Origin of the sequence: Prochlorococcus marinus str. MIT 9313, assembly GCF_000011485.1 — a bacterium.
GTDB classification, from domain to species: domain Bacteria; phylum Cyanobacteriota; class Cyanobacteriia; order PCC-6307; family Cyanobiaceae; genus Prochlorococcus; species Prochlorococcus marinus_D.
This window is the reverse complement of sequence record NC_005071.1, coordinates 1-56,985: the sequence shown is the minus strand read 5'-3', so window position 1 is coordinate 56,985 and position 56,985 is coordinate 1. Positions and strand designations below refer to the sequence as shown.

At 50.9% G+C, this 56,985-nt stretch carries 59 protein-coding genes and 1 tRNA gene (1 of these 60 only partly in view); 27 read left to right on the top strand and 33 right to left on the bottom strand.

Going from position 1 to position 56,985, the window contains the following annotated elements:
* On the bottom strand, positions 1–879 hold the 5' portion of the coding sequence (locus tag AKG35_RS00305; RefSeq protein ID WP_011129436.1) for a SpoIID/LytB domain-containing protein. The gene continues 732 nt to the left of window position 1, outside the view; only the first 879 of its 1,611 coding nucleotides appear in the window; the start codon lies at positions 877–879; its stop codon lies off the left edge, out of view.
* A 63-nt stretch (positions 880–942) separates the two neighbouring features.
* Here AKG35_RS00305 and rpmI point away from each other — a divergent pair, with 63 nt between their 5' ends.
* The 3 genes from rpmI (at position 943) to AKG35_RS00285 (ending at position 3,139) form a co-directional block, all read left to right on the top strand.
* Positions 943–1,140 carry a 50S ribosomal protein L35 gene (gene rpmI / locus AKG35_RS00300; protein ID WP_011129435.1) on the top strand — a complete coding sequence of 66 codons (198 nt, stop codon included), beginning with the start codon at positions 943–945 and terminating at the stop codon, positions 1,138–1,140.
* Between the two features lie 71 nt (positions 1,141–1,211).
* Positions 1,212–1,559 carry a 50S ribosomal protein L20 gene (gene rplT, locus AKG35_RS00295; protein ID WP_011129434.1) on the top strand — a complete coding sequence of 116 codons (348 nt, stop codon included), beginning with the start codon at positions 1,212–1,214 and terminating at the stop codon, positions 1,557–1,559.
* Positions 1,560–2,575: 1,016 nt separating this feature from the next.
* Positions 2,576–3,139, top strand: coding sequence for a tetratricopeptide repeat protein (locus AKG35_RS00285; protein WP_011129433.1), 564 nt, complete (start codon positions 2,576–2,578; stop codon positions 3,137–3,139).
* On the opposite strand, the gene AKG35_RS00280 is transcribed toward AKG35_RS00285, so the two are convergent.
* Positions 3,107–3,646, bottom strand: coding sequence for a hypothetical protein (locus AKG35_RS00280; protein WP_041384229.1), 540 nt, complete (start codon positions 3,644–3,646; stop codon positions 3,107–3,109). The two genes, AKG35_RS00285 and AKG35_RS00280, sit on opposite strands and share 33 nt — an antisense overlap.
* An 88-nt stretch (positions 3,647–3,734) precedes the next feature.
* Here AKG35_RS00280 and AKG35_RS00275 point away from each other — a divergent pair, with 88 nt between their 5' ends.
* The 4 genes from AKG35_RS00275 to AKG35_RS00260 all read left to right on the top strand — a co-directional run bounded on the left by AKG35_RS00275 (position 3,735) and on the right by AKG35_RS00260 (position 7,231).
* Positions 3,735–4,559, top strand: a complete 825-nt coding sequence (locus AKG35_RS00275) for a thiazole synthase (RefSeq protein ID WP_041384830.1) — start codon at positions 3,735–3,737, stop codon at positions 4,557–4,559.
* 73 nt (positions 4,560–4,632) lie between these two features.
* Positions 4,633–4,800: a photosystem II assembly protein Psb34 gene (gene psb34, locus AKG35_RS00270; protein WP_011129430.1), complete on the top strand. Its 168-nt coding sequence runs from the start codon at positions 4,633–4,635 to the stop codon at positions 4,798–4,800.
* 59 nt (positions 4,801–4,859) lie between these two features.
* Positions 4,860–6,056, top strand: a complete 1,197-nt coding sequence (locus tag AKG35_RS00265) for an NAD-dependent epimerase/dehydratase family protein (RefSeq protein WP_011129429.1) — start codon at positions 4,860–4,862, stop codon at positions 6,054–6,056.
* Between the two features lie 29 nt (positions 6,057–6,085).
* Complete coding sequence (locus tag AKG35_RS00260; protein ID WP_041384827.1) at positions 6,086–7,231, top strand: glycosyltransferase family 4 protein; 1,146 nt, start codon at positions 6,086–6,088, stop codon at positions 7,229–7,231.
* Between the two features lie 35 nt (positions 7,232–7,266).
* Here the strand turns inward: AKG35_RS00260 and mrdA are convergent, their stop codons facing one another.
* From mrdA to cbiD, 5 genes are all read right to left on the bottom strand, one after another.
* Positions 7,267–9,069: a penicillin-binding protein 2 gene (gene mrdA / locus AKG35_RS00255; RefSeq protein ID WP_011129427.1), complete on the bottom strand. Its 1,803-nt coding sequence runs from the start codon at positions 9,067–9,069 to the stop codon at positions 7,267–7,269.
* A gap of 5 nt (positions 9,070–9,074) precedes the next feature.
* Positions 9,075–9,476 (bottom strand): hypothetical protein, encoded by a 402-nt coding sequence (locus tag AKG35_RS00250; RefSeq protein ID WP_011129426.1) that lies wholly within the window; start codon positions 9,474–9,476, stop codon positions 9,075–9,077.
* 15 nt (positions 9,477–9,491) lie between these two features.
* Positions 9,492–10,103, bottom strand: coding sequence for a hypothetical protein (locus AKG35_RS00245; protein WP_011129425.1), 612 nt, complete (start codon positions 10,101–10,103; stop codon positions 9,492–9,494).
* Between the two features lie 469 nt (positions 10,104–10,572).
* Positions 10,573–12,159 carry a glutamine-hydrolyzing GMP synthase gene (guaA, locus tag AKG35_RS00240; protein WP_011129424.1) on the bottom strand — a complete coding sequence of 529 codons (1,587 nt, stop codon included), beginning with the start codon at positions 12,157–12,159 and terminating at the stop codon, positions 10,573–10,575.
* Positions 12,160–12,199: 40 nt separating this feature from the next.
* On the bottom strand, positions 12,200–13,351 hold the full coding sequence (cbiD, locus tag AKG35_RS00235; RefSeq protein ID WP_011129423.1) for a cobalt-precorrin-5B (C(1))-methyltransferase CbiD: 1,152 nt from the start codon (positions 13,349–13,351) through the stop codon (positions 12,200–12,202).
* 84 nt (positions 13,352–13,435) lie between these two features.
* Here cbiD and AKG35_RS00230 point away from each other — a divergent pair, with 84 nt between their 5' ends.
* Positions 13,436–14,584: a pyridoxal-phosphate-dependent aminotransferase family protein gene (locus AKG35_RS00230; RefSeq protein ID WP_011129422.1), complete on the top strand. Its 1,149-nt coding sequence runs from the start codon at positions 13,436–13,438 to the stop codon at positions 14,582–14,584.
* Positions 14,585–14,632: 48 nt separating this feature from the next.
* Positions 14,633–14,704: transfer RNA gene (locus tag AKG35_RS00225), tRNA-Gly, on the top strand.
* A 103-nt stretch (positions 14,705–14,807) separates the two neighbouring features.
* Here AKG35_RS00225 and AKG35_RS00220 read toward each other — a convergent pair.
* The 3 genes from AKG35_RS00220 to AKG35_RS00210 all read right to left on the bottom strand — a co-directional run bounded on the left by AKG35_RS00220 (position 14,808) and on the right by AKG35_RS00210 (position 15,731).
* A complete protein-coding gene (locus AKG35_RS00220) occupies positions 14,808–15,032 on the bottom strand; it encodes a hypothetical protein (RefSeq protein WP_011129421.1) in 225 nt (74 codons plus the stop codon).
* Positions 15,033–15,166: 134 nt separating this feature from the next.
* A complete protein-coding gene (locus tag AKG35_RS00215; RefSeq protein WP_011129420.1) occupies positions 15,167–15,397 on the bottom strand; it encodes a hypothetical protein in 231 nt (76 codons plus the stop codon).
* A gap of 37 nt (positions 15,398–15,434) precedes the next feature.
* On the bottom strand, positions 15,435–15,731 hold the full coding sequence (locus tag AKG35_RS00210) for a chemotaxis protein (RefSeq protein WP_041384228.1): 297 nt from the start codon (positions 15,729–15,731) through the stop codon (positions 15,435–15,437).
* Between the two features lie 121 nt (positions 15,732–15,852).
* On the opposite strand from AKG35_RS00210, the gene AKG35_RS00205 reads away from it, so the two are divergent.
* From AKG35_RS00205 to AKG35_RS00195, 3 genes are all read left to right on the top strand, one after another.
* A complete protein-coding gene (locus AKG35_RS00205) occupies positions 15,853–16,368 on the top strand; it encodes an AbrB family transcriptional regulator (RefSeq protein WP_011129418.1) in 516 nt (171 codons plus the stop codon).
* A gap of 62 nt (positions 16,369–16,430) precedes the next feature.
* Positions 16,431–16,877: a DUF6554 family protein gene (locus AKG35_RS00200; protein WP_011129417.1), complete on the top strand. Its 447-nt coding sequence runs from the start codon at positions 16,431–16,433 to the stop codon at positions 16,875–16,877.
* Positions 16,855–17,268: a hypothetical protein gene (locus AKG35_RS00195; protein ID WP_071818062.1), complete on the top strand. Its 414-nt coding sequence runs from the start codon at positions 16,855–16,857 to the stop codon at positions 17,266–17,268. Before AKG35_RS00200 ends, AKG35_RS00195 begins: the two co-directional genes overlap by 23 nt.
* Here AKG35_RS00195 and AKG35_RS00190 read toward each other — a convergent pair.
* Positions 17,205–18,833: a DEAD/DEAH box helicase gene (locus AKG35_RS00190; RefSeq protein ID WP_011129416.1), complete on the bottom strand. Its 1,629-nt coding sequence runs from the start codon at positions 18,831–18,833 to the stop codon at positions 17,205–17,207. The genes AKG35_RS00195 and AKG35_RS00190 overlap by 64 nt on opposite strands.
* 155 nt (positions 18,834–18,988) lie before the next feature.
* Between AKG35_RS00190 and AKG35_RS00185 the strand changes: the two genes are divergently transcribed.
* Positions 18,989–19,390 (top strand): HNH endonuclease, encoded by a 402-nt coding sequence (locus AKG35_RS00185; RefSeq protein WP_011129415.1) that lies wholly within the window; start codon positions 18,989–18,991, stop codon positions 19,388–19,390.
* 7 nt (positions 19,391–19,397) lie between these two features.
* Here AKG35_RS00185 and AKG35_RS00180 read toward each other — a convergent pair whose 3' ends face one another.
* The gene (locus AKG35_RS00180) at positions 19,398–19,619 is read right to left on the bottom strand and encodes a hypothetical protein (RefSeq protein ID WP_063416241.1); all 222 of its coding nucleotides are present in this window, start codon (positions 19,617–19,619) and stop codon (positions 19,398–19,400) included.
* Positions 19,620–19,651: 32 nt separating this feature from the next.
* On the opposite strand from AKG35_RS00180, the gene AKG35_RS00175 reads away from it, so the two are divergent.
* Positions 19,652–20,572, top strand: a complete 921-nt coding sequence (locus AKG35_RS00175) for an SDR family oxidoreductase (protein WP_011129413.1) — start codon at positions 19,652–19,654, stop codon at positions 20,570–20,572.
* Here AKG35_RS00175 and AKG35_RS00170 read toward each other — a convergent pair.
* Complete coding sequence (locus AKG35_RS00170) at positions 20,544–20,756, bottom strand: hypothetical protein (protein WP_041384227.1); 213 nt, start codon at positions 20,754–20,756, stop codon at positions 20,544–20,546. The genes AKG35_RS00175 and AKG35_RS00170 overlap by 29 nt on opposite strands.
* Here AKG35_RS00170 and pdxA point away from each other — a divergent pair.
* Positions 20,755–21,786, top strand: coding sequence for a 4-hydroxythreonine-4-phosphate dehydrogenase PdxA (gene pdxA / locus AKG35_RS00165; RefSeq protein ID WP_011129412.1), 1,032 nt, complete (start codon positions 20,755–20,757; stop codon positions 21,784–21,786). The two genes, AKG35_RS00170 and pdxA, sit on opposite strands and share 2 nt — an antisense overlap.
* On the opposite strand, the gene accB is transcribed toward pdxA, so the two are convergent.
* Both accB and efp read right to left on the bottom strand, forming a co-directional pair.
* Positions 21,787–22,281 carry an acetyl-CoA carboxylase biotin carboxyl carrier protein gene (gene accB / locus AKG35_RS00160; RefSeq protein ID WP_011129411.1) on the bottom strand — a complete coding sequence of 165 codons (495 nt, stop codon included), beginning with the start codon at positions 22,279–22,281 and terminating at the stop codon, positions 21,787–21,789.
* Positions 22,281–22,841 (bottom strand): elongation factor P, encoded by a 561-nt coding sequence (gene efp, locus AKG35_RS00155; RefSeq protein WP_011129410.1) that lies wholly within the window; start codon positions 22,839–22,841, stop codon positions 22,281–22,283. The genes accB and efp overlap by 1 nt, the downstream gene beginning before the upstream one ends.
* A gap of 65 nt (positions 22,842–22,906) precedes the next feature.
* Between efp and AKG35_RS00150 the strand changes: the two genes are divergently transcribed.
* Together AKG35_RS00150 and thiL are read left to right on the top strand one after the other, a co-directional pair.
* Complete coding sequence (locus AKG35_RS00150) at positions 22,907–23,989, top strand: peptidylprolyl isomerase (protein WP_011129409.1); 1,083 nt, start codon at positions 22,907–22,909, stop codon at positions 23,987–23,989.
* A 10-nt stretch (positions 23,990–23,999) separates the two neighbouring features.
* A complete protein-coding gene (gene thiL / locus AKG35_RS00145) occupies positions 24,000–24,983 on the top strand; it encodes a thiamine-phosphate kinase (protein ID WP_011129408.1) in 984 nt (327 codons plus the stop codon).
* A gap of 87 nt (positions 24,984–25,070) precedes the next feature.
* Here the strand turns inward: thiL and gap are convergent, their stop codons facing one another.
* Positions 25,071–26,093 carry a type I glyceraldehyde-3-phosphate dehydrogenase gene (gene gap, locus AKG35_RS00140; protein WP_041384819.1) on the bottom strand — a complete coding sequence of 341 codons (1,023 nt, stop codon included), beginning with the start codon at positions 26,091–26,093 and terminating at the stop codon, positions 25,071–25,073.
* A 171-nt stretch (positions 26,094–26,264) separates the two neighbouring features.
* Here gap and murC point away from each other — a divergent pair, with 171 nt between their 5' ends.
* The 3 genes from murC to AKG35_RS00125 are packed head-to-tail and all read left to right on the top strand — an operon-like array spanning position 26,265 to position 28,996.
* A complete protein-coding gene (gene murC, locus AKG35_RS00135; protein WP_011129406.1) occupies positions 26,265–27,731 on the top strand; it encodes a UDP-N-acetylmuramate--L-alanine ligase in 1,467 nt (488 codons plus the stop codon).
* Entirely contained in the window at positions 27,707–28,630 is a 924-nt protein-coding gene (gene murB / locus AKG35_RS00130) for a UDP-N-acetylmuramate dehydrogenase (RefSeq protein WP_011129405.1), read from the top strand. The genes murC and murB overlap by 25 nt, the downstream gene beginning before the upstream one ends.
* A 24-nt stretch (positions 28,631–28,654) precedes the next feature.
* Entirely contained in the window at positions 28,655–28,996 is a 342-nt protein-coding gene (locus tag AKG35_RS00125) for a YbaB/EbfC family nucleoid-associated protein (protein ID WP_011129404.1), read from the top strand.
* On the opposite strand, the gene rsgA is transcribed toward AKG35_RS00125, so the two are convergent.
* The 4 genes from rsgA to grpE are packed head-to-tail and all read right to left on the bottom strand — an operon-like array spanning position 28,953 to position 32,041.
* On the bottom strand, positions 28,953–29,918 hold the full coding sequence (gene rsgA, locus AKG35_RS00120) for a ribosome small subunit-dependent GTPase A (RefSeq protein ID WP_011129403.1): 966 nt from the start codon (positions 29,916–29,918) through the stop codon (positions 28,953–28,955). The two genes, AKG35_RS00125 and rsgA, sit on opposite strands and share 44 nt — an antisense overlap.
* Entirely contained in the window at positions 29,905–30,150 is a 246-nt protein-coding gene (locus tag AKG35_RS00115; RefSeq protein ID WP_011129402.1) for a sulfurtransferase TusA family protein, read from the bottom strand. Before AKG35_RS00115 ends, rsgA begins: the two co-directional genes overlap by 14 nt.
* Positions 30,147–31,283, bottom strand: a complete 1,137-nt coding sequence (gene dnaJ / locus AKG35_RS00110) for a molecular chaperone DnaJ (RefSeq protein WP_011129401.1) — start codon at positions 31,281–31,283, stop codon at positions 30,147–30,149. The genes AKG35_RS00115 and dnaJ overlap by 4 nt, the downstream gene beginning before the upstream one ends.
* A 44-nt stretch (positions 31,284–31,327) precedes the next feature.
* Positions 31,328–32,041, bottom strand: a complete 714-nt coding sequence (grpE, locus tag AKG35_RS00105) for a nucleotide exchange factor GrpE (protein WP_011129400.1) — start codon at positions 32,039–32,041, stop codon at positions 31,328–31,330.
* Between grpE and AKG35_RS00100 the strand changes: the two genes are divergently transcribed.
* From AKG35_RS00100 to AKG35_RS00090, 3 genes are read left to right on the top strand one after another with little or no spacing between them, the layout of a single operon-like run.
* Complete coding sequence (locus AKG35_RS00100; RefSeq protein ID WP_011129399.1) at positions 32,040–33,956, top strand: GspE/PulE family protein; 1,917 nt, start codon at positions 32,040–32,042, stop codon at positions 33,954–33,956. The two genes, grpE and AKG35_RS00100, sit on opposite strands and share 2 nt — an antisense overlap.
* A 10-nt stretch (positions 33,957–33,966) precedes the next feature.
* The gene (locus AKG35_RS00095) at positions 33,967–35,043 is read left to right on the top strand and encodes a type IV pilus twitching motility protein PilT (RefSeq protein WP_011129398.1); all 1,077 of its coding nucleotides are present in this window, start codon (positions 33,967–33,969) and stop codon (positions 35,041–35,043) included.
* Between the two features lie 16 nt (positions 35,044–35,059).
* Positions 35,060–36,340 (top strand): type II secretion system F family protein, encoded by a 1,281-nt coding sequence (locus AKG35_RS00090; RefSeq protein ID WP_011129397.1) that lies wholly within the window; start codon positions 35,060–35,062, stop codon positions 36,338–36,340.
* Here AKG35_RS00090 and AKG35_RS00085 read toward each other — a convergent pair.
* Complete coding sequence (locus AKG35_RS00085) at positions 36,315–37,637, bottom strand: NAD(P)/FAD-dependent oxidoreductase (protein WP_011129396.1); 1,323 nt, start codon at positions 37,635–37,637, stop codon at positions 36,315–36,317. The two genes, AKG35_RS00090 and AKG35_RS00085, sit on opposite strands and share 26 nt — an antisense overlap.
* Entirely contained in the window at positions 37,564–38,070 is a 507-nt protein-coding gene (gene msrB, locus AKG35_RS00080; RefSeq protein ID WP_011129395.1) for a peptide-methionine (R)-S-oxide reductase MsrB, read from the bottom strand. Before msrB ends, AKG35_RS00085 begins: the two co-directional genes overlap by 74 nt.
* Before the next feature lie 69 nt (positions 38,071–38,139).
* Here msrB and dusA point away from each other — a divergent pair, with 69 nt between their 5' ends.
* Entirely contained in the window at positions 38,140–39,144 is a 1,005-nt protein-coding gene (dusA, locus tag AKG35_RS00075; protein ID WP_041384817.1) for a tRNA dihydrouridine(20/20a) synthase DusA, read from the top strand.
* Between the two features lie 9 nt (positions 39,145–39,153).
* Here the strand turns inward: dusA and AKG35_RS00070 are convergent, their stop codons facing one another.
* The 7 genes from AKG35_RS00070 to AKG35_RS00040 all read right to left on the bottom strand — a co-directional run bounded on the left by AKG35_RS00070 (position 39,154) and on the right by AKG35_RS00040 (position 46,340).
* On the bottom strand, positions 39,154–39,753 hold the full coding sequence (locus tag AKG35_RS00070; RefSeq protein WP_011129393.1) for an RNA recognition motif domain-containing protein: 600 nt from the start codon (positions 39,751–39,753) through the stop codon (positions 39,154–39,156).
* A gap of 123 nt (positions 39,754–39,876) precedes the next feature.
* On the bottom strand, positions 39,877–41,289 hold the full coding sequence (argH, locus tag AKG35_RS00065; RefSeq protein WP_011129392.1) for an argininosuccinate lyase: 1,413 nt from the start codon (positions 41,287–41,289) through the stop codon (positions 39,877–39,879).
* A gap of 29 nt (positions 41,290–41,318) precedes the next feature.
* Positions 41,319–42,722 carry a PP2C family protein-serine/threonine phosphatase gene (locus tag AKG35_RS00060; protein ID WP_011129391.1) on the bottom strand — a complete coding sequence of 468 codons (1,404 nt, stop codon included), beginning with the start codon at positions 42,720–42,722 and terminating at the stop codon, positions 41,319–41,321.
* Between the two features lie 62 nt (positions 42,723–42,784).
* On the bottom strand, positions 42,785–44,239 hold the full coding sequence (gene ftsY, locus AKG35_RS00055; RefSeq protein ID WP_011129390.1) for a signal recognition particle-docking protein FtsY: 1,455 nt from the start codon (positions 44,237–44,239) through the stop codon (positions 42,785–42,787).
* Positions 44,239–44,874 carry a transcription antitermination factor NusB gene (nusB, locus tag AKG35_RS00050; protein ID WP_041384226.1) on the bottom strand — a complete coding sequence of 212 codons (636 nt, stop codon included), beginning with the start codon at positions 44,872–44,874 and terminating at the stop codon, positions 44,239–44,241. Before nusB ends, ftsY begins: the two co-directional genes overlap by 1 nt.
* A 29-nt stretch (positions 44,875–44,903) precedes the next feature.
* Positions 44,904–45,656: a DUF502 domain-containing protein gene (locus AKG35_RS00045; RefSeq protein WP_041384225.1), complete on the bottom strand. Its 753-nt coding sequence runs from the start codon at positions 45,654–45,656 to the stop codon at positions 44,904–44,906.
* A 69-nt stretch (positions 45,657–45,725) separates the two neighbouring features.
* On the bottom strand, positions 45,726–46,340 hold the full coding sequence (locus AKG35_RS00040; protein WP_011129387.1) for an HpsJ family protein: 615 nt from the start codon (positions 46,338–46,340) through the stop codon (positions 45,726–45,728).
* Positions 46,341–46,426: 86 nt separating this feature from the next.
* On the opposite strand from AKG35_RS00040, the gene queG reads away from it, so the two are divergent.
* The 3 genes from queG (at position 46,427) to AKG35_RS00025 (ending at position 50,871) form a co-directional block, all read left to right on the top strand.
* Complete coding sequence (gene queG, locus AKG35_RS00035) at positions 46,427–47,401, top strand: tRNA epoxyqueuosine(34) reductase QueG (protein WP_011129386.1); 975 nt, start codon at positions 46,427–46,429, stop codon at positions 47,399–47,401.
* 9 nt (positions 47,402–47,410) lie between these two features.
* A complete protein-coding gene (locus tag AKG35_RS00030; protein WP_011129385.1) occupies positions 47,411–48,304 on the top strand; it encodes a tetratricopeptide repeat protein in 894 nt (297 codons plus the stop codon).
* 77 nt (positions 48,305–48,381) lie between these two features.
* Complete coding sequence (locus AKG35_RS00025; protein WP_011129384.1) at positions 48,382–50,871, top strand: DNA gyrase/topoisomerase IV subunit A; 2,490 nt, start codon at positions 48,382–48,384, stop codon at positions 50,869–50,871.
* A 35-nt stretch (positions 50,872–50,906) separates the two neighbouring features.
* On the opposite strand, the gene purF is transcribed toward AKG35_RS00025, so the two are convergent.
* The 4 genes from purF to dnaN are packed head-to-tail and all read right to left on the bottom strand — an operon-like array spanning position 50,907 to position 56,812.
* Positions 50,907–52,364: an amidophosphoribosyltransferase gene (gene purF / locus AKG35_RS00020; RefSeq protein WP_011129383.1), complete on the bottom strand. Its 1,458-nt coding sequence runs from the start codon at positions 52,362–52,364 to the stop codon at positions 50,907–50,909.
* Positions 52,365–52,423: 59 nt separating this feature from the next.
* Positions 52,424–54,808, bottom strand: a complete 2,385-nt coding sequence (gene purL / locus AKG35_RS00015; protein ID WP_011129382.1) for a phosphoribosylformylglycinamidine synthase subunit PurL — start codon at positions 54,806–54,808, stop codon at positions 52,424–52,426.
* 57 nt (positions 54,809–54,865) lie between these two features.
* Entirely contained in the window at positions 54,866–55,642 is a 777-nt protein-coding gene (locus AKG35_RS00010; RefSeq protein WP_041384224.1) for a hypothetical protein, read from the bottom strand.
* 3 nt (positions 55,643–55,645) lie between these two features.
* Positions 55,646–56,812, bottom strand: coding sequence for a DNA polymerase III subunit beta (gene dnaN / locus AKG35_RS00005; protein WP_011129380.1), 1,167 nt, complete (start codon positions 56,810–56,812; stop codon positions 55,646–55,648).
* Positions 56,813–56,985 lie beyond the last annotated feature (173 nt).

Genomic DNA, 56,985 nt, shown 5'->3' with positions numbered 1-56,985 from the left:
TCCATCAAGGGCAAACCGATGGCTATTGGCAAGCGCCCAGGTCCTAGCCAACACCGTCTGAGCAGCTAATGCTGCTGATGGAGCGCCCGCTCCAATCTCATGGGGCACCACTCCTTCCAGATACCTCTCCAGGGGGACATGTTCCACCAAAGTCCAGCTTCCGTAGGCATCAACCTGCAGTTGAAACGGCCCCAAATACACCCCACCCTTCCAACTGAGGCCATCCGGAGCATCAATCTGAATCGGACCCACCAAGCTGCGATCACCACTGTCCCCCTGAATCACAGGCTGCACAGCTGTAGAGACGATGCCCTGCCAAAGACGAATGTCCACTCCTGGGAGAGGTTGTACCCCTTGCGGCGCCCACACTTCCCATTCGCTTGGATGAGCCACCACTGCCGCAACGCCCAGCTCTCGCCACTGCGATGCAACCTGCTCCGCCGACTCGAAACTGGCGAATGGACCAGCCACCTGACGTGACAACTGGAGGGGCTCCTCGAGAGCTACCAACCGCCAGGTGATTGTGATAACTGGAGCCCGCTGCACATCACCGCGCGCATCTTTGAGCAATAAGGGCTGATGCCCAGCACTGATCAAACGTAATGATGGAGCTGAGCGACTCGACGTCGTGCCCTGTCCCAAATAAGGCTGCAAAGCCACCCACAACAAAGACCTACCTGACATAGGAACCGGCGGAGCTTGTACGGCCTGATGAGTAGGCATACCAACAGAACCAACTGGTGGAATCACCTCTTGGGCGTCACAGCCCACCGTGCACACACCAAGCAAGACCAGGGCGCCACTTATGACTTGCTTTGAGCGAATCAGCGAACGATGAAAAGTCTTGGCCAATGCTTCCCCTCGGCAAACACCCATCATGCGAAATTTGGCTTCTGGCAGGTCTTGATCGTATGGTTGTCGTTTGTGCGCAGACCGTCAGAGATGCCTAAGCTCAAGACCCGCAAAGCTGCTGCCAAGCGGTTCAAGGCAACTGTCACTGGCAAATTCATGCGCCGTCGTGCATTTCGCAATCACCTACTGGACCACAAAAGCCCGAAATTAAAGCGCCATCTCGCCACCAAAGCCGTTGTAGATGAACGTGATGCGGAGAATGTGCGTCTGATGCTCCCTTACGCCTAAACACCAAGCTCAACTAACAGGTCTTATACAAGCTCTGATCTGATTTCATTCCCTTCTTGATTTCTTAAACCATGGCCCGCGTCAAAAGAGGCAACGTTGCCCGCAAACGCCGCAACAAAATTCTTCGACTAGCCCGCGGCTTTCAAGGCAGCAATGGAAGCCTCTTCCGCACAGCCAATCAGCGGGTCATGAAGGCTCTTTGCAATGCCTATCGCGATCGGCGGCGGCGCAAACGTGATTTTCGTCGTCTCTGGATTGCTCGCATTAATGCAGCCGCTCGGATCAATGGAGTCAGCTACAGCCGCCTAATTGGTGGTCTTAAAAAAGCCGACGTACGCATCAATCGGAAAATGTTGGCCCAACTGGCAGTCATGGATCCAAAAAGTTTCACGAGCGTGGTTACCTCCGCCAAGAGCTGATTCACTGTTTGGCTTATCAATACACATAGTCAACAGAAACTCCAATCTGAAGATCTTTCTGGATGCCTAGCCAAAAAACTTTCATCTCTGTTTAATGACCAGAGCATCTTGAACTCTTGATAGGGCTTGTTTTTCTCTACCGTCTATTGCTTTTGAGGATCATCCAATCCATCAAAGCTAAAAAATCATCAAGACATCAAAATCAGTTCTGGCTCGATAGCTGAGCAAGCCTTAAACCTGACTCCAAGGCTTGCCGTTGCGCTGACGGCTCCAAGCCAATGTGGGCAATACTCCTGTATGTAAGAGCGCGCGGTCTTCGCTGATCGGCTTGCTCCGGCTTTGCCTTCGCAGCCGATGAACCGAAAAATTGACTGATTTCAACCACTGAGGCCTGCAACCCACAAGCTCAGGCAAAATCTCAATGGCCTACCCACACTTCAGACATGCAGCCACAAAGACTGTGATCAATTGCTGCTGAACTGAGCAAGCCCGTTCAGCAGCAATTGATCTCAAAAAAGCAGAGAACAACCATGAATGTGCCGATCAGAGGAGGTCCTGCAATAGGAGCTAGAAGTCGGCTGATGTTCTGAAGCCAAGGGATTTGCAGCGATGGGTCCAAAACACACAAGCAAGACTAAGACCCTCCGCTACGTCTCTCTCATGCTCGAGAGCAATGAATCTGACGTGCTGATGTGTGCAAAACGTCCTATACCTAATCTGCTAGTCCAGCAAAGACTCGTTCTCGTCTGAGAAGATATCAAACCATCAAATGGTGGAAGCTACTTTGAAAAGATGGTTGGAAGCCTCTAAACCCTCAGTGCTGATCTCTAACCAAGCGCAAATTTCCCGCAAGTGCCTGAACTCAATATCGATGAACCTGCAGAGCAAACTCTTTGAGCCATTGGGACAATGGTTTTTCAACCAGAAAAGCAGATGTTAAAAGTTCAAAGTCAATTCGACTACTTCCTCGATTTGACTGCAAATGCCAACTCATCACTAAGAACTGCCCCTAAACCATGAGCGCCTTCCTGCCAGAAACGCAAACCTACCTAATTGGCCTAATCGGTTTGCTCGCAATCGTGGCTGTCATCGTGGGCAGTCAAGTTTTCAAGACTCAACGCGACGAACGGGCACTGATCCGACTTGAAAAAAGTGGAGCGGGCTCTTCCAAAGAGGCATCCAAACTCTATGAACTGGCATCTGTACAGCTGCGTAAAAGGCTCTATCCCCAGGCCATAGCATCCCTTCGCAAAGCCTTGAAGCAACTGACTGGTGAACCAGATGAAGCCAAAGCTCTGATCGAAAATGCCCTTGGGTTTGCACTCGCGGCTCAAACAGATTATTCATCTGCAGTTAGTCACTACCAGTCAGCCCTAAAAGCCAAGGCTGACTACCCCGTAGCACTCAACAACCTTGCCTTTGCTAAAGAGCGCCTTGAGCAAGATGCTGAGGCCTACGAGCTGTATCAAAAGGTTCTCAGACTTGATCCCAAGAACAAGACAGCGCGCAAAAACCTCAAGCGATTGGCAAAAACACAACCAACAAACTCACCAGAGCCCGCGGATGGGCAAGGGTTCTGATAAGGGTTCTGATGCCTGTACTGAACAGGAGCTGTTTAAGTCAAGCATGCCTCCCGTATTGGTAAGACGAGGTGCCTGCCAACCCACCATTGTTAACTCCTGAAGGCCGATAAAAAAACCACCTGGCTCCACTCCAGGAATCAACTGATCTGAAAGGGGTAGCAACTCCAGCTGATCTGACTTGGCATTCAAGTTTCCCTGCACAGGAGTTGTAACGCTGCCAAGACGCATCTCTCCACGCAGATCAATGATCTGACCAATCGGTGTGAGCTTGGACAGATCCAAGTTCACATCAACATTGGAGCCATCTCCAAAAGACCTGTAAGTGCCACACCACTGGCGAGGCATTGTCTCAGCTAGATCAACGGCGCGCGCTACCGGATCAAATCTCTGAACAGAACCCTCCACGACCAGCGGCACAGCCAATTGGGAGGAATCCAAGGGCATAGTGAGCTCGAAGGGAACCTGACTGTCAATCGAGAGATCCATGGCGAGCAGGATGGGCATGGAAAAACATGATGATGGGCACAAGCTAAGGCCAATCGGCTCAACCGGGACACTCCGCGATGACGTTCCAACAACCTCAACAGCGCCAATGGTTCTGACGCACTCCTCACCTGACCTACTCACAATCGGCAAACGCAACTTCCACAGCCGACTTTTTGCAGGCACAGGGAAGTACCCAAGCCTAAAAGTGATGCAAGAGAGTCTGCGCTCTTCAGGATGCGAAATGGTGACTGTTGCAGTCCGCCGTGTACAGACAATGGCATCAGGCCACGCCGGCCTGATAGAAGCCATCGACTGGTCAAAAATATGGATGCTGCCCAACACCGCTGGCTGTGCAACTGCAGAGGAAGCCATTCGTGTAGCCCGACTCGGCCGCGAACTCGCCAAACTGGCAGGCCAGGAGGACAACAAGTTCGTCAAGCTCGAAGTCATCCCCGACAGCCGCTACCTCCTACCTGACCCTTTCGGCACCCTTGAGGCCGCTGAACAATTGGTAAAAGAAGGCTTCGAGGTCTTGCCATACATCAATGCCGATCCCCTCTTGGCTAAGCGCCTTGAAGAGGTGGGCTGTGCAACGGTCATGCCACTGGGCTCACCGATTGGATCAGGTCAAGGTCTGAGGAATGCCGCCAACATCTCCCTAATCATTGAAAACGCCCGAGTGCCAGTCGTTGTGGATGCTGGCATCGGTGTCCCTAGTGAAGCTGCACAGGCCTTGGAAATGGGTGCCGACGCAGTGCTGGTTAACAGCGCAATTGCCTTAGCCGGAGATCCAATCACCATGGCCGAAGCAATGCGCTGGGCAATTCAGGCCGGTAGGCAGGCTTACAGATCAGGTCGCCTACCCGAACGCGCCGCAGCCTCGCCAAGCTCACCGACAACAGGGATTATTGCGGAAGCAAAGACTAAATAATTATGAAGGAACGTAACGGAAAAGTTCCTGCAAGCAATCCTGTCCATAGGGTCCGCCGAGTTGTAAGTGTTACATGCAAGTCACCGAGGAAGAGGGTGGTCGACTCAACGCCTTTGCAAGAGAACCCCGTATGGAAGTGATAGCTGAAAAAGGCAGCAGCAACGCCAACACTCGCCTGCTCCTCATCGGTGGAGCCCTGCTTGTGACATCCCTAATCATCGTCAGGATCGCCATCAGCTGAAAAACCTTGTAGTAGCTTGCCCTGACTGAGCGAATTGCTCGTTCCTGCAGGAGTTTGAGTTGAAAGTTTTCGTTCTCGGCGGCGACGGCTTCTGCGGATGGCCTTGTTCAGTGAACCTTGCTGATAGGGGTCACGACGTATTGATCGTCGACAATCTCAGCCGCCGCAAGATCGATATCGATCTTGAAGTCGAGTCACTGACACCAATCACCAGCATTGGCGACCGCCTTAAAGCCTGGCGAGAAATCGGAGGCAAGCCAATTCGTTTTGAGCACCTAGACATCGCCCATCAGTACGACCGATTGGTGACAATGCTCAAAACTGAACGACCCGATGCGGTGGTTCACTTTGCCGAGCAGCGTGCAGCGCCCTACTCGATGAAGAGCAGCTCCACCAAGCGCTATACCGTCGATAACAACGTCAACGGCACTCACAATCTGCTCGCCGCCATCGTTGAAAGCGGCCTAGACATCCACATCGTGCACCTGGGAACGATGGGGGTGTACGGCTACGGCTCGCACCGCGGAGCCACCATTCCTGAGGGATACCTCAAAGTGGAAGTGCCCCAGCCTGATGGCAGCCGTTTCGAGGAAGAAATTCTTCACCCAGCCAGCCCTGGAAGCGTCTATCACATGACCAAGACGCTCGATCAACTGCTTTTCCTCTACTACAACAAGAATGACCAAATCAGGATCACCGACCTTCACCAAGGCATCGTCTGGGGTACCAACACTGAAGCAACCGCTAGGGATCCACGACTAACCAACCGCTTTGATTACGACGGTGACTACGGCACAGTTCTCAACCGCTTCCTGATGCAGGCAGCAATCGGTTATCCGCTCACTGTCCATGGAACAGGAGGTCAAACCCGTGCCTTCATCCACATCTGCGATTCTGTGAAGTGCGTACAACTGGCTCTTGAAAACCCACCGGCTAAAGGCGAACGAGTCAAGATTTTCAACCAAATGACCGAGAGCCACCAAGTAGGTGAACTTGCCAAGAAGGTAGCTGCCCTAACCGGCGCCGAACTAAACCATCTTCCAAACCCACGCAACGAAGCAGTGGAGAATGATCTGATTGTGGATAACCGCTGCTTCATCGAACTTGGACTCAAACCAACCACCCTCGACGATGGCCTACTTGCTGAAGTAGTCGATGTGGCAAAACGCTGGGCAGACCGCTGCGACCGCAGTCGTATCCCATGTGTATCGGCCTGGACTTCGACCCAAGCGGAGGCCATCAAGAACCCCTCCTAAACAGCCTGCCCACACCACCCGCTGAACCAGTGAAGATCGCCTTTTTCACAGAGACCTTCCTCCCAAAAGTGGATGGAATCGTGACAAGACTCACCAAAACGGTGCAGCACCTGGTTGAAGCCGGTGATGAAGTGATGGTGTTCTGCCCGGAAGGCTGTCCTAGCGAATACATGGGAGCCGAATTGATAGGAGTGCCAGCCATGCCACTGCCGCTCTATCCGGAACTGAAGCTTGCCCTGCCCAGACCAGCCGTTGCCGAAGCCCTAGAAACCTTCGAACCCGATCTCGTACACGTTGTCAATCCAGCTGTACTAGGCCTTGGGGGAATTTGGCTCGCCAAAACCAACGGAATCCCTCTAATCGCTAGCTACCACACCCACCTCCCGAAATACCTAGAGCATTACGGCATGGGCATGCTGGAACCCTTGCTCTGGGAACTTCTCAAGGCAGCCCACAATCAAGCAATACTCAATCTCTGCACCTCAACAGCAATGGTGGCTGAATTGAGCGAGAAAGGGATCCAAAACACCGCCCTGTGGCAACGCGGCGTGGATACCGAACTCTTTCGACCGGAACTGCGCAACGAAACCATGCGCTTACGCCTTTTGAACACAAACGACGATCAAGGTGCCCTGCTTCTCTACGTAGGGCGGCTCTCCGCCGAAAAGCAAATCGAACGCATCAAACCTGTTCTCGATCGCATACCCGAGGCACGATTGGCCCTAGTAGGCGATGGACCTCACCGCCAGCAACTGGAAAAAGCATTTGAAGGCACTGCTACAACATTTGTGGGCTATCTCGAAGGGGAAGAACTAGCCAGTGCATATGCAAGCGGGGATGCCTTTCTATTCCCCTCAAGCACCGAAACCCTTGGGCTCGTTTTACTGGAAGCAATGGCAGCAGGTTGTCCTGTAGTAGGAGCCAATCGTGGCGGAATCCCAGACATCATTACCGACGGAGTCAACGGCTGTCTCTACGAGCCGGATGGAGTGGATGGAGGGTCCACCAGCCTGATCAATGCAACCCGACGACTGCTCGGCAACGATCTCGAGCGTCAAGGTCTGCGCAAAGCAGCCCGTCAAGAAGCCGAACGCTGGGGATGGGCCAGTGCCACGCAACAACTGCGGAGCTACTACAGAACAATCCTCGGCCAACCCCTCAACCTGGCCGCCTGAGACCAAACATCAGTGTGTTCTGAGAGTCAGTGCGTTCAACTAGAGCGTGTGCGATTCCAAGCCTGAAGCACCTGCCGTGCCATAGGCAACGCATGGACCGAACCGCCACCAGGAGTGTTCTGGGCAAAAGCAACAACGACGATTTCTGCTGACTGATATGGCGCAAAACATGCAAACCATGCGTGATCAGAGCCACCGGTACTGTCCTCAGCAGTGCCCGTCTTGCCAGCCACTTGCGGAAAGTTCGGCAAATTGAGACCTGAACCAGTCCCATCCTGCACAACCTTTCGCAAACCACGCCGAATCGTCGCCAATGTGGATGGCTTGATATCGACCTTGATGCGTCGCAGTGATGAAGTCCAGTCGATCGCACCATCTGCCAGATGAGGAGTGACCAAAAACCCCCCATTGGCAAATACTGCATAAGCGCGAGCAAGTTGCAAAGGAGTGATCTGAACCACAGATTGACCAATCGAGGCGCTGGCCATGTCCTCGGGAATCCAAGGAGTCGTTCCAGCTTCAGCCCAACCCCGACCTTTAGCCGCCCAGGCCTGATGGCCCACCAAGCCCTTACTCTCCTCATAGCCAATCTCAATCCCAGTGCGGGCATCGAAACCAAGCTTGATGGCGGCTTCATAAAGCGCCTTAGAACCCACACCCACACCCACCTGATAAAAGAAGGTATTGCTGGAAAAGCGCAGCGCATCCTCATAACCGATCGTGCCAAATCCGACACCGTTGTGGTCAGGGAAACAATGCCCCCCATAAGTGATGCATGCCGCCGTCTTTAAACGCACATCAGGCAGAAACTTGCCACTCTCCATACCCGCCATACTTGTCACAGGTTTCCAAGTACTCCCAGGGTCATAGGCATTCATGGCCCGACTGAGCAATGGCTTGCTCGACGAAGCAAAAAGCTTGTCGTACTCCTTCTGCGTGGTGACCAGTTTTGAGAAAAAATTGGGATCAAAGGCAGGGCGACTAGCCATGGCGCGAATAGCACCGTTACGAGGGTCGAGTGCTACAACTGCACCGCCAGGCTTATCTTCAAGAGCCTTTTCAGCAGCCAACTGCAAATCAAGGTCCAGTGTGAGGAGGAGGTCTTTACCCGCCTGTGAAGGCTTGTCACCAAGACTGCGCTGCACCTCTCCCATAGCGTTGACTTCAAGCATCTGACCACCCCACTTCCCTCGTAAATGAGGTTCATAGGCTGCCTCTACTCCAATTCGGCCAATGCGATCTCTAATCTCATAACCCTGATCAGCGAGAGTTTTAAACTCCTTTTCAGTAATTGGCTGGGTATAACCCAAAACATGAGCGGCCAAAGTGCCGTGCGGGTAGTGACGGAGTACATCCACATCGACCTGGGCCGCTTCAAAACTGCGAGCCTGCTCTCGAAAACGCAGCACCTGCTCAGGTTTCAAATCAGTTGCCAAAGTGATGCGATAGCCATCCATGCCAACCCCCTGTCGCCTGCGCTGATCTAAATCCTGCTTAGGAAGATTGAGCAACTGAGAAAGACTGTCACGAAGCCCAGGCCAATTAACATCACTCACCAATCGAGGCTGCAAATAAAGGTTGTAGCTGAGCTTGCTTGAGGCAAGTACACGGCCTTGACGATCGAGCAGCCGACCACGAATCGGTGAGCGGGGTACCAAGCGAATCCGATTTTCATCTGCCAACTCTCGGTATCGGGCCCCTTCCAACAGCTGTAACCAGGTCAACCGCGCCACCATGGCACCACTAAACAAAAGCACCAGCGCAAACAAGACCTTGGGCTGCTGGCCTAAACCACTGTGCCGCTGATTGGCACGTCCCAAAGGCCGCGATCCGCTCATCAACGTCAGCTTTGTTCCACGCCTGATGTTGGCGATTTTTCACCAACATCTTTCTGCAGGTGAAGCTGAAGAGCATCAAGCCGTCCCTCAATCCTGGCCAGCACCTCCAGCAAAATCTGCTGATCCTGAGGGTCTGGGGAATTCACAACGACATCATCAACGGCCACATTCACTGCCATCACAGGATTCCCCAGCCCTGGGCTGACCTGATCTAATCGATCACGTACTGATCGAGCAGCAGCTTCTCCTTCAACACGGAGCTCCTGGAGGGGATCACTTGAGCCCGTAAAAGCTTCCACCATTTTTCTCGCTCCACCACGACGAACCCGATCAACCATCGCCAAGCCAACAGGAAGAGCATCCTGCATCAGGGAAAGGCGAAGGCTGTCGAACGAATCGTCGGCCATGCAAGCCTCAAAGGTCTACCTAACAACAGTTTGCTCGGAAGGGATCAAAAGTGTTGGGCAAGACGTTTGAGACATTCCCATCGACCAGCCCCCAAAACCTGCCAAAACCAATAACGCCACCATTGGTCCCACAGCATGATGCGTTGTCTCCAAGCTGAACCATTCCCTCCAAGACCGCAAAAAACGCTCACGAGCAAAGCGCTTGCGCTCACGAGACTCTTGTTTGAAACGCCTGCGAAACGACTTCTCGACCCAGCGCTCAAAAGACTGCTTCTTGGTGACCGCCATCTTGCGCTCGACCTCAAGCAACTGGCCAGCTGTAAGTTCAGGGTGAAAAGTGCCGATCAGCTCCAAACTTTTAAGGAACATCTCAACAGCAGCATCCTTGATATCCCTTTGGCTCTCATCCAACAGGGCCCAATCAAGCTCAGGGTAAAAGCGACCACGATTGAGGCTGATCTGGTCTTCACCCAACTGACCGGGCTCCCTTAACCAACGATCGGTGTTGCTGTCAAACCTTCGCCAGTACAGGAAAGGGTTGATATAAACGGTCTTACCCGCAAACTGAATGCTGTCCTGTTGCAAACGGCGATCTAGCTGTATGTCTTGCTGGTGGGCGACGGTCAAAAGTCTCTAGGCCAGTGGCCCAGGTTATCGAGTCATTCTGAGCTTCACCAGTCCCTGATCACCTCAACAGAGTCGACTTTCACTTCAAGGGTGCGAATCAACAAGATTGAGTGATGCAGAGCATTCTCGAAGATGACTTGAGCTCATGCAGCCGAGTTAGAGCAGAGAGGGTTGGCGAACAAGATTCGACGCTAGAAAGATCATCTAATGTTTGTCACCATCAACACATCGGCAATGATTGCCAAATAAGCGAAAGTCAAAGTTGATCATTAGCAGCATGAAACAAACTGATTCAAACAACAATTGACAAGAAAAGTGCAAGCTTATCAAAGGCCAAGATAAATAACATTCTCAATCCAACTAAAATCGTAGAGTTCTTAAAACTGATACCAGAATGTGCAACTCTGCATCACCTCCAATAAAACGTGAAGCCGCAATTTAGGGTGAAGAGAAAAATTTAATACTTAAACTATTCCCACTCAATCGTTCCAGGAGGCTTACTGGTAATGTCAAGCACAACCCTGTTTACACCTCTCACTTCATTGACAATTCGATTGGAGATACGCTCCAAAAGTTCATGAGGTAAACGCGACCAATCCGCTGTCATGCCGTCCTCACTGGAGACACATCGCAGCACAATCGGCCAGGCATAGGTGCGTTTATCCCCCATTACCCCGACAGAGCGAACCGGTAGTAATACGGCAAAAGCCTGCCAAATCTCGTGATATAAACCCGCCTCACGGATTTCCTCTCGCACGATTAAGTCAGCATCGCGTAAGCAATTGAGCTTTTCATCGTTAACTTCATCAAGGATACGAATCGCCAGACCTGGCCCAGGAAAAGGATGGCGGCGGACAATCTCCTCAGGCAGCCCCAAAGCACGGCCTACCTTACGCACTTCATCCTTAAACAATCGCCTAAGTGGCTCCACCAATTTGAACTGCAAATCTTTGGGAAGACCGCCCACATTGTGGTGGCTCTTGATCTTCACGGCCACCCGCTCTCCGGTTTTCGGGTCGATGTTGGTACCAGAACTCTCGATCACATCCGGATAAAGAGTGCCCTGCGCAAGATAATCAAAGGGACCGAGACGATTGCTTTCCTCCTCAAACACCCTGATAAATTCCGTGCCGATGATCTTGCGCTTTTCCTCAGGATCAATAATCCCCTTGAGCTTAGAAATAAAGCGTTGACGAGCATTAATGTATTCAACATTGATATGGAACTTTTGATCAAAGAAATCCATCAAGAATTCAGGCTCACCTTTACGCATAAAACCCTGATCAATAAACATGCACGTGAGCTGATCTCCAATGGCCTTTTTTAATAGAAAAGCCAAGGTTGAGGAATCAACTCCTCCAGACAAAGCAAGCAAGACCCTTTTCTGACCCACCTGAGCCTGCACCTGAGCAATCGCTTCTTCAATAAATGCAGTGGTCGTCCAATTCGGCTCACAACCACAAATGTGGTAAACGAAGTTTCGAATCAGAGCAATTCCATGGCTTGAGTGCACCACCTCAGGGTGAAACTGAACGCCATAAAACTGACGATTGTGATCAGCAACCGCCGCATCAGGAGTATTGGCTGTGTGAGCAAGCCGCACAAACCCCTCAGGCAAATCCCTCACCACATCACCATGGCTCATCCACATCGTGGAGCCACTTTCAACATTGGTGAGAAGGTCCCTAGGGTCCTCGACCTGCAAGGGAGCCTTACCGTATTCAGCCTTGCCAATAGCAGCCTCCACCCGACCACCCAGCTGCTGCACCATTAACTGCATGCCGTAACAGACACCAAGCACAGGAATACCCAAATCCCAAATGTTCGGATCACAAAGCGGCGCTCTCTCGGCATACACAGAGCTAGGTCCGCCACTCAAAATGATGCCCTTCGGGGCAAGCTGGCGAAGCTCATCCGCTGAGGTGCAATAGCTCATTACCAATGAGTAGACCTCTGTTTCTCGCACCCGACGGGCAATCAGCTCTGAATACTGAGAGCCAAAATCGAGAATGACGATTGCCGGCTGGCGCTTACCTTCAGACTGGGAATTGGACATATCAGCGAAAAAGCTCCTCTGGAGTCAACCAACAGAACGTTCAGGGTAGAGAAAGGCTTATCGGTGAATCCTCAGGGGTCACTCCCAAGACAGCCAACTGTTGAGACCCTTGGGGACCAGCCCAGCGCAACCGTCGCTGACGATCGAAAAGAGCTGCCCCAATAGCTATCGACCATGAGCCATAACGGGCAAGGTAGGCAGCACTGCGATGCTCCACTGTTACCGCCAGCCGATACCAAAGCTTGCGTACCAGCTCTGGGTCTTGAGCTTCCAGCATCTTCAATGCTGCCTCCATGGAATCAGCCTGGCCAAGTTGCCGGATCAGATCCAACGGCAATCCTTCTCGCACAGCCATGGCCGCAAGCACCTCCAAACGACCATCTGCCAGATGGTGATGAGTATGAAAAATCCCCCCTGCCAACTTCACCAACTTGCCGTGATACCCCAACAACAACAATTGCTCCACCCCAGCCTCTGCCGCGGCCACGATGACAGGCCCCAACCAATTGCCAATCTTGAGGAGCGGCTGGGCAGCCAACCCCAACTGTCGAGCTAGATCAAGACCATTCTCACCAATCACCAAAGTCATTGCTCCACAAAAATCTGAAGCGGCACTTTGCCGACGTAGTTGCTCAATGGTCTGCTGCAACTGATCAGGAGAGGCGCTGACCTGCACATCCGCCTGGGTACCAATCAAGGCCAAGCCATCCACAACCCCAAAAGCTGCATTACTGGTACGTGCTGCCAAATCTCTACCCCTAGGCAACACAACTTCCAACTGCAACCCTCGACCCGAAGGCACCAGGGGGTACAAATTACGACTCAAAAGCTCGCGTGCAAATCGAGACACACACGCCTCTCCACCGGACCCCAGCGTGCCAACACCCTTGCCTGCCAAGAGATTCAGCCAGGCTTCTGAATGAACATTCAACTCATCATCAACCAACTCCTGCCACTGAACACACACCCAAATCTCCAAACCTCTTGTGAGATCCAGACCTGAACCTGGATCGCAATGGCTGATTGCCAAAGCCTGTTCACCTCCAGCCAAAACCGCTGCCGAGGTGACTGAAACAGCCAAAGGTTCGTCGCGATCAGGCAATTCAAGCAACTGAGAAGCACTGAAAGGCCTGCCAAGCAAAGCTTCAGTAGCAGCTCGGGCCGCAGCCGCGACCCAAACCGGGAGCGTCAACCCCCTTGAATCAGCATCGGCGTGATCGATAAAAAACCCTTGCTTAGGTATTTTTGAGGATGGTTCATTACTAAGCCTTAGGCCGTGCAGGACAAACTCACCCTGATGATCCCGGGTCCTACACCGGTTCCCGAAACAGTACTCAAAGCCATGGGTCGCCACCCCATCGGCCATCGCAGTGGAGAGTTTCAAGCCGTCGTTAGACATACCACCGAGCAGCTGCGCTGGCTGCATCAGACCAAAGCAGATGTTCTAGTTATCACTGGAAGCGGTACCGCTGCGATGGAAGCAGGAATCATCAATACCCTCAGCTACGGCGACAAGGTCCTCTGCGGCGACAACGGCAAGTTTGGACAGCGCTGGGTAAAGCTGGCTAAGGCTTACGGCCTGGACGTACAAGTGATAAAAGCAGACTGGGGACAACCGTTAGACCCAGAAGCCTTCAAAAAAGCACTGGAAGCAGATAATGGCAAAACAATAAAAGCCGTAATTCTCACCCACTCGGAAACCTCAACCGGGGTCATTAACGACCTTGAAACCATCAGCAAATATGTCCGCACTCATGGCAAAGCACTAGCCATCGCTGATTGCGTTACAAGCCTTGGGGCCTGCAATGTCCCCATGGATTCTTGGGGTCTAGATGTGGTTGCCTCCGGTTCCCAAAAGGGATACATGATGCCTCCAGGTCTCAGCTTCGTGGCCATGAGTGAACGAGCCTGGCAAGCGCATCAACAATCGGATCTACCGAAGTTTTATCTCGATCTGGGGCCATACCGAAAAACTGCCGCTCAAGACAGCAATCCATTCACCCCTGCTGTGAATCTCTACTTCGCACTGGAATCTGCGCTGGGAATGATGCAGTCAGAAGGACTGGAAGCCATCTTTGAACGTCATGCTCGCCATCGCGCAGCCGCTCAGGCCGGCATGAAGGCCATCTGCCTGCCACTGTATGCAGCTGAAGGACACGGCAGCCCAGCGATCACCGCAGTCGCACCTGAGGGAATTGATGCAGAGCAACTGCGCAAAACTGTCAAAGAGAAATTCGACATCCTGCTAGCAGGTGGACAGGATCATCTAAAAGGGAAGGTCTTCCGTATCGGCCATCTTGGATTCGTATGTGATAGAGATATCCTCACTGCCATAGCTGCCATCGAATCCACCTTGCAATCTCTTGGCTTGCATAAAGGCAACATGGGAGATGGCCTGGCAGCAGCAGCAGCAATTCTGAGATAACAGTGCTCGCCAACAAAACGAACTAAAGCTGATCTAAACTGATCAAATGCGGGTGTAATTCAGTGGTAGAATGTCAGCTTCCCAAGCTGAACGTCGCCGGTTCGAATCCGGTCACCCGCTTATCAAAGGATTAATCAAGGTTCATAGAATACTCATTCATATTTAACAAACCAAAAAGCCTGCCTAATTGAGAATAGGCTTCAAAGCATTATTCAATGCAAATTCAGGATCTGGGCTTGATTAATTGAAGAACTTGTGGGCCAACCACTCCTGCACGACGCTCCTGATCTAATGCCTTAAGAATCAAACTGCCAGCAGCCTGAAAATCTCCCGCTTCAGCCTGTGCAGAAGCTCGGTCAAAAAAACCACTCGCGGCCTTCAAGTAAACCTCGCGTTGAATAGAAGCGGAATTCGTGCCCGCTGTTGTTCTCAAAAAAGTAGACGTCAAGACTGCTGAGCTGAACCCCTTGATTGAAAGTTTAACGCGAATTGTCTAGTACAAGCAATATCGAGCATCAAAACAGCAAATGTTGTTGCCCAAATCAGCCAATTGATATGTATAAAAAATATAAGGGGGCTAAATCAGGTTCCTGGCTCCTCAATGTTGCCTCCCATAGTTTCGATCTGAGCTCTTAAGACTGACGCACGAGTCTGGTCACCACGAGTTGCGGCAACAGCCAATGCAAATTCAAGCTTCTCGAGCTGATGCCCCCCCTCATGGAAGGCCTGAAGTCTGATAGAAGATCTCACTAACGGTGAAAATACTGAGCTGGTAACCCCAGCTTTGCCAGAGGCAGAAATGGTTAAAGCCATGGATGCCTTTCTTTTTATTGTGCACCCGATGCCACCCTCATGCCGCAAGAGTGTCTGGTTCCCCTGACCAAGACTGAGGTTCTTCTCGGGCTTGATCCTCAGCTTGATCAGAACTATCAAGAAGTTCCTGGCACTCTTTTAAAAGCTGCTCAACCCCATCGAGCATCTCCATTTCCTCTGCGGGAATCCTCTGAGGTTCGCTCTGCTGTCTCAACTGAAACTCCAAAGCCTCCTGACGCTGCTCCAATTTAACGAGCCTCTGCGATAAAGCAGTGATCGTCTGAACCAGGTCTTCTGCAGTACGAGTAATTCGAAAAGAAACTGACGAGGACATAGCCACAAACAAATACTTTGTCCCGATGACAACACATGAGGAATAAAGGCTCAAGTCATTAGGCAGATGGTGAGGAGAATCATTTGCGCTCAAAGTATCTGTACTGTTTCAAATCGATCCCATGCCTTCTCTGGCAACGTTACTGATTTATCTCATGGCAGGAACAGCATTGGGTCTGCTGACATTGCGCACTGGCATTCCAGCAGCACCCCTTGCAGGTGCTCTTTTAGGTGCAGGGCTCGTGAGCATGACCGGTCGCCTTGATGTTGCTGAATGGCCCTCAGGAACACGCACCGCAATTGAAATCGCCATCGGCACGGTGATCGGTACCGGCCTGACCAAAAGCTCCCTAGGGGAGCTGCAAAACCTCTGGAAACCAGCCCTACTGATCACTCTGACCCTTGTACTTACTGGGATAGTGATCGGTCTTTGGAGCAGTCGATTACTAGGTATTGACCCTGTGGTTTCTCTCCTCGGCGCTGCCCCAGGAGGCATCAGTGGCATGAGTCTGGTAGGTGCGGAATTCGGCGTCGGTGCTGCAGTCGCCACCCTGCATGCTGTGAGATTAATCACCGTACTTTTGGTACTACCGCTTCTGGTGAAGCTATTGGCCCCATTAGGACTCATTGATTCCTGATTAAACCTGGACAGGACAGTTTCAATCGATAAGTTGATCAATACTGTGTTGACTTGCAAGCGATGAATCGAAATCGAAATCGAGTTGCCCTTTCACTCACACTGCTAGGCCTTGTGGGAATCAGTCTTTCTGCCACAGCTGCCCAGTCAGCAACAACTGATGCCGCAAGCAAAGGAGCCCAGATCTACTGCTTCATGCGTAGTAATGGCAATAACCATGAGGTGAGCTGGACTGCCTCTTATGCCCTAATCAAACGCCAGGGAAATAGCCTTTTCAAGACCTCACCAAAGCATGCTGCCGTATTAATTACTGAAGCAGTGGTCAATGAACCCAGCAATTATCCAAACTGCGGTCAATACCTTGGTGATCTCTACGGAGGTAACAAAGGCTCTTCATCTGGAGCTGATCAAGTAAGTGGTGATGAGACTGTCATCGACTCCTATAGCTCTGGTAATACCAACACCACCACTCCTTCAAGTACAGATCATGAGCAGCACTACAGCTATTAAATTCCCTCGCTTCCTTGCCAAACTATGTCTGAGCGGATTGCTGCTTTCCGGTCTTAGCTGCAACAGTCGCTCAGCACCAACCAATCCATCTGCTGAATCGAATATCTCGTCCCAAGCTTGCTTGGAAAATCTTGACCTCAAAGGACTCGACCAAGCCCTACTGCGCTGCAATAGCGTAGTGAACCAACATCAAAACGACCCTGAACCACTCAACGACCGGTCACTGATCTACACCCTGCTTGGCCAAACCAATTTGGCTTGTCAAGATGTCTCCAAAGGCCTAAAGCTTCTGAATCAACAAGGCACGTCAGCTGATCCGATGGTGCGTCACGAACTAACCGTGCGTAAAGACTCCTGCATGCAACATCTCAACATGACTGGCAAAGGCTGACGCTTGAGTCCAACACGACGAGAACCAAGCAATACCTCAATCCGCTCGGCCTTACTTGCTATCAGAGAATCCACCAGCTGATCTGCAAAACCCAGTTGGAACCAGTGACTCGTGAGTCCACCATCCATCCCCAATCGATGGCAACGATCCTCAGCCTGATCCACATCACCAGGTGTCCAGTGACGTTCAAGCAAAACCACATGCCTAGCGCGATGCAAGGTGTAACCAAGCCCGCCTACTGCATAGGTTGCCAACAAAAGGGAACTCATCCCTGATTGAAAACGATTCACAGCTTCTTGACGCTGGCCTGGACGCTGACGCCCAGTTAACAACTCACCCCCTAAGCGTTGCTGCAAAAGCAGCAAAGGACCAACAAAACTGCTGAAAAGGACAACGGCTTGCCCCTCAGCAAGAAGTGCTGCCACAACAGTCTCCACTGCTGGCAGCTTGAACTCCGCTGCAATCTGACGCAAAGCCGTAAGCACCGCCAGCGATTCCGCATCTGAACGCACCAAACCCTGCTGAACACGATGGCGATAGTTGTCAGTGACAAGAGCGAGACGATGGTCAAAACCACGAGACTCTGACTCTGTAAGAACAACCCGATGCTCTTGACGACGTTTTGGGGGCAAGCCAAGCAAAGTCTGCTTGCGTCGATGCAGAACCAATGGCCGTGTGAGCTTCCCTAGAGCATCGAGATCACTCGCACCACGTGAAAGCCAGCGTCGCTGTCCACCTTGATCTCGCCAGTAACCCTGACAAAAACGCTCTTCAAACTTGCGTTGATCTCGAGCCAAAGGATGATCAATGGCCGCCAGCAGTGGATAAAGCTGATCAGGACGACCATTTTTCATCGGCGTCCCGGTGAGTAACCAAATAGCCCTTAAACGCGGATGCCGCGCAAGCCTTAAAAGAGCCTGAGTTCGTCTTGACTTGATGGACTGGCCGAAATGCGCTTCATCCACCAACAGAAGCGTTCCCGCCGCCGGCAATTCCCTAGGCAAACGAGCCCAGCTATGGATGCACACCGGCAAATCAAGACTTGCAGCTTCGATACGCCAGTGGTCATGAAGACCCACCGGCGCCACCACCATGACCCGTACATCAGCACATCTCACCATCGCGCGAGCCGCCAAAAGAGAGGTAAGAGTCTTACCAAGACCCATTTCATCAGCCAAGACTGCACCGCGCCGCGCCAACAACCAACGGGCTCCAGAGCACTGATGCGGAAGAGGTCTACGACCATCTGTCAAAACAACCTCAAGGTCTGCATAGCTCACGAGATCGCGATGGGGCGGCATCGGTGGCAAAGGCTGTTCGAACCAACTCAGCCACTGAGCCAAGTCATCCTGCACCAAAAAACGTGAGCCAAACTGCCTCTGCAAATGTTGAGCCGCAACCAAAGGAAATTCCCAGCCCTGGCGAGTACCACGCCAAATTCCACGAGGCCTCACTTTGCGAAGCTGAGCCTGAGTGACCGCATCGAAAGGGAACGTCACCTTGACCAAACCCGCCGCAGTCAGACCCAAATAACAGCTGGAAGACGATTTAGGCGTGAACTTCACTGCTCAAGAGAACACCTAATTTACGCCCCATTGCCTTACTAGCAAGCGCGAAAGCAACCACTGTAAAAAGCAGCGCAAAGCAAGTCAAAATAGATATTTAGACACATTGACTCAAAGAGCATGCGCGGCACACTTCACAAAACCGAGAAACTCAGATGCACAATAGGGACGCGGTTTTCCTCGAAGATCTCTGCCCCAAATTACGTGTGCGAAGATGGAGAAAATCCCTTCACAACTATACCGCTCAAAGTTGTATCTATTGCGGCAAACCTTCTGAATCAATTGACCATATTTTGCCTCGCAGTCGCGGTGGCTTAAGTATTACTCAAAACTGCGTTCCAGCCTGTCTATCCTGTAACGGTCACAAATCAGATGCCGATGCCTTCGAGTGGTATAGGCGCCAACGTTTCTATGATCCGCGACGCGCAATGGCCATCCGCGCCTGGATGGATGGCGATCTCAGACTGGCTTTAAGGCTGCTTCAATGGACCCAAACCAACCATAGAGAAGCTCCTGTTATCAGCCAAGATGAAGAATGGATGCCCCAGCTGGCCTAAACCAATCTCACCAGACCTGACAGGCCACCACAGGGTGATGTCTTTGGCAAATAGAAGCCTGCTGCTCAGGTTGCTCCGGAGCCAGAAGCATCGCACCTGTCAACAAAGCCAAAGGCAAGACAAAATGAAAAGCCGAACTGATCTGCCGACCTTGAACGATCCTTGGACATGCCCGACGCGGCAGCATGGACACTGAAATCGCGGAAGCGCGCAAATAGGAGCTCGCCATGACCAAACCCAGAATATAATACATTTGTACTCATGCTCACAGAGCTTGTCAAGCGGAGTCCGCCTCTCCCCACCGGCTCAAAGTTGCTGGTTCTCGGTGGAGGATTCAGTGGCCAGCATGTAGTGGCTCTGGCGAGAGCACTTGGCAGCACTGCTATCTGCAGCCGCAGAGACATCAACAGCCCAGACGCAGACATCGCATTTGATAGTGCCACCAAGCTGTTGCCAGCCACAAAAGTTCTAGAAGGAGTCACGCATTTACTCAGCTGCATACCGCCAGCAGCCGATGGGAAAGATCCAGTACTGACATGCTTGGGCGACCAGCTCAGAGCGTTGCCATTGCAATGGGTTGGCTATCTCTCCACCACAGGGGTTTACGGAGATCGCCAAGGACGCTGGGTCACAGAAATCGATCACCCTCAGCCTCAACAAGCACGGAGCAAAAGAAGATTGGCCTGTGAAGAGGCCTGGCAAGCTTCGGGATTACCCCTGCAGATTCTGCGACTGCCTGGCATCTACGGACCAGGCCGCTCAGTGCTTAAAAACGTCAACACAGGTCAAAGCAGAATGATCCATAAGCCCAACCAAGTGTTTTCAAGAATTCATGTCGATGACATTGCAGGCGCCATCCTGCACCTAATCCAATGCGCTGCTGATGGACAGCGACCCATCGTGATCAACGTCACCGATGACCTGCCAACAGCTTATACAGACGTACTCGGGTTCGCCGCCCAACTACTTGGAAAGTCCTTACCCGAAATTGAGCCATTTGCAGTTGCCGCTGCACAGATGAATCCCATGGCACTCTCCTTCTGGCAAGAGAATCGCAGGGTCAGCAATCAGCTCTTATGCCGCGAGCTTGGCTATTCCCTGATGCATCCCAACTATCAATCCGGCCTTAGAGACTGTTATCTGGCAGAAGGTTTCAAGGTCTCACAGACGAATTTTCCTTAGTTGTTGAACGTTCCCGATCCGGACCACCAAGAATGAACTCGTTCCAATTAAAGGGCTTCTCTGGATCGATAAATGTCAACCCGGCATCGCGCAAAAACTGACTCCAATGCACCACCAACCAACCATTCCGCAATCCGGTACCAAGACCAAACAACAGCAAACCAAGCAGCAACCAGCGCATCATGGCTATGCCTTCTGAAGGCTTTGACGCTAATCAACTTATCGTTATCGCCATCGGCGATCCCGCTGGCATCGGGATGGAGGTCACCCTAAAGGCCCTCGCTTCACCAAGCTTGCCATCAAAGCTGCATCCCCAGCTGGTTGGCTGTCGAAAAAGCCTAGAACTGACCTATGCCCAATTACAAGCTCAAGGGATCTCTCCCCTAGCCAATCCAAAGAACCTCGACATCAAAGATCTACCCCTGCAGAGCACACTTCAGCCTGGATACCCCACAGCACAGAGTGGAGCCGCAAGCTTTCTATGGTTGACAAAGGCAACAGAACTCCTCTTGAAGGGTCGAGCCCGCGCCCTTGTTACCGCTCCTATTGCCAAGCAGGCCTGGCATGCAGCAGGCCATCACTATCCCGGTCAAACCGAACGACTTAAAGAACTGGTGGGAGCTGATCAAGCCTCCATGCTCTTCACCGCGATCTCACCTCATAACGGCTGGCGGTTCAACACTCTGCTAGCAACAACCCATATCCCGCTAGCAGCAGTCCCACAAGTGCTTACCCCTGAGTTGGTTAGAGCGAAGCTCAACGTACTCAAGGCATTCTGCCAAAGATTCAAAACCGATCCATCCATTGCAGTCGCAGGCCTCAATCCCCACGCTGGCGAGCAAGGCCAACTGGGCCATGAAGAGCTGAAATGGTTGATCCCAATGCTGAACAGATGGAAAACGGAGCACCCTGAGATCCAACTAGACGGTCCTTTACCTCCCGACACATGTTGGCTTTCAGCTGCAAAGGCTTGGCATGGCATCCCTTGCGCCCAAACCCCAGACGGGATCCTGGCCTTATACCACGATCAAGGTCTAATCCCAATGAAGCTGCTGGCTTTCGACTCGGCCGTCAACACCACCCTTGGGCTTCCATTTCTACGTACCTCACCTGATCACGGCACCGCCTTTGACATTGCCGGAAAGGGATGTGCCAGACCCGACAGCATGTTGGCCGCCCTAAAAGCCGCCTGGGAGCTCACGGAATCACGCTGATCAGCCAGGCTTAACACGCATCAAAACCTGACCGAACTCAACTGGCGTGCCGTTATCTACAAGGATTTCAACCACCTCGCCACTGACTTCAGATTCCAACTCATTCATCAACTTCATGGCCTCCAAAATGCACACGATCTGACCGACACCGATGCGACTACCAACTTCTACAAATGGGGATTCCCCAGGGCCAGGAGCACGGTAAAACGTGCCGACCATCGGTGCCGTTACCTCCAGGAAATCAGTTCTTGAACCTGGTACCGCTGGAGGCGGAGTCCCAGGTCCGACCATCTCAACTCTCGGTTCTGGAGCCGGTGAAGGCATCTCAACGGTCGAAGACAATGGCATCACCGGAGCCACCACTGCTGGTGCAGGGATGTTCCGCCTGACCTCTAGACGAAAATCATCTCCCTCAAGGCGAAATTCCTGTATGTCGCTTTCCGCCAAGGCTGCAAGCAACTGGTGCAGTTGATCATGATCGAGCTGCATAGCCATTAGTTCTCGCGACCGAGGTAGCTGTCGTTACGTGTATCGACTTTAATTTTCTCGCCCACAGAAAGAAACAAAGGAACCATCACCTGAGCCCCAGTCTCAAGGATGGCGGGCTTAGTGCCACCGGTAGCGGTATCACCCTTAACACCAGGATCAGTTTCAGTGATTTCAAGCACCACAGAATTGGGGAGCTCCACCTCAAGAGGATTTCCGTTCCATGAGACCACATTCACCTCCATCCCTTCCTTGAGGTATTTACGACTGTCACCAATCTGCTGCGCTGTAAGCCTGGTTTCCTCATAACTAGACATGTCCATAAAGACATAGTCACCGGACTCCATATAAGTGTGTTGAAGAGTCGACTTCTCAAGCAAGGCCTGCGGAAGCATCTCCCCAGCCCTAAAGGTTTTTTCCACCACGTTGCCGCTCTGCACCGCCTTCAACTTGGTACGCACAAATGCTGAACCCTTACCCGGTTTCACATGCAAAAACTCGACTACACGCCAAACAGAACCGTCTAATTCAATCGAGGTGCCAGTGCGGAAGTCGTTACTTGAGATCATTCCCGCTGAACGGATCAGATGGATCATACGGCTGTGCCAAAGTCCCAGCACAAGAAGAGTTCCACATGCCAAATACTCCTCTACTGACCAGCCTGATCACAGTGCTCGCAGTACTTTTACTGAATTGGGGTGATCCTGTTCTGGCTGCTCTGCCAGCTGGAAGTGCAGTGACCGATGGTGCCGCAATCCTGCGAAATGCCCTACCAATCGAACAAAAAGATCTCCGCCAAATGCAAGCCACCCTTGAGGCCACTAGCAAAGTGGTTGGGTCTTCAAAGGGCAATCGCTGGGTTGCGCTAAACGAAGCTGCTTCTTCTAGTCAGTTCCTAGTAATAACCCGCAAAAAGAGCATCCTCGCAGCCATCCCAGAAGCATCTCGAGAAAAGGGTGAAGCACTTTTGGAATCCTTGGGAAAAACGGTCCAGGCCCTGGGGGATGCAGCCAGTAATCAAAACGTAGATCGCTTCATCGACCTACGTCGCGAAAGTCTCAAGCAGATCGGTGATCTAGAAGCGCTATTGGTGAATGATTTTCCTTACACCATCCCTGAGGAATTCAACTCACTACCGCGGCTTCTCGGAAGAGCAACTGTATCGATCAAAACCACAAAAGGGAACATCACTGCTGTGATTGATGGCTACAACGCCCCTCTAACAGCCGGCGCCTTCGTAGACCTAGCTCTCAAAGGCTTTTATGACGGATTGCCATTCACACGCGCTGAAGACAATTACGTACTACAAAGCGGTGACCCCACAGGACCTGAAAGCGGATACATCGACCCAACAACCAAGAAAGAACGTCAAGTTCCTCTGGAAATCCGTATTCCAGAGGAACCAACTCCTTTTTACAACCAAACCTTTGAAGACATCGGTCTTTACAAAGCCACACCAGTCCTTCCATTCGCCGCCCTTGGCACACTCGGATGGGCCCATTCCGACCAGGCTATAGACGACGGTTCCTCCCAGTTCTTTCTATTTCTCTATGATGCAGAATTAACTCCAGCTGGTCTCAACTTGGTGGATGGCCGCAATGCAGCCTTTGGCTATGTCGTTGAAGGTACCGAGTTACTTAAAAAACTCGAAATTGGTGATCAAATCTTATCCATCAAAGTTGTCGATGGAGCTGATCGGCTGAAGCCCCACGCCTGAGGACTTGTGTATGGGCGAAACCCTAGCCCAACTTGGTGAAAACGAACTACTGCATCGACTAGCCCGCTTTGCTCCTGCTGGCCAACTTGACGACGACACAGCGCAAGTCCACACCAATGAGGGAGAACTCCTCATTAATACCGATGTCATGGTGGAAGGCATTCACTTCAGCGAAGACACCACGACTCCAAAAGATGTTGGTTGGCGTTGCGTAACCGCCAACCTTTCCGACCTAGCAGCCAGTGGCGTTGATCAGATTCTGGGTATCACTGTCGGACTTGTAGTCCCTCCAGAGACCCCCTGGGACTGGGTAGAGAAGGTTTATTTAGGCATAGAAGCCGCATTGAAACAGTTTGGGGGGACCTTGCTGGGCGGCGACTGTTCCCGAGGGGATCAACGACTACTCGCAATCACCGCCCTGGGCACTCTCGGGCCAGTACGGTTGCACCGCTCCCAAGCCCAACCTGGAGATTCTCTTGTCGTCAGTGGTCCCCATGGCCTCAGCCGTCTTGGCCTGGCCCTACTTCGCTCAGATCCACTGATAGAAGCAGCCCTGCTGCCAGACAAACTCAAACAAAAAGCGATAGAAGCTCATCAACACCCTCAACCATGCCTGAAGGCACTCCACGCTCTTCAAACCTGTAAGCCTGCTGAACTTCCATGGCGAGCTGGGGGCACCGACAGTAGTGACGGACTTCTGGCAGCGGTTCAAGGCCTTTGCAGAAGCAGCGGTTGCCGGGCGATTCTTGATCCAACAGGCCTACCCAAAGACCCTGACTGGCCACTAGGCCAACACTGGGATAGCTGGTGCCTAAATGGCGGAGAAGACTTTGAACTTATTCTCAGCCTGCCACCGAAATGGGCCACCGCTTGGCTGCAAGTTCTTCCATCAAGCCAAATCATTGGTGTCATGGAACAAGGCCCACCTCGGGTGGAATGGGCGCATGGCAAAGGAGAAGTGAGCAACTTCTCAAGCTTCAAACATTTCCAATAAAGAAACAGAATAAACCCCTCGCTAATAGGAGGGGTTTATAACTCAAAAAGAAGCTAGAAGCTCAGAAAGTAGTAATCCTCTGAAAGATCACTTCCAATTCTTGGCCACAATCTCAGCGAGATCGACAACCCTCTGGCTATAACCCCACTCGTTGTCATACCAAGCAACCACTTTCACCAAATTGTCGCCAATAGTCATCGTGAGATCCTCGTCAACGATGGTGGATTCATTAGTACCGGCGTAGTCACTAGAAACCAAAGGAAGATCACCATATTTAATGATTCCCTTCATGCCACCCTGAGAAGCCGATTTGAGTGCAGCATTCACTTCTTCAGCAGTCGTGGAACGACCAGACTCAAAAACTAGATCTACCGCTGAAACGTTTGGGGTTGGTACACGCATGGCAATACCCGTGAGCTTGCCCTTCATCTGTGGATAAACCAAAGCCACAGCCTTGGCAGCGCCAGTTGAGGTCGGAACAATATTCATGGCTGCCGCACGAGCACGGCGAAGATCTCGATGGCTGTTATCGAGGATCCGCTGATCACCGGTGTAGCTATGAATAGTCGTCATCAGGCCCTTATTGATCCCAAAGGTCTGATCAAGCACCTTCACGATTGGTGCCAGGCAATTGGTTGTGCAGCTGGCATTACTGAGAACATTGAAATCACCGTGACGGTACTGATCAGCATTGACGCCCACGACATATGTGCCAACACCATCTCCTTTACCTGGAGCCGTGAGGATCACTTTCTTCGCACCAGCCTCGATGTGTTTACTAGCCCCCACATCAGTATTGAAAACCCCGGTGGACTCGATCACAAGATCGATACCCCACTCCTTCCAAGGAAGATTCAAGGGGTTGCGATCTGAAAAACACTTAATGGTTTTGCCGTTGATAACAAAAGTGTCATCGGTATAACCGATCTCCGCATCCTTGATCTGTCCAAGAATTGAATCGTACTTAAGCAGATGAGCATTGGTCTTAGGGTCAGAAGTGACATTGATGCCAACCACATCAATACCCGTGTTCGCACCTCGGCTTAGCCAACAACGCATGAAGTTGCGACCGATTCGGCCGAATCCATTGATCGCAACACGCAGAGTCATAACAAAAACGGGGAAACCGCAAGGGAAGTGGCCGCCGATCATACAGAAATAGGTTGCACTTTCCGCTGTTCCGGATGAGGAGGCGGCCCATACCTGGCACAAGGTCAACCCCGGCCGGACCTCTCCAAAACATAAGAATGACGGGCTTTTAGCCCAAGACTGGCTTATCTTTTGAGCCTATGGTTTTGCCCATTGACCAGCACGCTCAACCGCCAGCAACCCATCCACTTCATAGGTGTTGGCGGTATCGGCATGTCTGCACTAGCTCTAATTCTGGTGAATCGAGGTCATATCGTCTCCGGCTCCGACTCACGAGAAAACACTGCCGTTGAGCAACTGAGAGCTCAAGGAGTAAGAGTCTTCCGCGATCAGAGCGCCGCAAACATCGATGCCATTTGTAGCAACGTAGATCTCCTTCCTTTGGTTGTGATCAGCACAGCCATTCCCAAGAGCAATCCTGAGCTCAAGGCAGCCAAGCTGTCTCAATTGAAAATCTTGCATCGCTCAGACCTCCTTGCTGCCTTGATTCAGGCACAACCATCTATTGCAGTAGCCGGAAGCCATGGCAAAACCACCACCAGCACCCTGCTCACTACACTGCTGGCCACAACCGATCAAGACCCAACAGCTGTGATTGGTGGTGTCGTGCCTTACTACGACAGCAATGGCCATGTGGGCAAAGGACGACTGCTAGTAGCAGAAGCTGATGAATCTGATGGATCTCTCGTCAAGTTTCAGGCAACGCTCGGCGTGATCACCAACTTGGAGTTAGATCACACCGACCACTACGCCAATCTTGATGAACTGATCAACACCATGAAGCGGTTCGGCCAAGGTTGCCGACGACTGCTGGCGAACTTCGACTGCCCAATCCTCAAAGAGCATTTCGATGCCACAGCTTGGTGGTCAGTCAAAACCTCAGCGGGTGTTGATTTTGCAGCTTTACCAATTTGCCTCAATGGCGATCAAACAATTGCGGACATTTACGAGCAGGGCAAACGGATGGGGCAAATCACACTGCCAATGCCCGGACTTCACAACCTCAGCAACGCTATGGCAGCTATCGCAGCCTGCAGACTCGAAGGACTGTCCTTTGAGGACGTGCAACAAGGTCTTGCTGACCTGCAGCCTCCTGGGCGCCGTTTCGACTTCCGAGGCACCTGGGAGGGTCGCCAAATCGTTGATGATTACGCCCACCATCCAAGCGAAGTCAGCGCGACACTCACAATGGCGCGCTTGATAGTAACTAGTGGTCGTAGCCAACTACCAAACCCACCCAAACGCATTTTGGCAGTGTTCCAGCCTCATCGATACAGCCGTACAAACAAATTTCTCTACGACTTCGCAAGGGCACTCGGTGAAGCGGATGCTGTTCTGCTAGCACCCGTTTACAGCGCCGGAGAGAACCCTATTCAGGGAGCAACGAGTGAGAGCCTGGCTAAAGCGATCAGAATCCAACACCCCAACCTGCCAGTCGCTGTAGCCGAAAACTTTAATCAGCTAACCCTATTGGTGCAAAAACACAGCCTCAAAGGTGACCTAGTCCTCGCCATGGGTGCAGGCAATATCAACAATCTATGGAGACAACTGACACATCTTGACAACGCAAAGAGATGCCCACCCTCCCTGGCAGCCTGACCCTAGTGAAGGGGATCAAGCCCCAACCACTGGTTTCTCTTGCCAACTTCACGAGCTGGCGCGTCGGAGGACCTGCGGAATGGTTTGCATCACCCAGCAGCGTGGAGGAACTACAGACACTGATTGCTTGGGCTTATGAACAAAAGATGCCCTGTCGAGTCATCGGAGCAGGATCAAACCTACTGATCAACGACACTGGCTTGCCGGGCCTGAGCCTTTGCATGCGCAAACTCCAAGGGAGCGACCTAGATCCAAAGACTGGCATTGTCGAAGCCTTGGCCGGTGAACCAATCCCCAACCTTTCCAAACGCGCCGCAAAGGTTGGCCTACATGGCCTGGAATGGGCCGTTGGAATTCCTGGAACAGTTGGTGGTGCAGCCGTCATGAATGCTGGAGCCCAGGGCGGCTGCACAGCCGACTGGCTGGAATCTGTACAAGTCCTCGACCTCAATGGCGAGGGCCCTTTTGAACTGAGCCGCCAAGAGCTTGACTACGCCTACCGACAAAGTCTCTTGCAGGAAAAAACACTCGTCGTGCTCTCAGCCAGATTCCGCCTAGACCCCGGGCATGATCACAAGGAGCTCAATCAAATCACACAGCAAAACCTCACTCATCGCACGACGACCCAGCCTTATCAATTGCCTAGTTGCGGAAGTGTCTTTCGCAACCCAGAACCCCTCAAAGCTGGTCGTCTAATCGAAGCGCTGGGTCTGAAAGGTCACCGCATTGGAGGAGCTGAAGTCTCCCCCATTCATGCCAACTTCATCGTCAATATTGGTGGAGCCACGGCTGCTGACATCAATCAAATGATCACCCTCATTCAGCAACGGGTACAGATGGCCCATGGAGTGATGCTTCATCCTGAAGTGAAACGACTTGGTTTCGAAGCGACCGCTTAATCTGCCCATTCCTCCAGCAATGCAATGGCAGGGTTCGGACTTCCCAATTTCGGCCAACTCACCGAAGCCTTCCGCAAGGCCCAACAAATCCAACAAAACGCCCAAAAACTGCAGGAAGAGCTAGATGCCATGGAAATTGAGGGCAGCAGCCCAGACGGCAGAGCAAGTATCTGGCTATCTGGCAACCAGCAACCACTGCGTGTGCGCATTGAACCCTCACTGCTTGCCGAAGGACAAGATGCCAGCGAAACCGCGATCTTGGCCGCTCTTCAATCCGCCTATGAGCACTCCACCACCACCATGAAAGAGCAAATGGAAGAACTTACAGGAGGCCTGAACCTGAACCTCCCCGGGATGAGCGAGTGAGGCACTCCATCTCCTCCAAAAAACGCTTATAGATTGGATATCGTTCCCAACTTTTGTCGACCCCACAACCGGGCTCATCACGATGGAAACAATCCCTAAATCTGCAGGGATAATCTTCAAGCTGTCCATCAAGTTCAGGGAACAACACCGCAAGCTTGCGCAGATCAGCAGGAAGTTCAGGTCGATTAAACCCTGGTGTATCAGCAACGAGAGATCCTTCGCACAGTCGAAAGAGTTCAACATGACGAGTGGTATGCCTGCCACGTTTCAACCGTCCAGAAACAGCGCCTACGCGCAGGGATAGCTGGGGCAAGAGCTGATTGAGCAAACTGGTCTTACCCACACCTGAAGGACCACAAAAGACAGCAAGTCGTGTACTGCTGAGTTTGTTTTTTAGAGCACCTAACCCCTCTCCGGTCTGCACAGAAACCGCCATAGGCCGATACCCCCAACCCCTTAGCCGCACGAGCTGCTGCTCGAGCTGGTCCGAAGTGATCAGATCGCGTTTGGTGAGGATGAGGTGAACATCAACACCAGTCTGCTCAGCGGACAGTAGAAAACGACTCGCTTGGTCAGCGTCAAAGCAAGGCTGCTTGACTGCCAAGGCAACAACAACAGCCGTAACGTTGGCGACTGGCGGGCGGTTGATCCAACTCTGCCTAGGTTCCACATCACCAACCACAGCTCGACGTTCCTGCCAATCGATTGCTTCCACCCAAACTCGATCCCCCACATGCACGGCAGCCCCGCGATGGTCCAGGCGCGTTCGACGAGTACAAAGCAAACGCAATGGTTCATCATCCGTTGATCCTGTCCAGCTCACCAATGAAGATGGATTAAAAGTCTCGAGTTCTACCTCGAGAAAATTGGCTTGTAAGGCCACCACCATCCCTGCAAGCCGCGGCGCCTCAGCCGCCGCCACAAGTCACCATCAACCTCAACCAAGTGTTTTCCTGAGCAATAATCTCAACGCGATGGCCTGCCTCTACTAACCCTGGAACCACCATCGCCTCAGGTTCCCCACGATCAAGATCCACCTGTAGACGTTCCTTGTCCTTAAGACCCTCAAGAGCCAAGCGACAGCGAATAAAATTGATTGGGCAAGGAGTACCGCGCAAATCAATCTGCTGATCAGGAACAAGCTGGGCGGTCATCCTTTCTGGCCAAACAAACGAGCAAACAAACCACTGTTGTGATGGTGATGCTGCCTGCCTTTAGCAGAATGATGGCCAGCAAGTTCTTCAAGCAAGCCCCGCTCCTCATCAGAAAGACGAATGGGCAACTTCACATTGATAGAAATACGCTGATTCCCTCTTGCTACTGGGTTTCCTAGCTTAGGAATACCCTTGTTTTCAAGGGTGAGTACAGCATTGGGCTGAGTTCCAGCAGGAATCTCAAGACTGGTATTGCCATCAACCGTATCAACCTCAATGATGTCTCCAAGGATTGCCTGGAGATAACTCACGTTGACTTCTGAAAGCACCGTGATCCCATCACGTCGCAATTGGGGATGGGATTTCACCGTCAAAAATACGTAAAGGTCTCCAGAAGGTCCACCCCGCAAACCAGCATTTCCCTCACCGGCAACTCTCAGACGAGTTCCTGTATCAACCCCAGCGGGAATATTGATGCGCAATTTCTTGCGAACCTGACGAACACCCTGTCCAGCACATGCAGGACAAGGGTCTGCAATCACCTGTCCAGTACCTTCACAACTGGGACATTCCGCCACCTGAGTGAAGCTCCCGAAAGGTGTTCTGGTCGCTCGTCGAACCTGACCAACACCACCACAAGTGGAACAGGTCGTTGGTCCACTACCCACCTTGGCTCCAGTGCCGTTACAGGTGTCGCAAGTTTCAAGATGGGGAATTTTGATTTCTCGTTCTTGGCCGAAAACAGCTTGCTCAAAGTCAATCTTCAAGTCGTAGCGAAGATCATCTCCTTGCTGCGGTCCCCGTCGTCGTGGACGAGCGCCACCAGATCCACCAGCCCCTCCAAAACCACTAAAAAAGGTCTCAAAGAGATCAGCGAAGCCACCCATATCTCCCACATCGGGCATGCCCGCTGCACCCCCAAGCCCAGCCTCGCCAAATTGGTCATAACGGCCACGAGTCTGAGGATCGCTAAGCACCTCATAGGCACGACCGATCTCCTTGAAACGATCCTCTGCACCAGGATCCTTATTGATATCTGGGTGATACTGACGTGCAAGACGGCGATAAGCCCGCTTCAGGGTATCGCCATCAGCATCTTTGCTGACCCCTAGCAGGTCGTAATAATCAGCCATCAGCTCGTCAACACTCCTTCACCCTAAAGGGCAACAGCATGTAATCAGACCCCTGGTTGGGCAGGATCTGCCTCACCTTGAAAAGTTGCAGTGGAGTCATCATTGGGTTGAGCTGAAGAAGGAGAGGCGCCACTCTGCGGACCTGGTCCCATAGACACCTTCACAAGAGCATGGCGAAGCACCCTGCCATTGAGGTGATATCCCCGCTGAAGTTCCTCTGTGACTACATCCTCTGGATGCTCCTCACTGGGCTCTCGTGAAACAGCCTCATGGAGCGTGGGATCAAACACCTGCCCAACAACCCGCATTGAAGCAACGCCCATTTGCTTGAGCACATCAACAAGCTGTTTATAAAGACCCTGATAACTGCGATGAAGAGCCTGAGCCTCCTCTCCCTGAGGCTCTAATTGCTGACGAGCTCGCTCAAAATTGTCCACCACCGGCAGAATCTCACTCAAAGTAGTACAAATAAGCTGGAATCGAAGATCGTCCTGATCGCGACTCTGACGTTTGCGGAAATTATCGAAATCTGCAGCAATCCGCATGTACTGACTACGAAGAGTTTCGTGCTCTTCCCGCAGGCTGCTGTGCTCCTGCTCCAATTGCTGTAAGCGAGCTTCATTATCCGCTAATGGTGCAGATTGAGCTGAAGACTGACCCTCGTCGGAATTGATCGATGCCACTGATTCCAGAGGCACGGAAGCCTCTAAACCCTCAGCAGCAGGATCGTGAGCTGGGGTAGGGGCGTCGCCACTCATGCTGACCGTTTGCAAATTCACGTCTAGACATGTTGATGGGAATAGCACACCTCCCACAAGCGGCGGAAGCCCGCACCTCCAATTTCATTTCTTCTTCGTGACCCAGGGCCGACCAATCCCCAAAGCAACCAACAGCATCCAGCAGCGACTGGAACTGGAACTGCTCCTACAAGTCAATGTGCTTAGCCACGAAGAACTTGTTGTCGGAGTGGAGCTAATGGCCAACCACACCACTCTTGACATCTCAACGTGGCAACAATTCCAGGCCCTGCCAATCAACATGCACAACCAACATTTGGTTGTAGCCATCTCGGACCAATGCAATGAGCAAACCAAAAATCAACTGATCTCAGTGCTGCAGTCCCAAGGCTTCAGCACAGAATTCCGTCTCGCGCTTGCAGCCGACATCAGCCAGCTGCTTGCACCAATGAGATCTGAGCAGCACGTTGAATCTGCATCCAAGTCAAAAACAACAAAGCCAATTGCACAAACACCAACCTCCCTGCTGGCAGGATTTAGTGCCGAAGGCGTGCTCGAAGAAGATCCTGAAGAACAAGCCAGACTTGCTAGTTCCATAGAGGATTTGGAGTCCAGCTTGATGGACTCAGACAGTTCACCAGTCATCAACCTGGTGGACCGCATATTGCTAGAGGCACTGCAAACAGAAGCCAGCGACGTACACGTTGAGCCGCAACAAGACGGACTACAGATCCGCTTCCGTCAAGACGGTGTCCTGCAGCGCTATATCGAACCCCTCCCGAGCCGGTTGATCCCTGCTGTTACCTCACGCTTCAAGATCATGGCCGACCTAGACATCGCAGAACGGCGCATGGCTCAGGACGGTCGCATTCGTCGCACATATCGCAATCGTATGGTCGATTTCAGGGTTAATAGCCTGCCAAGCCGTTACGGGGAAAAAATCTGTCTGCGACTACTCGACAGCAGTGCTCCACAACTCGGGTTAGACAAACTGATCAGCAACCCAAGTGCTCTCTCTCTCGTACGCAACTTGGGCTCTAAGCCCTTCGGCATGATCCTTGTGACAGGTCCAACAGGGTCAGGCAAGTCAACAACCCTTTACTCCCTCCTGGCAGAACGCAACGAACCTGGTATCAACATTTCCACCGTAGAAGATCCCATCGAATACACCCTCCCTGGGATTACCCAATGTCAAGTGAATAGGGAAAAAGGCTTCGATTTCAGCACTGCACTGAGAGCCTTCATGCGTCAAGACCCAGACGTTCTGCTGGTCGGTGAAACCCGTGACCTAGAAACCGCAAAAACCGCCATCGAAGCCGCACTGACTGGTCATCTGGTACTAACCACACTGCATTGCAATGACGCATCAAGTGCGATCGCCCGCCTCAACGAGATGGGCGTGGAACCATTCATGGTGAGCGCTTCGTTGATTGGCATCGTCTCTCAACGACTTCTACGAAGAGTGTGCCGTTCTTGTCGTAAGTCATATCACCCAACTGAAAAAGAACTGGGGCGATTCGGCTTGATGGCCCATACAGAAACTGGGGTGACCTTTTTCAAGGCCCACCATCACGGTCAAGAAAAACAGCCGTGCCCCAAATGTCAAGGCAGCGGCTACAAGGGCCGAGTTGGTGTCTATGAAGTACTGCGCATGAACGAAGAGCTCGCTTCAGCCGTCGCCAAAGGTGCCACTACTGATTTAGTAAGACGTCTGGCGCTCGAGGCTGGTATGAAAACTCTATTGGGCTACAGCCTTGACCTGGTGCGAGAAGGCCACACCACCCTTGAGGAAGTAGGCCGAATGATCCTCACCGATTCCGGATTGGAATCAGAGCGCCGCGCCAGAGCCCTTAGCACTCTTACCTGCAACGTCTGCGGGGCAGGCCTCCAAGACGACTGGCTGGAATGTCCCTACTGTCTAACCGCTCGCCAATGAAGGACCCGTCATGGATCTAATGATCGAGGACCTGATGGAACAGCTGGTGCAAGGTGGCGGCAGTGATCTGCACATTGCTACCGGCCAACCCCCGTATGGACGATTCAGCGGTGAATTGAGGCCAATGACCAATACCCCCCTATCCGAAGAAACATGCAACAAGCTGATTTTCTCAATGCTCAACAACAGTCAGAGAAAGACTCTTGAACAAATCTGGGAGCTTGACTGTGCCTATGGGCTAAAGGGTGTGGCGCGCTTTCGTGTGAATGTCTATCGACAGAAGGGAAGTTACGCCGCCTGTCTACGTGCTCTTGGCAGCACTATCCCGAGTATTGAAAGTCTCAACCTGCCATCAGTAGTCATAGAAACCAGCAAACGACCAAGGGGATTAGTGCTAGTAACAGGACCAACCGGATCAGGCAAAACAACAACCCTTGCTTCCCTGCTGGACCACATCAATCACACCAGAAGCGAACACATCCTCACAATCGAAGATCCAATCGAATTTGTATACAAAAGCGATCTCAGCCTTGTGCACCAGCGACAGCTCAATGAAGACACACGCAGTTTTGGCAATGCCCTGCGTGCGGCACTACGCGAAGATCCAGATGTGATCCTCGTGGGCGAAATGCGCGACCTGGAAACCATTCAACTGGCCATCAGCGCCGCCGAAACAGGTCACCTCGTATTCGGCACCCTGCACACCAACTCGGCGGCACAAACGGTCGATCGCATGGTTGATGTTTTCCCCCCAAACCAGCAAACCCAAATCAGAGTTCAACTCTCAGGAAGCCTGCTAGCCATTTTTTCTCAAACCCTCTGCCGGCGCCTAAATCCACAACCAGAACAATTTGGGCGGGTCATGGCTCAAGAAATCTTGATCAACACGCCAGCCACAGCAAACCTGATTAGAGAAGGCAAAACCGCACAGCTCTACTCCCAAATTCAAACCGGAGGAGAACTAGGGATGCAAACACTAGAAAAAGCCCTTGCGAATCTAACTAAACAGGGTGAAATTAGCCGCTCTGAAGCCATCGCCAAAGCCAGTAAACCCAGCGAACTGGAGCAACTCCTCAACGATGGCTAAGAGACAGGCCTAAGCGATGACATCCTTCGTCGCCACCTACGAATCCGCAAGTGGTCAAACACGCACAATAACCATCAAAGCGGCCGACCTAACAACCGCAAAAAAATTACTACGTCGTCGTGGAATACGAGCAACTGACCTGAAAGCAGCGCTCAGCAATAAAGGACAAGAAAGTAGCAAAAAAATTGACCGCCAAAAGAATACAAAATCATCAAATCTTGGACTATTTTCCATCGATCTAAGTGCCGCTTTCGAAAAGTCCCCAGGTGTAAAAGACAAAGCAGTTTTCGCAAGCAAATTGGCAACTCTGGTGGATGCAGGCGTTCCGATCGTGCGCAGTCTCGACCTAATGGCTAGTCAGCAGCACTTGCCTATGTTCAAACGTGCACTGATGAAGGTGAGTCTTGATGTAAATGAAGGCAGTGCCATGGGCACTGCTATGAGCAAGTGGCCAAAGGTATTCGACCAACTCAGTATCGCAATGGTGGAAGCCGGAGAAGCTGGTGGTGTTTTGGATGAATCTCTCAAGAGACTCGCCAAGTTATTAGAAGACAATGCCCGACTCAAGAACCAAATCAAAGGGGCCCTTGGTTACCCAATCACTGTGCTGGTGATAGCCATCCTCGTCTTCCTAGGCATGACAATCTTCTTGATCCCGACCTTTGCAGAAATCTTTGAAGATTTAGGCGCCGAACTGCCCCTGTTCACTCAGTTCATGGTCGACCTAAGCAAATTATTGCGTTCCTCCTTTTCCCTGCTATTAACAGGTGTCCTACTGGCGTGCGCTTGGATTTTCAACCGCTACTACTCCACTCACCAAGGACGCCGTCAGATCGATCGACTGAAACTGAGAATCCCCCTATTCGGCACTCTGATCATCAAAACTGCCACCGCTCAATTCTGCAGAATCTTCAGCTCATTGATCAAAGCAGGCGTACCAATCCTGATGTCACTAGAAATTGCCAGCGAAACCGCTGGCAATGCGATCATTTCCGACGCCATTCTTGAATCACGCACCCTTGTTCAAGAAGGAGTGCTCCTTAGTGCTGCCTTAATTCGCCAAAAAGTGCTTCCAGACATGGCCTTAAACATGCTGGCCATTGGCGAGGAAACCGGAGAGATGGATCAAATGCTCAGCAAGGTGGCTGATTTTTACGAGGATGAGGTCTCTTCCTCGGTGAAGACTCTGACCTCAATGCTTGAACCCGCGATGATCGTTGTAGTGGGTGTCATCGTGGGCTCCATCCTGCTAGCGATGTATCTCCCGATGTTCACCGTGTTTGATCAGATCCAGTAGCGAACTGCAAACTCTTTGCAATGGCCTGACCAGCAAGCCAACCACTGGTCCAACAATGCTGGAAGTTGAACCCCCCCGTCAGCCCATCCACATCGAGAAGTTCCCCAGCAAAATAAAGACCTGGACAAACCCGACTCTCCATCGTCGCGAGATTCACCTCGCCCAACTGCACTCCCCCAGCCGTAACGAACTCTTCTCCAAATGGCCCCTTGCCACCGATTGAGTAACAGCTAGCAACCAAAGCTTCAAACAAAAGACGTTCCAAACGGGCAGGACAATCCGCCCAACGCAAATCCCGAGTAGCACCCACTTGAGCCAACAAGGACAACCAAAGACGACGAGGCAAGTTGGGCAGAGGACGAGCTGATCCCAGAGTGCGTCGACCTTGGTGATGACGTAGGTCACGCATTGACTGCTTCACCAGATTGTGACTACTCATGCCAAGCCAATTGACAAAAAGCTTTCCCCGATAGTGATCGCCTTGCAAAGCCCTTGCAGCAAAAGCAGTAAGCCGCAAAATCGCGGGCCCACTTAATCCCCAATGAGTAATCAATACCCTGCCGGTCTGCTGAAAGTTTTGACCTCCAGCCTTAAGACTTAGATGAACGCCATCGAGAGCCAAACCAGAACAGGCGATTAACGCAGGTGCCTCCAGAGCAAGACTGAACAGAGAAGGAACTGACGGCACAAGCTGATGACCCATCGCTGCCGCCAAGCGACGACCACTGGGATGCCCACCCGTAGCCAATAAAACCCTTTGAGCCTGAAAAGAAGACCCATCCCGACATTGAACTAAGAACCCTGCAGCACCCCTACGCTCCAAGCTCTGTACAACCTTCTGACTGCGCAAGCTGACTCCAGCCAACACTGCTGCCTGCTTCAGACAGGCCACCACTGCAGAGGAGCAATTAGCCACAGGGAACATTCGCCCATCCGGCTCTGCCACAAGCTCCAGGCCCCGATCGGCAAACCAAGCCACCGCATCACCGGTAGCAAAACGGCTAAAGAGGCCCCGCAATGGGCGGCCACCTCGGGGGTAATTGGTCACCAAATCACCTGGCTCCCAGCAGGCATGAGTCACGTTGCAACGGCCGCCACCACTGATCTTCACCTTCGTCAATGGCTCAGAGGTGGCCTCCAACACATGCACAAAAGCCAAACCCTCCTCAGCCGCGGTGATTGCCCCAAAAAAACCTGAGGCACCACCACCAACAACGATCAAATCAACGGGCGGGTCGGAAAGTAAGGGCAACTCCGTTATTGCAATAGCGCTTGCCGGTTGGCCTGGGACCATCATTGAAGACATGTCCCTGATGACCGCCACAGCGCCGGCAATGATATTCGCTGCGAGGAATAATCAATTTGAAATCTACTTTCGTTTGAATAGCTCCAGCAAGGGGCTCCCAGAAACTTGGCCAGCCAGTACCACTATCGAATTTCGCCGCAGAAGAAAACAACGGCAGATCGCAACCTGCACAGTGATAGATGCCCACACGCTTCTCCTTGTTGAGAGAACTCGTAAAAGGGCGCTCGGTTCCCTCCTCTCGAAGCACCCGATAAGCCTCAGGGGAAAGACACTTTGCCCACTGCTCATTACTAAGCGACCAATCAAGATCCTCAGCCCTCGTAGCAGCAAAGGCTGCTGCAGGTCTCCTATAAACACCAAAGGCTCCTGCAATAGTGGCTATCAGCAGAGAACGACGACTCAATAGCAAAGCAGTAATGGGCATAAGCGCAGCCAAAATCAATGACCTTCTTTCTAGGAAAGCGCAAAACAACTATGAATGCAGCATGAATCAATGATTGCTCCTTTCACGCCACAGGTTGATGGTGCTTATCGGTTCAGCGTGGCTCCAATGCTCGACTGCACAGATCGACACTTCAGGGTACTAATGCGACAAATCAGTCGCCGGGCGTTGCTGTACACGGAAATGTTGGTGGCCCAAGCTCTGCATCACAGCAACCGTCTTGATCATCTGCTCGATTTCGACATCATCGAGCATCCCTTGTCTCTACAAGTAGGAGGCGATGATCCAAAAATACTTGCAGAAGCAGCGCGTCTGGCCGATGCCTGGGGCTACGACGAAATCAACCTCAACGTGGGATGTCCCAGCTCAAGAGCAAAAGCAGGCAACTTCGGTGCCTGCCTAATGGCTAAACCTGATCAAGTCGCACGTTGTGTTGAAGCGATGGCGATGGCGAGCCCTCTTCCAGTCACTGTGAAACACCGTCTAGGAATTGATAATTTCGATAGCGACGCTCTACTCATGACCTTTGTCGACCGAGTGTCCATAGCAGGAGCCACTCGCTTTACTGTGCATGCACGAAAAGCCTGGCTAGAAGGGCTTGACCCCAAACAAAACCGCACGATTCCACCACTTCAACATCAACGAGTCACCCATCTCAAGCAACAACGCCCGCAGCTCACTATTGAAATCAATGGAGGGCTAGAACACCCTGCCGACTGCCTAACAGCGCTGCAAACCTGTGATGGGGCAATGGTGGGGCGAGCAGCGTATGCGCATCCGCTCCGCTGGCAGAGCATGGATGAGCTGGTCTATGGAGAACAACCACGCTCAATCAATGCTTCTCAAGTCATAGGAGGATTACTCCCTCATGCCGAAACCCACCTAAGCCGAGGTGGCCGGCTATGGGATCTTTGCCGACATCTTTTACAACTCGTTGAAGGGGTACCGGGCGCCAAAGCCTGGCGGCGAGACCTTGGCATCAAGGCTCAAAAAGTCGATGCCGATCTAAGAGTGCTGCAAAAAGCAGCCCAGCAACTTGAAGATGCCGGGCTTTAAGGACTTAACTCAGCCCTCCGCTCCCCCATATCCGCTGTAGCTGTCACCACCTTCACCCTCAGGTGCAGCGCCTCCCCTACGACGACGAGTGCGACCCTCGTCATAGGAACTTGTTTCAGGAGAAGCTCCGCCATAACTGCGATCTTCCCAACCACGAGCTCCCGAACCACGATCTCCACCACCGCCACCACCGCCATATCCACCACCGCCATATCCACCACCGCCATATCCACCGCCGCCATATCCGCCGCCGCCACCGCCATATCCACCGCCGCCGCCGCCATATCCACCGCCGCCGCCGCCGCCATATCCACCGCCGCCACCGCCGCCACCACCGCCATATCCACCGCCGCGACGGGGCGCACTGCCACGTGGCTCTGCCTTATTAATCCTCAAAGGGCGACCCATCATTTCCGCCCCTTGAAGAGCTTCAATAGCCGCAGGCTCAGCTGACTCATCAGCCATCTCAACAAAAGCAAAGCCCCTTTTGCGTCCTGTGTCGCGTTCCAAGGGCAAAGCACAATTCGCAACCTCACCAAAAGGTGCAAACAATTCAATAACGTCTTCCTGCTCAGCGCGGAAGGGAAGATTGCCGACGAAAATACTCACTTTCCTTGTGGACCGTAAAAAAAGTAGTGGACCAATTGGCCAGGTATAGCCATTAGTTCATGATTCGGGAATGAATCAATCCACCTTTGGCTCTATCAGCGTAGACCCGCCGAGGCATTTCGATCATGACAGTACGGAATCAAGGCGGCTACGCCAGTGACGCAGTTGCTCCTCAACTCGATCAAAACCAGTGCCACCTTCACTAATCCGCACAGCCACAACCCGCTTTGGAGCCAATGCTTCATGCAAATCCTCAGCAATAGCAGAGTGAAATTCCTGCCATTGTTCAAGGCTTAGATCACAAAGCAAAATCCCTTCGTCTAAACAACGCTTCACAACCGCACCCACCAATTGGTAGGCCTCCCGAAAGGGCACTCCTTTAGCAACCAAGTAGTCAGCCACATCAGTGGCATTGGAAAAGTCGGATTCAACGGCAGCTGCCAAGCGTTCCGAACAAAACTCCAACCCTTCCTCCATCAAAATCGACATGGCTTCCACACAATCTTTAGTAGTGCGAACGGTGTCAAAAAGAGCTTCCTTATCCTCCTGAAAATCCTTGTTGTAAGCCAATGGCAATCCCTTAATCATGGTCAGTAGACCCTGAAGGTGACCAAACACACGACCACATTTGCCTCGTACCAATTCAGGCACATCAGGATTCTTCTTCTGAGGCATCAAGCTGCTGCCAGTGGCACAACGGTCGCTGAGACGCACAAATGCAAATTCCTCAGACGCCCAGAAAATCACCTCCTCCGCCAGGCGGCTGAGATGGACCATGACCAACGAAGCCGCCGCTGTGTACTCAACAGCAAAATCGCGATCACTTACCGCATCCAGGCTATTCGCGTAAATACACTCAAAGCCAAGTGCTGCTGCTGTATTTTGGCGATCAATAGGCACTGATGTTCCTGCAAGGGCAGCCGCGCCAAGCGGCGAAATATTGACTCTTCCGCGAACATCTTTAAGCCGATCTCTATCCCTTTGAATCATCTCGATATAAGCCAAAAGATGATGGGCTAAGCAAAGCGGCTGGGCACGCTGTAAGTGGGTGTAGCCGGGAATCAAAGTTTGACGATGGGATTCTGCCTGTGTCAAAAGAGCATGCTGAAACCGCTCCAGTTCACAATCCAAATCATCCAAGCGACGCCGCAACCACAAGCGCAGATCCGTGCCTACCTGATCATTGCGACTTCGGCCGGTATGAAGTTTCTTACCGACAGGCCCCAATAAAGCGATCAGCCGCCTTTCAACAGCGAAATGAACATCTTCATCAACAAGTCCTGGCTGAAACTCTCCTGCAGCTGCTTCTGAGCGAATTTTCTCAAGGCCGCCCTCAAGCTGAGCCGCCTCTTCAAGACTGATCACTCCACATTCGCCAAGCATGCGTGCATGGGCGATAGACCCATCCAAATCTTCTTGAAGCAGAGTGATGTCAAAGCTGATGGAAGCATTGAACCGCTCAATAACTGGATGCAATCCCTCTTCAAACCTTTTGCTCCAGCCTTCTGCAGAACCACTGGTTACTCCACCTGCCATCCCTTCATGAGCAGCGAGTCAACAGCTTGTCAGGCCAGGGACACAGACGGCAGCGTTACCTCCTCTGGCACTTTCAAAACCACCATTGAGGCATCATCTTCCAGTTGATGGTCCACACCGACAAACCGATCCAAACGGGCAAATAACTGATCAAGAATCCCCTGTGCGCCTAAACCACTTCGACAAGATCCCTCCAATGCGCGAATCAAGCGAGCTTCATCAAAACGATCTCCGGTGATGCCAGGAGCTTCGGTAACACCGTCTGTGTAGTAAATAATCACGTCACCAGGCTTGAGCAAAATTTCACCACAGCTGTAATCCGCCTCTGGCTGAAGTCCAATCAACAAACCAGGCACATCAAGCCGGCTCACACTGCGTTGCTCAGCTCGCCAAATCAGAGGAGGATTATGAGCAGCATTTGCATAGCGAAGACGACGCGTGCGCGGATCGTAGTCAGAATAAAAAAGAGTCACAAACCTATGGGACTGAGCCAAGTCCTCTTGAGCTAGCTGATTGAGATCATGGAGAATCCGATTGGGCGGCAGACCGCTTAATACCTCTGCACGCAACATGCCCCTGAGCATGGTCATTAATAAACCAGCAGGTACACCCTTACCCATCACATCTCCCATCACAAGACCCCAACGACCTCGTTCCTTGCGTCGACCGATCAGTTCTGGACGGGTAGGAATGAAATCGTAATAATCGCCACCAACCTGAAAGGCGGGACGGCAACGAGCCGCAAGCTCGACACCTTCAATCACAGGACAACGATCCGGCAAAAGCTGAGCCTGAATCTCTGCCCCGATACTGAGTTGACGATCAACCCGCTCGTGAAGACGGGCCTCCTGAAGCATCAGATCGTTCTCAATAGCCACCCCAGTCAGATCTGCCACCAACTGCACATGGCGACGGTGAACATCACTCCAAATCAGAGCTGCTTGAGGATCAAAAACATAAAGCCTGCCACGCTGCTGCCCGCGAGCAACTAATGAGGTGGCAAACATCCCGGCCCTAGCCAAATGGCGCTGAACCAGCTGATCCATAGCAAGAACCTGTGCCTCATCAGTACCGAAACCTGTGGCAAAACCTGCTTCAAATGAAGCCAACTGCCTCACTAATTCCTGACTCTGATCAAATGGAACTGCCTGAAGCTGCTCCCTCCACAAACGACCATCAACCTGAAAAGGCACGAGCAATGCTCCTTGTACGCCCACCAGACGGGAGGCCACCACAGGGACCAATTCGAGAAAACGATGCAGATTGGTGAAACTGCGCAGGGCAAAACCCAACGAAACCAACAAGTCCTGATTGCGGCGCTGCTCTCTCGACAAGCTATCAAGCAATTGCCGCAACGACGTAGAGGCTGACACCTGCTGAGAAGCGCTACGAAAAGAAGGCGTCGGATGTCGCCGTGGCGACTTACTGCTCACAGCAACGGCACAGCAGGGTTAGAAAGTTAGCAAGATCAACTGCTCAGGCAGCCGCCAGAACATCAATAGTTAGCCAAGAGTGCCTCAACAAATTCAAAGCTGTTGAACGGTCGTAAATCACGGATCCCTTCACCAGCGCCGATGAAACGAATCGGCAACCTCGCTTCTGAAGCCACCGCTAAGGCCACACCACCACGAGATGTGCCATCCAACTTGGTAATCACTACCCCTGTAAGAGCGGCCGCCTGGGCAAAAGCCATGGCTTGTCGCAATCCGTTCTGACCTTGACTGGCATCAAGTATCAAAAGAGATTCAACCCTGGCTTCAGGTGCTAAACGATCAATAATTCGTCGAACCTTCTGTAGCTCCTCCATCAAATTGTGCTTTGTCTGCAAACGACCAGCTGTGTCAACAAGCACAAGGTCCGTTGATTTAGATCGGGCCGCACCAATTGCATCAAACACAACAGCAGCAGGATCAGCATTGGCAGTGGAATTGGCTATGACCGGAACACCACTGCGAGCACCCCACACCTTGACCTGTTCAACAGCAGCGGCCCGGAAGGTGTCAGCAGCAGCAATCAAAGCGGTATAACCACTGCGTACTGCCAAGTTTGCCAACTTGCCAAGAGTGGTGGTCTTGCCAACCCCATTGACTCCCACAAATAACCAGATATTGAGACGACCCCGTTCTGGCGCCAAAAGATCAGTGCCAGTGTCCTGAATCGGAGCCTCCAAAAGATTGCAAAGTTGTTGTTTAAGAAAGCGAAGTCCTTCAGCAGGATCCACAACTTCTTCGTTCATTCGACGACGAAGTGCATCGAGAACTTGATCCGTAGCTTCAACTCCCGCATCAGCTCTCAAAAGTAATGTTTCAAGGTCATCAAGCACCTCAGGGGTAAGGGGATCATCTCCGAGGTTTTCCAACAGGCCTTTGACAAAACCTTGACGGGTCTTTTCAAGACCACGCCTGAGTCGACCCAACCAATCAATCTCCTCTAAAGAAATTTTTTCCGGCTTGCGCCCCTGTGCTGCAAGCACTTCTGCAGACCACGCAAAAGTTTCGTCAAACTCACCAAGCCTGGGTTCAGGCGACGTTTCCAAAAACTGAGATTGTTGAGCTAGTTGAGGCGACACCTCCTCAACCTTTTCTTCAAGCTCTTCTTGACGAACCTGCCTCTGAAGCGCAGCTTGCTCCAATAAAGAACCCCCAGCCTCAAAACTTGAAGACTGAGCACTAAATTCAGCTTGAACATTCGCAGCAAGGGCTGTTTCGCTAGCAGAGTCAATCTCAACGGAAGGCTGTGACGTTTTCTGCTGCGCCTGCTGTGCTTTTAAGCGGGCGTAAGCACTGCGAGCCCACTCCAAAGAGGATTCCTCCTGGTTGATTGAAGAAGATTCCTCTTGATTATTAGACGAATCGGAGCTGACCTCCTCAGAGCCTTCTGGCTTCTCCTCTAAAACTTTCTCAGTAGAAACATCGTCACTGGCTTGACGATTAAACCAGTCGTAAACCATTAGGCCAACGTCATAGTGGAGGCATCATGCAACCGTCTCAAGACACCATTAATCATGCGACGACCTTGATCATCGCTGTAGCGATGGGCCAATTCAACAGCTTCATTGCAAGCCACAGCAAATGGAGTCTGAAGAGCAGTTAAGTCCACCACGGCCAACCTCAAGATATCCCGATCAATACGAGGCAAACGACTCAAGCGCCAGCCCTCCATAACAGCATCAATACTTGCATCAATGCTGTTGCGTTGTTCTATCACCAACCTCACACGCTCTAGAGCCCCAAGCCGAATCTGCTCCTGGTTTCCTAACGCCAGCAAACGGGAAATTTCCAAGCTTGTTGAAACACCATTAATCACCTGTTCTGCACCAATCAGACAAGCCTGTAAATGCTCACGAACCTGACTCGTAGAGCTCGAATCACGATCTTGAAACTCACTATCGAGTAAATGCTGTTGAGCATTCTCAAGCTCAACAGCACAAGTATCAAGACCCTCTCTCCAGTGCTGACTCAGGGTATCAAAAGCCTTCTGAAGAAGACTCTCCAAAGATATTGTTTTTAACCTCGAACTTTCACGTTCGGGAATCTGACCAAGCACTAAAAGAGCCAGTTCTCGAGCAAGTGATCTGGACTGCATGATCGACACAAGAACGGGAGGAGACGAACTCAAACCTGGGTCGTAGTCGAAGAAGACGGGGCAGTATTAGAACGCAATTGAGTCATCAAGCTTGAGAAACTGCGATTCATAGGAGGCTCTTGTTCATCAGGGTTCACAATTCCTGCTGAAATAATTGTGCGGAAAGCATCCTCCACGGAAATATTTAAATTGCGAACAGAAGACTCCGGCACCAAGGTATACCAGCCTGTGGTGGGATTGGGAGCCGTGGGAATAAACACACTAAGCAAGGGCTGATCAAGCTCAGCTTGTAGTGAGGGACCTACCAAACCGGTCACAAACCCAACACTAAAAAGGCCCTCACGGGGATATTCCACCAACACCACTCGACGAAAACGCTTCGAATTATCTCTTAGGAAAGTTTCCAAAAGCTGCTTAAGGGTCTTATATACCGAACCAGCAAGAGGTATCCGAGAAAGAGTTCCCTCACCAAACTCAAGCAGCCAACGTCCAACAATATTGCGAGCCATCAAGCCAATCAAAAGGATGCCAAGCAACGGCACCGTAAGGCCAAGGCTCAAATTAATCAGATCCTGAAGAAGTGGATTAAGGGTGATGAACGGATTGACCTGTTTGGGGATCGACGTAAGAAATGCCAGTACAAATCTGCTGACAGTGGTAGCCAACCAGATCGTTGTCGCCAAAGGTATGACTACCAACAACCCTGCAATGAGATCGTTCTTGAGATCCTGCTGAAGCCTTGAGGTCAGCGGAAGATCTGTTCTGGGATTGGACTGCACCAAGGAAAGTCTGAGGCCAAAAGCGGACTTGATTGAACCAACCTAACCAGCTGTCTGACTTCTGCCGAGTTTTTACAGCACCGCTGTGAGCGCCAGCAACACAAAAGCCACTGCAAGCACAACAGCACTAAGGGTGCCACCAAAACGACGCTGATTCACTGCAAGATTGCGCTGCCGCTCCATTTGCTGGATCTGCTGATCCATCTGAGCCAATTGACCAGCGACGAAATCATTGGCTGCCTTTTGCTGATCTTCATCGGTTGCAGTAGCAGGCAACTGACCAGCTTGTGCAAGCTGATCACCAAGGACCTTAAGAGCTTCAGGGTTCTGAGCCTGTCTACGGGCTTCCTCAAGCTGATCTCGCCTTTGCTTCAAAGTTTGATTTGCCTGTCCAGCGAGGGTCTGATTACCGGAGATCGCCATTGGAATCACTGCGATCATGGCAATAGCAAAAAGACTAGAAAAAGCACAAATCAGCCAGCGAATCGGCAGTTTCGCTTTACCTGGATGATCCAGCCTGGAACTGATCAACATCAGCAACAGACCTATAAATCCCATCGGAGAAAGCGTAACCAAACGCTGAACCATCACTTGCTGAAACTCCGCCGACGCCCAATCGCTTGCACCAAGCAAGACAACCATCTGCAACAGCAGCAAAATCACGAGGGTGAGTCCGAGCCAGCGCATCAAAGGAGTTAAACGACCGGCTGAACTTGATCCCAACTCAGAAGCAGGCAAGGCACGATGCCAAAAGGTAATCAAGTGTACGGTTGATGGTTGTGAAAATCTGCGCCAACCAAGATCAACTCAGCCATGAGCTCAAAGAGCAAGCAAAAAAACAAGGTTTTGATCCTGTAGGAATTGCCAGGTTCCCTGGTAGTGACCGACTCCAACTTCGCTCCGCTGCTCTACAGCGCTGGCTAAAAGCTGGTCATCAAGCCGACATGGCATGGATGGCCTCATCGCAAAGGCAACAGGCGGACCAACTACTCGAAGGGATGACAAGCCTGCTGGCGGTAGGTCTGAACTACTTCGTAAATGTACAAAGAGCTCCAGGCAAATTATTAGTTGCTCGCTATGCATGGGGACGGGACTATCACCGAGTGATCAAGCAAAGGCTCCGAAGAGTAGGTCGCTGGCTTGAACAACAGCGACCTAACTGCCGCTGGAAAATCTGCGTAGATACCGCTCCATTACTCGACAAAGCCTGGGCAGAAGAGGCCGGTCTCGGTTGGATCGGCAAGCACAGCAACCTGATCAATACCCAGCGAGGTTCATGGATGGTGCTGGGTCATCTTCTTTGCAACGAACCACTCACCCCAGACCAACCCGCCAAGTCCCTGTGCGGCAAATGCCAATCCTGTCTGGAGATATGTCCCACCGAAGCCATCACCGAACCTTTTGTGATCGATTCACGTCGATGTCTGGCATACCACACAATCGAAAACCGCAACCCTGACTTACCAGAAAACATTGTGAGGTCCTTGGGGAATTGGGTCGCCGGATGTGACATCTGTCAAGACGTCTGCCCATGGAATCAACAATCTCTTCCCCATAGCAATGATCCTGATGTACAGCCTCGTGATTGGTTACTCAAGCTGACGCGCAATCAAGCCCTCTCATGGAGCGATACAACTTGGAGTGAACAATTACGCGGATCTGCTCTGAAAAGAATCAAACCATGGATGTGGCGTCGAAATGCAGCCTCAACGCAAACCAACAAACCTCCTACGCTGCACAACAACTAAATCCATGGAATGAAACTGAACCAGCCGCGATATAAACCGCTTAATGGCTGGCTCAGAGGAGCTGTTCTAGGGCTCATCACCACAATTGTGGCAACACCTCCGACTCATGCCCTCATTCCCTACGTCTACGAGCCAAGTCCTCTTGAATTAAAAGGAGCCAGCCTCGGCATTGGACGCACAGCCGCCCAATTACTGCAACTGGGTCAACCAAAAGAGGCCGCGCTCTTGGCAGCACTTGCAGTCCGACTGCAACCAGAAGATGAGCGTCTCTGGTCAATTTTTGCAGAAGCCCAACTACGCAGCGATCAACTTGATGCTGCAAGCCATTCTCTAGCGCGAGCAAAAGAACTCAACCCCAAGAAAGCAGGCCTTTGGTTCGCTGAAGCTTCCCTTGCCCTGCGCGATAACCGGCCTGCAGACGCCGTGAGCCTCCTCATCCAAGGTCTAGAACTCGACCCAAATAATGCTGGTGCTTACTTTGATCTAGGCAACGCAAGAGTGATGCAAGCCAATCTTCAAATCGCTCTCGAAGCTTTTGAAAAGGCATCCGGCTTGCAGCCAACATTCTGGGAAGCCGTTAACAACCAAGGAATCGTGTTGTTTGAAATGGGCAAAATCAAAGCTGCCATCAACCGCTGGCGGCGTGTACTACAAATCAAACGCAATGCTGAACCAATGCTTGCCCTTGCGGCTGCATTGAATCAAATCAACCCTGGCAACACAGAAGCACTCGCACTTGCCAACCAAGCCCTTGCAGAAAATCCAAATTACGTCTTACCAAGACACCAGAAAGAGCAGCTCTGGGGAGAGCGCCTTCGCCAAGCCACTAGTCATTTACTGACAAACCCAAATCTACGATCAGCTGTGGAACGAGCTGAAGCCAATGCTGATACAAACCAATAGGCACTGATCAACAATGCGGGTATCCGCTAAGTAGATCTGTAGGCTGAGCGCTTTAAGCCCTCTAATCCCATATCTGGATGGCCGAGGAGCGCCTTCAACCAATCGCATTGCATCAAGAGATGCAACGCTCCTATCTCGAATACGCGATGAGCGTAATCGTAGGAAGAGCATTGCCCGATGCCCGAGATGGCCTCAAGCCAGTTCAGCGGCGCATCCTATTTGCAATGCACGAGCTAGGCCTGACGCCAGATCGTCCCTATAGAAAATGCGCCCGTGTTGTTGGAGATGTCCTAGGGAAATATCACCCTCATGGCGATCAAGCCGTTTACGACGCACTCGTTCGACTCGTTCAGAACTTTTCAAGCCGTTTCCCAGTATTGGATGGACACGGCAACTTCGGCTCCGTTGATGACGATCCGCCTGCGGCCATGCGTTACACAGAAACGCGTCTGGCTTCAATCGCCCATATGGCGTTGTTGGATGAAATCGGAGAGGAAACCGTTGATTTTACTGCGAATTTTGATGGCTCCCAACAGGAACCCTCAGTACTGCCAGCCCAACTTCCCTTCCTGCTACTAAATGGTTGTTCGGGAATCGCCGTAGGTATGGCGACCAGCATTCCACCCCACAACCTTGGCGAAGTGGTCGATGGATTGATTGCCCTGATACGCAAACCCGATCTCAGTGACGACAAATTACTTGGTCTAATTCCTGGCCCAGACTTTCCAACTGGTGGAGAGATCCTGCTGGGCACTGGCATCCATGAAACCTACCTCAAAGGACGCGGCAGCATCCCAATGCGTGGCGTGGCCCATGTCGAAGAAATACAACCTGGTAAGGGTCGGCACCGCCGAAGTGCTGTTGTCGTCACTGAATTGCCCTATCAACTCAGCAAAGCTGGTTGGATCGAAAAACTGGCAGATCTTGTTAACAATGGAAAAATCGGTGGCATTGCCGATATTCGCGACGAAAGCGATAGAGAAGGAATGAGGATAGTGGTGGAACTGCGCCGAGATGCCAACCCAGAGAATGTTCTCGGCGATCTGCATCGACGCACCTCATTACAAAGCAATTTCGGTGCAATTCTTCTGGCTCTTGTTAACGGCCAGCCCCAACAACTTTCACTGAGAAAATTGTTACAAACTTTTCTCGAATACCGAGAACTCACAGTTATCCGAAGAACCAACCACGCCCTAGAAAAAACAAAAGCTCGCCTGGAAGTGGTGGAAGGATTAATCACAGCATTGAACGCACTACAAGCTGTCATTGCAATGATCCAAGAGGCTGCCGATGCTGCTGCTGCAAGAGCCCGTCTGATGGTGCAATTAGATCTAAATGAAAAACAAGCCGACGCTGTTCTGGCAATGCCACTAAGACGACTTACGAGTCTGGAACAAAGCAGTTTGAGGCAAGAAGCCAAAGAACTACAAGAAAAACAAGAACAACTTCAATTCCTTCTCGAAAATCGAGAAAGCATGCTGGAAGTACTCATTCAAGAACTTCGACAGCTCAAAAAACGCTTTAACAACCCCCGGCGAACTCGCCTTGTGGAGGGTGGCGATGATCTGGTCGCTGAGCGAGCGGCAAACCAAAGACCGAATGCGGAAGTTCAACGACAACAAGCACTATCCGCCCTGCCAAGTGATGGACGAATACTCATCCAACAAGACAGCCAGGTCAAGGTAATGAGCCCTCAAATCCTCGGTCGACTTCACCTCAACGAAGCCTGCAAACTCAGCGATGGACCTTCGCCAGCCAGATTGATCTTGCCAATTGAACCAGCCCCACGTCTACTTGCGGTGACAAACAATGGTCGAGTAGCTCTAGTCCGCTGGGAATTTGCAGGGCAACAACCCGGGTCGCTGGAACGCTTCCTACCAGGAGGATTAGAAAAAGAAACATTGATCAATATATTCCCCTTGCCCGTAGATCAAAACCTAAGCCTAGGCCTACTTAGCAGCGATGGACGCTTCAAGCGATTACCCATAGAAGAAGTGATGGAACTTTCCGGAAGAGCAGCAACCATTGTTAAATTGAAAGATGGTGTTATCTTAAAATCAGCATTCATTTGCAAAGCAAATGATGATGTTATTCTAGCAAGTAATATAGGAAGAGTAATCAGAATTAATGTTAATAACGACAGCATGCCATTGATGGGAAAATTAGCTCAGGGGCCTATGACAATGCGACTATTACCAGAAGAAATGGTCGTTGGAGCAGTATCTTGTCCACCAAACTGTGAAAGCACTGTATTACTTGCAACACGCCTAGGTAAATTCGCAAAAATATTGGTCTCTTCGATAAGAATCTGCCAGAGAGGAGATTTAGGGGAAATTGGATTAACAATAAAAGATTCAAGCCGAGATCAAGATCGAGTCGTTGACATCTGTAATGGCAATAGGTTGGTCGGCCTAGTCAGTAGCCAAGGTCGCCATGGCCGTATTGAAGCTGGAAAGCTGGAACTGACCATACCGATCAAACCGAGTCTAAATATTGTGGAATTAAAAGACAACGAAGAAATTCAAAAACTGGTGCCACTAATCACCACTAATAATACTTTAGATTAAACATTTAACACTTAAGGCCTTGATAGTCACCTTTATCAAGACAATTGTGTGCGTTCTATCCAATCGAGATATTCAGAAGTAACTGTCCCTGTAATATACTCTCCGGTAAAACAAGAAAGCTCAAGTTCAGAAACACCTGAACCTTCAACAATTGCTGCTTCTAGATCAGCAACCTCTTGATAGACCATGTGATCCGTTGAAAGTTCAGAAGAGATTTCAGGAATAGTGCGATTATAAGCAATCAGCTCATGACGATTTGGCATATTTATACCATAAACATGTGAATACCGCACTGGTGGTGCTGCAGAGGTAAACGTGACTTTATTCGCACCAGCAACTCGAGCCATTTGTACTATCTCCTTCGAAGTCGTACCACGTACAATTGAATCATCCACAATTAAAACATTCTTACCTTTAAATTCTGTTCCCATAGCATTTAACTTTTGTCTAACAGATTTCTTACGTTGAGCTTGTCCAGGCATGATAAATGTACGGCCTACATAACGATTTTTAAAAAAGCCCTCACGATATTCAATCCCAAGCTGTCTAGCCACTTGCATAGCAGCAGGCCGTGAAGAGTCAGGAATTGGCATCACAACATCTATATCTCCAGATGGCGTGTACTTTTCAATAGTTTCTGCAAGACGATCCCCCATCCTTAATCGAGCCTCATAAACCGAGATTCCACTCATCACTGAATCAGGTCGAGCAAGATAAACATACTCAAATGAACATGGCACAAGACGCGGATTCTTCGCACACTGACGTGAATAAAGCTCGCCATTTTGAGTAATGAAAATCGCCTCACCAGGATCAACATCCCTAACAATCTCATAATCACCATTCTCTAATACCAATGACTCACTAGCGACAATCCACTCATCAGCACCTTCTAAAGACTTACGTTTACCAAGTACCAATGGCCTAATGCCAAACGGATCACGAAAGGCAAGAAGACCGTGCCCTGCAATCAAAGCAATAGATGTATAAGAACCTTCTACTCGTTGATGTACAGATGTAACAGCATCAAATACCTGATCTGGAGTAAGATCACTGCCATAAATTTTCAATTGCAATTCAGTAGCTAGAACATTAAGCAACATCTCCGTATCACTCTTTGAATTTGTGTGGCGACGATCAATATTGAACAAGTCGCGATCAAGCTCTCGAGTATTAGTAAGGTTACCGTTATGAATAAGAATGATTCCGTAAGGAGCATTCACATAAAATGGTTGTGCTTCTTCTTCTCGCTCAGCTGCACCCTTTGTTGCATATCTAACATGACCAAGACCAATATTACCGATTAAGGAACGCATATCACGTGTGCGATAGGCCTCCCGCACTTGCCCCCTTGCCTTGTGCAAGTGAAAAACACTGCCATCCATGGTGGCTATGCCAGTAGAGTCCTGACCCCGATGCTGTAGAAGCAGCAAGCTGTCATAGATCTGCTGATTGACCAGCGCAGTAGAAACAATGCCAACAATGCCACACATGTGAAGCTCAACTCCTCAAATGCATAAGCCAAGGAAGACATTTTGCACCAAAGCTCAACTCAGACGCTTGAAGAGAGATCCAAGCCCATACGACGAGGGATTGCCTGCTCAAAGCACTCCCTCAGCTGATTCAAAGGAAGCTGAACCAAGCGATTGCCAGCCTGAGTGATCAACAACTCATCATCAGCCGTAACAACACCAAGGTACTGATCAAACACTGAGCCAGGGGCTGTGGTCTTTGCCTGATTTAAAACCTTTTGCCAGGCAACAGCCTGCGTGGATGGAACACTCACCAAGATGCGTGAACCACCTTCAGCAAATAACAAGCGATCCAATCGAGCATCGCTGGATGGTAACTCAATATGTGCACCCAAATTTGCAGCGATACAACACTCAGCAACTGCAACTGCAAGACCTCCATCACTTAGATCATGAGCAGAGCGAACAAATCCCTCAGTAATAGAATTGCGTAGGAAAGATTGAACTAAACACTCAAGTTTCAGATCAATCTCCGGAGGCCTCCCCGTAACTAAACCATGAATACATTCAAGATAACTACTACCCGCAAGGCTAACGCGAGGATCAACAGCAACTGTTGTATCGATAGGCACGCCTAAAAGCCAAATCAAATCACCAGGCTCAAGCCAAGCCTGACCACACACATTTACAAGATTATGAACTAAACCAACCATTCCAACAACTGGTGTTGGGTGAATAGGTTGTATTTTTCCATCAGCTAAGCGAGTCTCATTATATAGAGAAACATTTCCTCCAGTTACTGGTGTTGAAAAAGTCTTGCAAGCCTTAGAAAGACCACGACAAGCTAAAGCCAATTGCCAATACCCAGTAGGCGTTTCCGGAGAAGGAAAATTGAGATTATCTGTGACAGCCAAAGGCTCCGCACCAACACAACTAAGATTTCTGGCCGCTTCTGCTACAGCGGCCATAGCACCACGTTCTGGATCAAGAAAAACCCATCGATTAGGACAATCAACAACTGCCGCAACTCCCCGCTTTACCTCATCTACAGAGCCCTTACCTTGCTGTGGACGTAATCTCACAACAGCAGCATCAGAAACTCCTGGGGCTGAAACTGTATTAGCTTGAACCTGATGGTCATATTGACGATAAACCCAACGTTTTGAAGCAATCGTAGGGTCATCAAGTAACTTTAAAAGAATTTCATCCCATGAAATATTACTACCAAAATGAGATTGTGAATTTAAATTGATCCCTTTTAAACCAACAACTGGTAATAGATTCTCCTGCCAGTCCCATTTGGCCTGAATCTCTAGCGGAGGATCACTCACTAATTCATGTCGATCAATTGGAGTGTCATCAGCTAATGCATTAGCAGGCACCTCAGCAACAACTTCTCCTTTTTGCAAAACACGAACCACCTTCTCTTCAAGAACGCAACCAACAATTGCTGCTTGCAACCCCCAACGAATAAATCTCTCCATCAAAGATTGCTCTTGTCCAGGCTTCACCACAAAAAGCATTCTCTCTTGAGATTCCGAAAGTAAAAACTCATATGGAGTCATCCCAAGCTCACGAGCAGGAACTCGATCAAGATCGAGTTCAATACCAAGACCACCCTTAGCAGCCATCTCCGAACAGCTACAAGTAAGACCAGCCGCACCCATATCCTGAGCAGCAACAACATCGCCACTCTTAAAAGCTTCAAGACAAGCTTCAATTAAACCTTTTTCCAAAAATGGATCACCAACCTGAACCGCAGGACGATCATCCAAAGAAGCTTTTGTGAGCTCTGCACTAGCAAAACTGGCACCACCCATACCATCACGACCAGTTGTACTACCGACATAAATCACCGGATAACCAACACCATGAGCCCCAGAACAAACAATCTCATCTGTTTCCATCAGCCCAAGAGCCATTGCATTAACTAACGGGTTGCCGGAATAACTGGAATCAAACGCCACCTCACCACCAACGGTAGGAACTCCCACGCAATTGCCGTAATGAGCTATACCTTCAACGACCCCCTCCATAAGACCAACATTACGTTCATCTTCAAGAGGTCCAAAACGTAAAGCATTAAGAAGCGCAATAGGCCTTGCACCCATAGTAAAAATATCTCTCAAGATTCCGCCAACACCTGTAGCAGCTCCTTGAAAAGGTTCCAATGCAGAAGGATGATTGTGGCTTTCGATTTTGAAAGCCAAGCTCTGCCCATCTCCTAAATCCACGACACCAGCATTTTCTCCAGGACCAACCAAAATCCGATGACCACTTGTAGGAAAGCTGCTGAGCAAAGGCCTTGAATTGCGATAACAACAGTGTTCAGACCACATCACACCAAACATTCCCAGCTCAACTCGGTTAGGTGCACGTTGGAGACGACGACAAATCTCGTCGTAATCATGCGGTTTAAGACCTTCATGACGTAAAGCCGCAGCCACGTCATAGTCAACTCTCAAATCGGGGCCCTGACACACGAGATCTAACTCATCTCTTCCCAGTTTTGCTTATAAAGCTCAAACCCAAGGATCATCCTGACCATCGCCTCTACCGTCCGGACGACCACGGTGACGTAACTCTTCAGTTGATTGGGAAAAATTGTCAGTCTGTTCATCATCCCAACTTTCTAAGGGATCCATTTCAGCCATATCAGAAGACTTCCAAGAACGCTCAACTGGTTGATCCCAGGGAGGATCCTCCAACCAGCCTTCCAAACGATCACTGGCCCGGTCACCCATCTTGTGAAGTTGATCGCGCCAATGACGGGAACGCTTGATTAAACCCTGACGAACACTGGAATGAACCAAGGGAAGATCATCTAAACCACGCAAAGCAGTAGCAACAATTCCTGGTTGCTGATCAACAATGCGATCAGTTGTTAATCGCCATCGACTACTACCTGGAAGCCGAGGATCACTGCGAGAGACCAAATAATGAAGGATTTTCCCTGTTGTGGGAATAAAAACAAAATCAGCCACCAAACCAAGGCGATGGCCATCGCGATCCAACAAATCAGCATCTAACAAAGTCGGAAGACGCTCAAGCGTGATCTGATCAGAAACAGCCGGTTGCCCTTTCACAAAAACCTCTTGCTCATTAATCCCACGCGACTGATCCAAACGCCAAACATCCCTCGACACTCGAAGTGCTGATGGACGACTAACCCAACCAAGTAAACGATGAACAGGAGGATGCATCCAAGGCAATACACCAGGGCCGTGATCTAACCCCTGATCACAACGTACACGATGATGCAACAAATCACTCAATAAAATCTGATCAGGAAGATTCAAAGTTCAAGAACGAATTTGTACTGGCATCACCAAATATGTAAAACCAATATCATCGTCCTTTGGCGAAATAATTGCAGGTGTAGTTGGAGCATTACAGCGCAGTACAATACGGTCACTATCCATCACCTTCAAACCATCTAGTACATAACGAACATTAAAAGCAATCTGAACAGCATCCCCAGTAAATTCAGCCGATAGCGATTCAGAACCACTGCCTACATCCTGAGCATCAGCACTAATTTGTAGAAGCTCAGAAGTATTGTCACCACTAACCTTTACAACATTATTATGTTGATCAGCTAATACAGCTATTCGTTCTAAAGCTGCAATAAAAGCACGCCGATCAACATCGAAACTCCGAGCAAAACCATCAGGAATTAACTGACGATAGTTAGGATAGGTACCGTCTAATGTTCGACTAGTTACGACTTGATCAGCAGCTAAAAACACCACCTGACCTTTATCACAAAACAAACTCACTTGATCATCACCACGCCATCCAGCGATCAAACGCTCTACTTCCCGCAGAGAGCGAGAAGGAAGCGTTACGGAAAAATTCTCACCTTCATCATCCATCTCAGATGAGACCGTAGTCTCAACAGCTAAGGCATCTGCCAAGCTTAAAACGGCAAGGCGGTGACCATCAGTTGCCGCTGCTTCCATGGCTTTACCATCAAAATGCAGATGAACTCCTGTTAGTAACTGTTTGGCTTCATCTGAACTGCTAGCAAAAAGAGTTCCTCGAAGAGCTGTCAAAAGAGCCCTCGCATTAACCTTGACAGCCTTACCACTTTCAACAAGAGGTAATTCAGGAAAATCATCAGCAGACATCCCACGCATCTGATAACTCCCGCTTGAACTTTTGAGTTCAACCTGTTCACCAGCCTCATCAGTGGCCAAAGTGATAGGTGAATCACTTGAAAGCCTTGCAACAATTTCCCCTAATAGGCGCGCAGGCAAAGTAATTGCGCCACTCGATTCCACCGAGGCCGTCAATGCAGTTTGAATACCAAGGCTCAGGTCAAAACCCGTGAGGCTCAGACGATCAGTGCCAGCATCAGCAGTGAGAAGGACGTTGGCAAGCACTGGATGAGTGGGTCGTGAAGCCACGGCTCTGCTAACGAGCTGTAGTGCTGTATTGAGTTCAGCCTGTGAACAAACCAGTTTCATTGAATCAATGTCACGACTAGAACAAGAACGCTGAAGAGGTCTCCCAGAATTTCACAAGCCAGCAAGAAGTGCAATGGCAGATCATTCTCATTCATAACCTCCCGTCTTTATTAATTAAATTATTAAAAGAAATTAAAAGAATCGTAGTAGTAGGGCTTGAGGAAATCGTGGAA

What these genes read in the sequence shown, in the direction of transcription:
- dusA (WP_041384817.1), top strand. Translation starts at nt 38,140, where the DNA reads ATGATTGCTCCTTTCACGCCACAGGTTGATGGTGCTTATCGGTTCAGC.
- purF (WP_011129383.1), bottom strand. Translation starts at nt 52,364, where the DNA reads ATGTGTGGCATTGTTGGCATTGTTTCTACTGCGCTGGTCAATCAGCAG.
- accB (WP_011129411.1), bottom strand. Translation starts at nt 22,281, where the DNA reads ATGGCTATGCAGCTCGATCATGATCAACTGCACCAGTTGCTTGCAGCC.
- AKG35_RS00210 (WP_041384228.1), bottom strand. Translation starts at nt 15,731, where the DNA reads ATGTCCTCGTCAGTTTCTTTTCGAATTACTCGTACTGCAGAAGACCTG.
- AKG35_RS00170 (WP_041384227.1), bottom strand. Translation starts at nt 20,756, where the DNA reads ATGATGCGCTGGTTGCTGCTTGGTTTGCTGTTGTTTGGTCTTGGTACC.
- AKG35_RS00250 (WP_011129426.1), bottom strand. Translation starts at nt 9,476, where the DNA reads ATGGCCGACGATTCGTTCGACAGCCTTCGCCTTTCCCTGATGCAGGAT.
- AKG35_RS00175 (WP_011129413.1), top strand. Translation starts at nt 19,652, where the DNA reads ATGCTCACAGAGCTTGTCAAGCGGAGTCCGCCTCTCCCCACCGGCTCA.
- AKG35_RS00125 (WP_011129404.1), top strand. Translation starts at nt 28,655, where the DNA reads ATGGCAGGGTTCGGACTTCCCAATTTCGGCCAACTCACCGAAGCCTTC.
- AKG35_RS00100 (WP_011129399.1), top strand. Translation starts at nt 32,040, where the DNA reads ATGCTGACCGTTTGCAAATTCACGTCTAGACATGTTGATGGGAATAGC.
- dnaJ (WP_011129401.1), bottom strand. Translation starts at nt 31,283, where the DNA reads ATGGCTGATTATTACGACCTGCTAGGGGTCAGCAAAGATGCTGATGGC.
- rpmI (WP_011129435.1), top strand. Translation starts at nt 943, where the DNA reads ATGCCTAAGCTCAAGACCCGCAAAGCTGCTGCCAAGCGGTTCAAGGCA.
- AKG35_RS00085 (WP_011129396.1), bottom strand. Translation starts at nt 37,637, where the DNA reads ATGATGGTCCCAGGCCAACCGGCAAGCGCTATTGCAATAACGGAGTTG.
- AKG35_RS00205 (WP_011129418.1), top strand. Translation starts at nt 15,853, where the DNA reads ATGCCTTCTCTGGCAACGTTACTGATTTATCTCATGGCAGGAACAGCA.
- AKG35_RS00150 (WP_011129409.1), top strand. Translation starts at nt 22,907, where the DNA reads ATGCCAAATACTCCTCTACTGACCAGCCTGATCACAGTGCTCGCAGTA.
- nusB (WP_041384226.1), bottom strand. Translation starts at nt 44,874, where the DNA reads ATGCAGTCCAGATCACTTGCTCGAGAACTGGCTCTTTTAGTGCTTGGT.
- AKG35_RS00200 (WP_011129417.1), top strand. Translation starts at nt 16,431, where the DNA reads ATGAATCGAAATCGAAATCGAGTTGCCCTTTCACTCACACTGCTAGGC.
- msrB (WP_011129395.1), bottom strand. Translation starts at nt 38,070, where the DNA reads ATGCCCATTACTGCTTTGCTATTGAGTCGTCGTTCTCTGCTGATAGCC.
- AKG35_RS00025 (WP_011129384.1), top strand. Translation starts at nt 48,382, where the DNA reads ATGGCCGAGGAGCGCCTTCAACCAATCGCATTGCATCAAGAGATGCAA.
- AKG35_RS00180 (WP_063416241.1), bottom strand. Translation starts at nt 19,619, where the DNA reads ATGGCGAGCTCCTATTTGCGCGCTTCCGCGATTTCAGTGTCCATGCTG.
- ftsY (WP_011129390.1), bottom strand. Translation starts at nt 44,239, where the DNA reads ATGGTTTACGACTGGTTTAATCGTCAAGCCAGTGACGATGTTTCTACT.
- efp (WP_011129410.1), bottom strand. Translation starts at nt 22,841, where the DNA reads ATGATCTCAAGTAACGACTTCCGCACTGGCACCTCGATTGAATTAGAC.
- AKG35_RS00095 (WP_011129398.1), top strand. Translation starts at nt 33,967, where the DNA reads ATGGATCTAATGATCGAGGACCTGATGGAACAGCTGGTGCAAGGTGGC.
- AKG35_RS00285 (WP_011129433.1), top strand. Translation starts at nt 2,576, where the DNA reads ATGAGCGCCTTCCTGCCAGAAACGCAAACCTACCTAATTGGCCTAATC.
- gap (WP_041384819.1), bottom strand. Translation starts at nt 26,093, where the DNA reads ATGACTCTGCGTGTTGCGATCAATGGATTCGGCCGAATCGGTCGCAAC.
- rplT (WP_011129434.1), top strand. Translation starts at nt 1,212, where the DNA reads ATGGCCCGCGTCAAAAGAGGCAACGTTGCCCGCAAACGCCGCAACAAA.
- dnaN (WP_011129380.1), bottom strand. Translation starts at nt 56,812, where the DNA reads ATGAAACTGGTTTGTTCACAGGCTGAACTCAATACAGCACTACAGCTC.
- AKG35_RS00195 (WP_071818062.1), top strand. Translation starts at nt 16,855, where the DNA reads ATGAGCAGCACTACAGCTATTAAATTCCCTCGCTTCCTTGCCAAACTA.
- AKG35_RS00280 (WP_041384229.1), bottom strand. Translation starts at nt 3,646, where the DNA reads ATGCCCATCCTGCTCGCCATGGATCTCTCGATTGACAGTCAGGTTCCC.
- grpE (WP_011129400.1), bottom strand. Translation starts at nt 32,041, where the DNA reads ATGAGTGGCGACGCCCCTACCCCAGCTCACGATCCTGCTGCTGAGGGT.
- argH (WP_011129392.1), bottom strand. Translation starts at nt 41,289, where the DNA reads ATGGCAGGTGGAGTAACCAGTGGTTCTGCAGAAGGCTGGAGCAAAAGG.
- AKG35_RS00275 (WP_041384830.1), top strand. Translation starts at nt 3,735, where the DNA reads ATGGTTCTGACGCACTCCTCACCTGACCTACTCACAATCGGCAAACGC.
- mrdA (WP_011129427.1), bottom strand. Translation starts at nt 9,069, where the DNA reads ATGAGCGGATCGCGGCCTTTGGGACGTGCCAATCAGCGGCACAGTGGT.
- AKG35_RS00040 (WP_011129387.1), bottom strand. Translation starts at nt 46,340, where the DNA reads ATGCGCTGGCTCGGACTCACCCTCGTGATTTTGCTGCTGTTGCAGATG.
- murB (WP_011129405.1), top strand. Translation starts at nt 27,707, where the DNA reads ATGCCCACCCTCCCTGGCAGCCTGACCCTAGTGAAGGGGATCAAGCCC.
- pdxA (WP_011129412.1), top strand. Translation starts at nt 20,755, where the DNA reads ATGGCTATGCCTTCTGAAGGCTTTGACGCTAATCAACTTATCGTTATC.
- AKG35_RS00030 (WP_011129385.1), top strand. Translation starts at nt 47,411, where the DNA reads ATGAAACTGAACCAGCCGCGATATAAACCGCTTAATGGCTGGCTCAGA.
- guaA (WP_011129424.1), bottom strand. Translation starts at nt 12,159, where the DNA reads ATGTCCAATTCCCAGTCTGAAGGTAAGCGCCAGCCGGCAATCGTCATT.
- AKG35_RS00215 (WP_011129420.1), bottom strand. Translation starts at nt 15,397, where the DNA reads ATGGCTTTAACCATTTCTGCCTCTGGCAAAGCTGGGGTTACCAGCTCA.
- queG (WP_011129386.1), top strand. Translation starts at nt 46,427, where the DNA reads ATGGTTGTGAAAATCTGCGCCAACCAAGATCAACTCAGCCATGAGCTC.
- AKG35_RS00090 (WP_011129397.1), top strand. Translation starts at nt 35,060, where the DNA reads ATGACATCCTTCGTCGCCACCTACGAATCCGCAAGTGGTCAAACACGC.
- psb34 (WP_011129430.1), top strand. Translation starts at nt 4,633, where the DNA reads ATGCAAGTCACCGAGGAAGAGGGTGGTCGACTCAACGCCTTTGCAAGA.
- thiL (WP_011129408.1), top strand. Translation starts at nt 24,000, where the DNA reads ATGGGCGAAACCCTAGCCCAACTTGGTGAAAACGAACTACTGCATCGA.
- AKG35_RS00185 (WP_011129415.1), top strand. Translation starts at nt 18,989, where the DNA reads ATGCACAATAGGGACGCGGTTTTCCTCGAAGATCTCTGCCCCAAATTA.
- AKG35_RS00115 (WP_011129402.1), bottom strand. Translation starts at nt 30,150, where the DNA reads ATGACCGCCCAGCTTGTTCCTGATCAGCAGATTGATTTGCGCGGTACT.